This window comes from Enterobacter soli, from assembly GCF_964208575.1.
GTDB classification, from domain to species: Bacteria; Pseudomonadota; Gammaproteobacteria; order Enterobacterales; family Enterobacteriaceae; genus Enterobacter; species Enterobacter soli_A.
In genome coordinates, this window is sequence record NZ_CAXOFU010000024.1 from 1 (window position 1) to 55,881 (window position 55,881).

At 58.4% G+C, this 55,881-nt stretch carries 56 protein-coding genes; 21 read left to right on the forward strand and 35 right to left on the reverse strand.

From position 1 onward, the window contains the following. Positions 1-148: 148 nt before the first annotated feature. Positions 149-1,054 (reverse strand): fructokinase, encoded by a 906-nt coding sequence (gene mak / locus AB6V08_RS19830; protein ID WP_368544524.1) that lies wholly within the window; start codon positions 1,052-1,054, stop codon positions 149-151. A gap of 123 nt (positions 1,055-1,177) precedes the next feature. Between mak and rdgC the strand changes: the two genes are divergently transcribed. Further along, positions 1,178-2,092, forward strand: a complete 915-nt coding sequence (gene rdgC, locus AB6V08_RS19835) for a recombination-associated protein RdgC (RefSeq protein WP_368544525.1) — start codon at positions 1,178-1,180, stop codon at positions 2,090-2,092. A 42-nt stretch (positions 2,093-2,134) separates the two neighbouring features. On the opposite strand, the gene ppnP is transcribed toward rdgC, so the two are convergent. From ppnP to AB6V08_RS19860, 5 genes are all read right to left on the reverse strand, one after another. Then, entirely contained in the window at positions 2,135-2,422 is a 288-nt protein-coding gene (gene ppnP / locus AB6V08_RS19840; RefSeq protein ID WP_234675122.1) for a pyrimidine/purine nucleoside phosphorylase, read from the reverse strand. A gap of 72 nt (positions 2,423-2,494) precedes the next feature. Further along, positions 2,495-3,172, reverse strand: coding sequence for an AroM family protein (locus AB6V08_RS19845; RefSeq protein ID WP_368544526.1), 678 nt, complete (start codon positions 3,170-3,172; stop codon positions 2,495-2,497). Positions 3,173-3,409: 237 nt separating this feature from the next. After that, complete coding sequence (gene yaiA / locus AB6V08_RS19850; protein WP_368544527.1) at positions 3,410-3,601, reverse strand: protein YaiA; 192 nt, start codon at positions 3,599-3,601, stop codon at positions 3,410-3,412. 44 nt (positions 3,602-3,645) lie between these two features. Further along, entirely contained in the window at positions 3,646-4,170 is a 525-nt protein-coding gene (gene aroL / locus AB6V08_RS19855) for a shikimate kinase AroL (protein WP_368544528.1), read from the reverse strand. A 141-nt stretch (positions 4,171-4,311) separates the two neighbouring features. Next, positions 4,312-4,773: a YaiI/YqxD family protein gene (locus AB6V08_RS19860; RefSeq protein ID WP_368544529.1), complete on the reverse strand. Its 462-nt coding sequence runs from the start codon at positions 4,771-4,773 to the stop codon at positions 4,312-4,314. Positions 4,774-4,883: 110 nt separating this feature from the next. On the opposite strand from AB6V08_RS19860, the gene proC reads away from it, so the two are divergent. Continuing rightward, positions 4,884-5,693 (forward strand): pyrroline-5-carboxylate reductase, encoded by an 810-nt coding sequence (gene proC, locus AB6V08_RS19865; protein ID WP_368544595.1) that lies wholly within the window; start codon positions 4,884-4,886, stop codon positions 5,691-5,693. Positions 5,694-5,709: 16 nt separating this feature from the next. Here proC and adrA read toward each other — a convergent pair whose 3' ends face one another. The 6 genes from adrA to AB6V08_RS19895 form a co-directional block, all read right to left on the reverse strand. Then, positions 5,710-6,813 carry a diguanylate cyclase AdrA gene (adrA, locus tag AB6V08_RS19870; protein ID WP_368544530.1) on the reverse strand — a complete coding sequence of 368 codons (1,104 nt, stop codon included), beginning with the start codon at positions 6,811-6,813 and terminating at the stop codon, positions 5,710-5,712. A gap of 102 nt (positions 6,814-6,915) precedes the next feature. Further along, positions 6,916-7,236 carry a phosphate starvation-inducible protein PsiF gene (psiF, locus tag AB6V08_RS19875; protein WP_368544531.1) on the reverse strand — a complete coding sequence of 107 codons (321 nt, stop codon included), beginning with the start codon at positions 7,234-7,236 and terminating at the stop codon, positions 6,916-6,918. 91 nt (positions 7,237-7,327) lie between these two features. Beyond that, positions 7,328-8,743 (reverse strand): alkaline phosphatase, encoded by a 1,416-nt coding sequence (gene phoA / locus AB6V08_RS19880; protein ID WP_368544532.1) that lies wholly within the window; start codon positions 8,741-8,743, stop codon positions 7,328-7,330. A 99-nt stretch (positions 8,744-8,842) separates the two neighbouring features. Beyond that, a complete protein-coding gene (iraP, locus tag AB6V08_RS19885; RefSeq protein ID WP_368544533.1) occupies positions 8,843-9,103 on the reverse strand; it encodes an anti-adapter protein IraP in 261 nt (86 codons plus the stop codon). Between the two features lie 245 nt (positions 9,104-9,348). Then, the gene (locus tag AB6V08_RS19890; RefSeq protein ID WP_368544534.1) at positions 9,349-10,563 is read right to left on the reverse strand and encodes a multidrug efflux MFS transporter; all 1,215 of its coding nucleotides are present in this window, start codon (positions 10,561-10,563) and stop codon (positions 9,349-9,351) included. A gap of 170 nt (positions 10,564-10,733) precedes the next feature. Further along, entirely contained in the window at positions 10,734-11,417 is a 684-nt protein-coding gene (locus AB6V08_RS19895; RefSeq protein ID WP_368544535.1) for an extensin family protein, read from the reverse strand. A 103-nt stretch (positions 11,418-11,520) separates the two neighbouring features. Between AB6V08_RS19895 and ddlA the strand changes: the two genes are divergently transcribed. Continuing rightward, positions 11,521-12,621, forward strand: a complete 1,101-nt coding sequence (gene ddlA, locus AB6V08_RS19900; RefSeq protein WP_368544536.1) for a D-alanine--D-alanine ligase — start codon at positions 11,521-11,523, stop codon at positions 12,619-12,621. Here ddlA and AB6V08_RS19905 read toward each other — a convergent pair. Continuing rightward, positions 12,618-12,854 carry a DUF2754 domain-containing protein gene (locus AB6V08_RS19905; protein WP_368544537.1) on the reverse strand — a complete coding sequence of 79 codons (237 nt, stop codon included), beginning with the start codon at positions 12,852-12,854 and terminating at the stop codon, positions 12,618-12,620. The two genes, ddlA and AB6V08_RS19905, sit on opposite strands and share 4 nt — an antisense overlap. A 247-nt stretch (positions 12,855-13,101) precedes the next feature. On the opposite strand from AB6V08_RS19905, the gene AB6V08_RS19910 reads away from it, so the two are divergent. Then, on the forward strand, positions 13,102-13,407 hold the full coding sequence (locus AB6V08_RS19910) for a DUF2755 family protein (protein WP_368544538.1): 306 nt from the start codon (positions 13,102-13,104) through the stop codon (positions 13,405-13,407). Here AB6V08_RS19910 and AB6V08_RS19915 read toward each other — a convergent pair. From AB6V08_RS19915 to AB6V08_RS19925, 3 genes are all read right to left on the reverse strand, one after another. Beyond that, the gene (locus AB6V08_RS19915) at positions 13,404-14,501 is read right to left on the reverse strand and encodes a DUF1615 domain-containing protein (RefSeq protein ID WP_368544539.1); all 1,098 of its coding nucleotides are present in this window, start codon (positions 14,499-14,501) and stop codon (positions 13,404-13,406) included. The genes AB6V08_RS19910 and AB6V08_RS19915 overlap by 4 nt on opposite strands. A 14-nt stretch (positions 14,502-14,515) precedes the next feature. Continuing rightward, entirely contained in the window at positions 14,516-15,736 is a 1,221-nt protein-coding gene (gene sbmA, locus AB6V08_RS19920) for a peptide antibiotic transporter SbmA (RefSeq protein ID WP_368544540.1), read from the reverse strand. Between the two features lie 116 nt (positions 15,737-15,852). Then, entirely contained in the window at positions 15,853-16,386 is a 534-nt protein-coding gene (locus AB6V08_RS19925) for an isochorismatase family protein (RefSeq protein WP_368544541.1), read from the reverse strand. Positions 16,387-16,590: 204 nt separating this feature from the next. On the opposite strand from AB6V08_RS19925, the gene ampH reads away from it, so the two are divergent. Next, positions 16,591-17,751 carry a D-alanyl-D-alanine-carboxypeptidase/endopeptidase AmpH gene (gene ampH / locus AB6V08_RS19930; protein WP_368544542.1) on the forward strand — a complete coding sequence of 387 codons (1,161 nt, stop codon included), beginning with the start codon at positions 16,591-16,593 and terminating at the stop codon, positions 17,749-17,751. A gap of 2 nt (positions 17,752-17,753) precedes the next feature. On the opposite strand, the gene AB6V08_RS19935 is transcribed toward ampH, so the two are convergent. Then, positions 17,754-18,380, reverse strand: coding sequence for a helix-turn-helix domain-containing protein (locus AB6V08_RS19935; RefSeq protein ID WP_368544543.1), 627 nt, complete (start codon positions 18,378-18,380; stop codon positions 17,754-17,756). A 95-nt stretch (positions 18,381-18,475) separates the two neighbouring features. Then, complete coding sequence (locus tag AB6V08_RS19940; RefSeq protein WP_368544544.1) at positions 18,476-21,250, reverse strand: autotransporter outer membrane beta-barrel domain-containing protein; 2,775 nt, start codon at positions 21,248-21,250, stop codon at positions 18,476-18,478. A gap of 559 nt (positions 21,251-21,809) precedes the next feature. On the opposite strand from AB6V08_RS19940, the gene hemB reads away from it, so the two are divergent. Further along, a complete protein-coding gene (gene hemB / locus AB6V08_RS19945; RefSeq protein WP_368544545.1) occupies positions 21,810-22,784 on the forward strand; it encodes a porphobilinogen synthase in 975 nt (324 codons plus the stop codon). Positions 22,785-22,908: 124 nt separating this feature from the next. Continuing rightward, positions 22,909-24,609: a lysophospholipid acyltransferase family protein gene (locus tag AB6V08_RS19950; RefSeq protein WP_368544546.1), complete on the forward strand. Its 1,701-nt coding sequence runs from the start codon at positions 22,909-22,911 to the stop codon at positions 24,607-24,609. A 321-nt stretch (positions 24,610-24,930) separates the two neighbouring features. On the opposite strand, the gene tauD is transcribed toward AB6V08_RS19950, so the two are convergent. From tauD to mmuP, 15 genes are all read right to left on the reverse strand, one after another. Continuing rightward, on the reverse strand, positions 24,931-25,779 hold the full coding sequence (gene tauD, locus AB6V08_RS19955) for a taurine dioxygenase (protein ID WP_368544547.1): 849 nt from the start codon (positions 25,777-25,779) through the stop codon (positions 24,931-24,933). After that, the gene (gene tauC / locus AB6V08_RS19960) at positions 25,776-26,603 is read right to left on the reverse strand and encodes a taurine ABC transporter permease TauC (protein ID WP_368544548.1); all 828 of its coding nucleotides are present in this window, start codon (positions 26,601-26,603) and stop codon (positions 25,776-25,778) included. The genes tauD and tauC overlap by 4 nt, the downstream gene beginning before the upstream one ends. After that, on the reverse strand, positions 26,600-27,367 hold the full coding sequence (gene tauB, locus AB6V08_RS19965; RefSeq protein ID WP_368544549.1) for a taurine ABC transporter ATP-binding subunit: 768 nt from the start codon (positions 27,365-27,367) through the stop codon (positions 26,600-26,602). The genes tauC and tauB overlap by 4 nt, the downstream gene beginning before the upstream one ends. A gap of 10 nt (positions 27,368-27,377) precedes the next feature. Continuing rightward, complete coding sequence (gene tauA / locus AB6V08_RS19970) at positions 27,378-28,340, reverse strand: taurine ABC transporter substrate-binding protein (RefSeq protein ID WP_368544550.1); 963 nt, start codon at positions 28,338-28,340, stop codon at positions 27,378-27,380. Positions 28,341-28,484: 144 nt separating this feature from the next. Continuing rightward, positions 28,485-29,507, reverse strand: a complete 1,023-nt coding sequence (locus AB6V08_RS19975; RefSeq protein WP_368544551.1) for a cytochrome c-type biogenesis protein CcmH — start codon at positions 29,505-29,507, stop codon at positions 28,485-28,487. Then, positions 29,504-30,049, reverse strand: coding sequence for a DsbE family thiol:disulfide interchange protein (locus AB6V08_RS19980; protein ID WP_368544552.1), 546 nt, complete (start codon positions 30,047-30,049; stop codon positions 29,504-29,506). Before AB6V08_RS19980 ends, AB6V08_RS19975 begins: the two co-directional genes overlap by 4 nt. Next, positions 30,046-31,959: a heme lyase CcmF/NrfE family subunit gene (locus AB6V08_RS19985; protein ID WP_368544553.1), complete on the reverse strand. Its 1,914-nt coding sequence runs from the start codon at positions 31,957-31,959 to the stop codon at positions 30,046-30,048. Before AB6V08_RS19985 ends, AB6V08_RS19980 begins: the two co-directional genes overlap by 4 nt. Next, a complete protein-coding gene (gene ccmE / locus AB6V08_RS19990; protein WP_368544554.1) occupies positions 31,956-32,417 on the reverse strand; it encodes a cytochrome c maturation protein CcmE in 462 nt (153 codons plus the stop codon). The genes AB6V08_RS19985 and ccmE overlap by 4 nt, the downstream gene beginning before the upstream one ends. Next, positions 32,414-32,593 (reverse strand): heme exporter protein CcmD, encoded by a 180-nt coding sequence (gene ccmD / locus AB6V08_RS19995; RefSeq protein ID WP_368544555.1) that lies wholly within the window; start codon positions 32,591-32,593, stop codon positions 32,414-32,416. The genes ccmE and ccmD overlap by 4 nt, the downstream gene beginning before the upstream one ends. After that, the gene (locus AB6V08_RS20000; RefSeq protein ID WP_368544556.1) at positions 32,590-33,327 is read right to left on the reverse strand and encodes a heme ABC transporter permease; all 738 of its coding nucleotides are present in this window, start codon (positions 33,325-33,327) and stop codon (positions 32,590-32,592) included. Before AB6V08_RS20000 ends, ccmD begins: the two co-directional genes overlap by 4 nt. Before the next feature lie 25 nt (positions 33,328-33,352). Beyond that, positions 33,353-34,012 (reverse strand): heme exporter protein CcmB, encoded by a 660-nt coding sequence (gene ccmB, locus AB6V08_RS20005; RefSeq protein WP_368544557.1) that lies wholly within the window; start codon positions 34,010-34,012, stop codon positions 33,353-33,355. Beyond that, positions 34,003-34,614 carry a cytochrome c biogenesis heme-transporting ATPase CcmA gene (gene ccmA / locus AB6V08_RS20010; protein ID WP_368544558.1) on the reverse strand — a complete coding sequence of 204 codons (612 nt, stop codon included), beginning with the start codon at positions 34,612-34,614 and terminating at the stop codon, positions 34,003-34,005. The genes ccmB and ccmA overlap by 10 nt, the downstream gene beginning before the upstream one ends. Before the next feature lie 43 nt (positions 34,615-34,657). Further along, positions 34,658-36,046, reverse strand: coding sequence for a cytochrome-c peroxidase (locus AB6V08_RS20015; RefSeq protein WP_368544559.1), 1,389 nt, complete (start codon positions 36,044-36,046; stop codon positions 34,658-34,660). A gap of 276 nt (positions 36,047-36,322) precedes the next feature. Further along, positions 36,323-37,258 (reverse strand): homocysteine S-methyltransferase, encoded by a 936-nt coding sequence (gene mmuM / locus AB6V08_RS20020; RefSeq protein ID WP_368544560.1) that lies wholly within the window; start codon positions 37,256-37,258, stop codon positions 36,323-36,325. Further along, positions 37,245-38,645, reverse strand: a complete 1,401-nt coding sequence (gene mmuP / locus AB6V08_RS20025; protein ID WP_368544561.1) for an S-methylmethionine permease — start codon at positions 38,643-38,645, stop codon at positions 37,245-37,247. Before mmuP ends, mmuM begins: the two co-directional genes overlap by 14 nt. Positions 38,646-38,992: 347 nt before the next feature. Between mmuP and AB6V08_RS20030 the strand changes: the two genes are divergently transcribed. Both AB6V08_RS20030 and AB6V08_RS20035 read left to right on the forward strand, forming a co-directional pair. Then, the gene (locus tag AB6V08_RS20030; RefSeq protein WP_368544562.1) at positions 38,993-40,102 is read left to right on the forward strand and encodes an AI-2E family transporter; all 1,110 of its coding nucleotides are present in this window, start codon (positions 38,993-38,995) and stop codon (positions 40,100-40,102) included. Between the two features lie 101 nt (positions 40,103-40,203). Next, positions 40,204-41,988, forward strand: a complete 1,785-nt coding sequence (locus AB6V08_RS20035; protein WP_368544563.1) for a diguanylate cyclase — start codon at positions 40,204-40,206, stop codon at positions 41,986-41,988. Here AB6V08_RS20035 and AB6V08_RS20040 read toward each other — a convergent pair. Then, positions 41,985-42,281, reverse strand: coding sequence for a hypothetical protein (locus AB6V08_RS20040; protein WP_439649902.1), 297 nt, complete (start codon positions 42,279-42,281; stop codon positions 41,985-41,987). The genes AB6V08_RS20035 and AB6V08_RS20040 overlap by 4 nt on opposite strands. A 249-nt stretch (positions 42,282-42,530) precedes the next feature. Between AB6V08_RS20040 and AB6V08_RS20045 the strand changes: the two genes are divergently transcribed. The 4 genes from AB6V08_RS20045 (at position 42,531) to AB6V08_RS20060 (ending at position 46,258) form a co-directional block, all read left to right on the forward strand. Then, on the forward strand, positions 42,531-43,439 hold the full coding sequence (locus tag AB6V08_RS20045; protein WP_368544564.1) for a helix-turn-helix transcriptional regulator: 909 nt from the start codon (positions 42,531-42,533) through the stop codon (positions 43,437-43,439). Between the two features lie 3 nt (positions 43,440-43,442). Then, a complete protein-coding gene (locus tag AB6V08_RS20050; RefSeq protein ID WP_368544565.1) occupies positions 43,443-44,288 on the forward strand; it encodes a hypothetical protein in 846 nt (281 codons plus the stop codon). Then, positions 44,288-45,739 carry a hypothetical protein gene (locus AB6V08_RS20055; protein ID WP_368544566.1) on the forward strand — a complete coding sequence of 484 codons (1,452 nt, stop codon included), beginning with the start codon at positions 44,288-44,290 and terminating at the stop codon, positions 45,737-45,739. Before AB6V08_RS20050 ends, AB6V08_RS20055 begins: the two co-directional genes overlap by 1 nt. A 261-nt stretch (positions 45,740-46,000) precedes the next feature. After that, positions 46,001-46,258, forward strand: coding sequence for a YjhX family toxin (locus tag AB6V08_RS20060; protein ID WP_368544567.1), 258 nt, complete (start codon positions 46,001-46,003; stop codon positions 46,256-46,258). 44 nt (positions 46,259-46,302) lie between these two features. Here AB6V08_RS20060 and AB6V08_RS20065 read toward each other — a convergent pair whose 3' ends face one another. Further along, positions 46,303-46,923, reverse strand: coding sequence for a LysE family translocator (locus AB6V08_RS20065; protein WP_368544568.1), 621 nt, complete (start codon positions 46,921-46,923; stop codon positions 46,303-46,305). A 427-nt stretch (positions 46,924-47,350) separates the two neighbouring features. Between AB6V08_RS20065 and AB6V08_RS20070 the strand changes: the two genes are divergently transcribed. From AB6V08_RS20070 to AB6V08_RS20105, 8 genes are all read left to right on the forward strand, one after another. Beyond that, positions 47,351-47,911, forward strand: a complete 561-nt coding sequence (locus tag AB6V08_RS20070) for a fimbrial protein (protein ID WP_368544569.1) — start codon at positions 47,351-47,353, stop codon at positions 47,909-47,911. Positions 47,912-47,944: 33 nt separating this feature from the next. After that, on the forward strand, positions 47,945-48,658 hold the full coding sequence (locus tag AB6V08_RS20075) for a molecular chaperone (RefSeq protein ID WP_368544570.1): 714 nt from the start codon (positions 47,945-47,947) through the stop codon (positions 48,656-48,658). A 33-nt stretch (positions 48,659-48,691) separates the two neighbouring features. Beyond that, positions 48,692-51,196, forward strand: a complete 2,505-nt coding sequence (locus tag AB6V08_RS20080; protein ID WP_368544571.1) for a fimbria/pilus outer membrane usher protein — start codon at positions 48,692-48,694, stop codon at positions 51,194-51,196. A 24-nt stretch (positions 51,197-51,220) separates the two neighbouring features. After that, a complete protein-coding gene (locus AB6V08_RS20085; protein ID WP_368544572.1) occupies positions 51,221-52,393 on the forward strand; it encodes a fimbrial protein in 1,173 nt (390 codons plus the stop codon). 55 nt (positions 52,394-52,448) lie between these two features. Continuing rightward, entirely contained in the window at positions 52,449-53,636 is a 1,188-nt protein-coding gene (locus tag AB6V08_RS20090) for an HD-GYP domain-containing protein (protein WP_368544573.1), read from the forward strand. A gap of 17 nt (positions 53,637-53,653) precedes the next feature. Then, positions 53,654-54,433, forward strand: a complete 780-nt coding sequence (locus AB6V08_RS20095; RefSeq protein ID WP_368544574.1) for a transcriptional regulator — start codon at positions 53,654-53,656, stop codon at positions 54,431-54,433. Beyond that, positions 54,430-54,909 (forward strand): hypothetical protein, encoded by a 480-nt coding sequence (locus AB6V08_RS20100; protein ID WP_368544575.1) that lies wholly within the window; start codon positions 54,430-54,432, stop codon positions 54,907-54,909. The genes AB6V08_RS20095 and AB6V08_RS20100 overlap by 4 nt, the downstream gene beginning before the upstream one ends. A 118-nt stretch (positions 54,910-55,027) precedes the next feature. Continuing rightward, a complete protein-coding gene (locus AB6V08_RS20105; RefSeq protein WP_368544576.1) occupies positions 55,028-55,615 on the forward strand; it encodes a Crp/Fnr family transcriptional regulator in 588 nt (195 codons plus the stop codon). Positions 55,616-55,881: the final 266 nt, after the last annotated feature.

Consider the following 55,881-nt stretch of genomic DNA (forward strand, 5'->3'; position numbering starts at 1 on the left):
CCCGGCCTTACGGAAACGCTTCGGCGATTTTCGGCCGGAACGGGGTGTCGCTGTAATCTCTTTATTTAATGAGACATTTTCGTCGCATCTAGCAAAGAAAATTCCCGTGGATTCATTAACTCACAGGGAAATTGAATAAAGGCAAAACCTACTCCGGCCACAACCACGCCGCGCCGCGCACGCCGCTCGAATCCCCGTGCACCGCTTTGCGGATCGGGGTTTCACATTCGCCGCCGAACACCCACTGCTTCACCAGATTCGGCACGGTGGCGTACAGGCGATCCACGTTGCTCATGCCGCCGCCGAGCACGATCGCGTCGGGATCCAGAATATTAATGACGTGCGCCAGCGACTTCGCCAGACGCATTTCGTAGCGGCTCAGCGCCAGCTCCGCGACGGGGTTTTGCGCCTCCACCAGACGCATAATCTCGTTACCTTTGAGCGGGTTTCCGCTGAGGCGATGGTAGTCGGTGGCAAAGCCGGTGCCGGAAATAAAGGTTTCGATGCAGCCCTGTTTACCGCAGTAGCACGGCACCTCCACGCGGTATTTCAGCTCGTCTTCGTCCATCCACGGCAGGGGATTGTGCCCCCACTCGCCCGCCGTGCCGTTACCGCCAATGTGCGCACGACCGTTAAAAGCCACGCCCGCGCCGCAGCCCGTGCCGATAATCACCGCAAACACCGTCTGCGCCCCGGCCGCGGCGCCGTCGATGGCCTCGGATACCGCCAGGCAGTTCGCGTCGTTCGCCAGCCGCACTTCACGGTTCAGGCGCGCGCTTAAATCTTTATCGAAAGGCTGTCCGTTGAGCCAGGTGGAGTTCGCGTTTTTAACCACGCCGGTAAAAGGCGAAATCGAGCCGGGGATCCCCATCCCCACGGTGCCGGTCTGCCCGGTGGCCTGCTCTGCCAGGTCGACAAGCCGGGCAATGGTTTCGATGGTCTGATGATAATCATCACGGGGGGTCGGCAGACGGTGGCGGAACAGCTGCTCACCCTGCTCGCTCAGTGCGATCACTTCTGTTTTGGTACCGCCCAAATCAATCCCAATACGCACAAGACGCTCCTCATTATTTTGATTATCAACAGAGTAGAAGCCGGTTACCCGATTAGCAATGCAAGCGATGCGACAATTCGCTATCATGCCCGCTGATTTAACGACAAGGCCGTGGAAATTATCATGCTGTGGTTCAAAAATTTGATGGTTTACCGTCTTAGCCGCGACGTTTCGCTGCGCGTGGAAGAGATGGAAAAACAGTTAGCCGCTTATACCTTCACCCCTTGCGGTAGCCAGGATATGGCGAAAACCGGTTGGGTTCCTCCGATGGGTTCACAAAGCGATGCGCTGACCCACGCCAGCAGCACGGGTCAAATCATCGTTTGTGCGCGTAAAGAAGAGAAGATCCTGCCCTCGCCGGTGGTGAAGCAGGCGCTCGAAGCGAAGATCTTCAAGCTGGAGGCCGAACAGGGCCGCAAGCTGAAAAAAACCGAAAAAGATTCCCTGAAGGACGAAGTGCTGCACTCGCTGCTGCCGCGCGCCTTTAGCCGTTTTAGCCAGACCATGATGTGGATCGACACCGTCAACGGACTGATCATGGTGGACTGCGCCAGCGCGAAAAAAGCCGAAGATACGCTGGCCCTGCTGCGTAAAAGCCTGGGCTCGCTGCCGGTGGTTCCGCTGGCGATGGAAAACCCTATCGAGCTGACCCTGACCGAGTGGGTGCGCAGCGGCTCTGCGCCACAGGGCTTCCAGCTGCTTGATGAAGCCGAGCTGAAGGCGATCCTCGAAGACGGCGGCGTGATCCGCGCGAAGAAACAGGATCTGGTTTGCGACGAAATCGCTGTTCACATTGAAGCCGGCAAGCTGGTTACCAAGCTGGCGCTCGACTGGCAGCAGCGCATTCAGTTCGTGATGTGCGACGACGGCTCCGTGAAGCGCCTGAAGTTCTGCGACGAACTGCGCGATCAGAACGAAGATATTGACCGGGAAGATTACGCCCAGCGCTTTGACGCGGACTTTATCCTGATGACGGGTGAGCTGGCGGCGTTAATTCAGAGCCTGGTAGAAGGTCTTGGCGGGGAAGCGCAAAGATAAACCGTTAACCCTCTCCCCACGCGGGAGAGGGTCAGAAATGCGTTATTTCAGATAGCGACACAGGTAGGACGTCGGCTCAGCAACCTGCAAATGGAACTCGCTGTGGGCCGGGACGTTGAAAACTTGCCCTGCCGCGAAAACTTTCCACTCCGTTTCACCCGGCAGTAAGACGTTCAGCGCGCCGCTGACAACCGTCATCTCTTCGGCTTCCGCCGTGCCAAAGGTGTATTCCCCTTCAGCCATCACGCCAACGCTGGCGCGGCCAGTGCTGCTGCTGGTAAACCCAATGGATTTCACTTTACCGGAAAAGTATTCGTTACTTTGAAGCATGAACTGGCCCTTATATTTATTAGAGAAAAATCCACTATAGGGGCCATGCTCATGACCTGTCACGCAAAATCATTACACCAGTAGCTCGGACGCCAGACGCGCCATCAGCACGTTGGATAGCAGAACCGGAACGTCCAGGGCTTTTTGCAGCAGGTCCCGATGGCGCTGATGAAAACCAAGGCAATCCAGCATTAGCACGTCTGCCCCTTTATCCAGCAACGCCTGCCCGGAGGCGATCAGCTTCTCATCGCTATCCGAGATGGGGTGCGCCAGCGCGTAGAGCGGCGTTTTTTCAAGCGCGCTCCACTTCACCGCCTGGTTTTCCAGCAGCTCTTCTATGGGAACAATCACGCCCACCTGATGACCATCAACAATCGAGGCCACCAGCGGCGGGATAATCCGCATCGGTTCCAGCAAAATGGAATTACGTGCCGAAAGCCCCTTAATCGGCGCCGTACTCATCAGCAAAATGACGTCATAGCCTTGATTATCGAGCACTTCAATTACGCTCTGTAATGCACGCTCGATTTTCTGACGTGACACATGCGCCAGTTTACCGTCACTTAATAACGTCGGCAGAGGATCGTCCCCTTCCTCAACAGCGTAGTCTTCCATGACCTCTTCCCGACTCATCTTTCCTAACAGACTAAGATGCGTGATTTGTTGTTCAGAGATGTGCTCCGTTAAGAGCGGTAATACTTCGCTTACAGGCACCACACCAATGGTGAGGATCGCCAACGTCGCCTTCATGTTAATCGCCTTCCCTTACTCCCACAGCCGCCACACAGGAACAGATTCAGTTCGCTGTACTGTTCATATTTTCTACAAAACAGCACCAAGCGTAGCAGCAGATCTCCATCGCATTTTGTAAAGATCCACTGCCCATTCTGAATCTGCCTGTAATAACTTAATATTAACTCCTGCTTAACATTTTCGATGTGTGAAAAGTGTGATTAGGGCACGATTACCTGCGCTTTAGGATTTTTATCAGGACTTATCGGGATCTTCGTAGCGCCGTTTGGCATCCAGCGCTTCCTGCTCGGTTTCGTGTTCGCTGATCAGGGAGTCAGGCTTGGGGTGGTCGGCGCGAAGTTGATACCAGGTTACGGTCTTATCGCCATTACCTTTTTCGACGGTAACAATACGGGCTTCACGCGGATAGGGAGGTCTGGTTGGCATAGCTCATCCTTTTTTAATGTCTGAGCTATGAGTATAGACGCCGCTTAGCTGGCGCAAGCCAAACGCAGGGCGGTAATAATCTGAATCACAACCTCTTCTGGCGACGCTGCGGCATCCACCACGTGATGGGCGGCTTCACGGTACAACGCATCGCGCTCCGCCAGCACCTCGCTGACCTCTTCGCTGATGGGCTTGCCGGTGAGCGTCGGGCGCTGTCCCTCTTCCGGGAACGCCTCAAGGCGGCCGACGAGGGTCGAGACCGGGGCGCAGAGATAGATCACAATCCCTTTTTCGCGCATAAACTGACGGTTGTACTCCGCCAGAATAATCCCGCCGCCCGTGGCGATAACCGTTGACGGCGCCGTGACGGCTTCAAGCGTGGCGGTTTCACGCGCGCGAAAACTTTCCCAGCCCTCTTGTTCGACGATCTCGGCGATAGACTGCCCGGCCTGAGCCTGCAGCCACTGGTCGGTATCGACAAACTCGCTTTGACACACGCGGGACAGCTCAAGGCCAACGGTGGATTTTCCACAGCCGCGGGGGCCAACTAAAAAGATGGGTTGGGTCATAACCAGGTGTTCCCCTTGACGCCGGATAGCGTAAGACTGTAAAGAAATGGTTGCAGCAGATGTTGCGTTAACTTTACTGCAAAGCGGCAGGGGATGACAACCCTGCCGTGGGCACACTGTACCACAAATTGACAATGGTTATCATTTGGCGCTGCGGCGCTTCACTTCCAGCAGCCATTTATCCAGCTCGGCGGCAAACTGCTGGCGATCACGCTGGGACAGGCTATCCGGCCCGCCGGTCTGTACGCCGCTGGCGCGCATCGTATCCATAAAATCGCGCATGGTGAGCTTTTCCCGGATGGTTGCCGGGGAATAGCGCTCCCCGCGCGGATTGAGCGCAGCCGCGCCTTTCTCCAGCACTTCGGCGGCCAGCGGGATATCGGCGGTGATGACCAAATCCTCCGCGCTGCACAGGCGCACAATCTCGTTATCCGCCACGTCGAACCCGGCGGGCACGCGCAGCGAGCGGATGAACCTGGAGGGCGGTACGCGGATATTCTGGTTCGCCACCAGCGTTAACGGCATCTGCACGCGATCGGCGGCGCGGAACAGGATCTCTTTGATAACATTCGGACACGCGTCCGCATCAACCCAAATCGCCATATTGTCTCCCCTTAATGACATTGCCGACTATTGTCCCTCGCTTTTCATTGTTAAGCTATAAAGCAACGCTATCGATCATAAACAACAACGGATAAGAACGGAGAGGCATGATGGAGAAGAAAATCGGTTTTATCGGCTGTGGCAACATGGGAAAAGCCATTCTTGGCGGGCTGATCGCCAGCGGTCAGGTGCTGCCGGGCCAGATTTGGGTTTATACCCCATCGCCGGATAAAGTCGCTGCCCTGCGTGATGAGTACGGTATTAATGCCGCTGAAAGCGCCCAGGAAGTGGCGCAGGTCGCGGATATCGTCTTCGGTGCCGTGAAGCCTAACATCATGATCAAGGTGCTGAGTGAAATCACCTCCAGCCTGAATAAAGACACCCTGGTGGTGTCCATTGCCGCAGGCGTGACGCTGGATCAGCTGGCGCGCGCCCTGGGCCATGACCGCAAAATTGTGCGCGCCATGCCTAACACCCCGTCGCTGGTGAACGCCGGGATGACCTCCGTGACCCCTAACGCGCTGGTGACCTCAGAAGATATCGCCGACGTGCTGAATATTTTCCGCTGCTTTGGCGAAGCCGAAGTGATTGCCGAATCGATGATCCACCCGGTGGTGGGCGTCAGCGGCTCTGCACCGGCCTACGTCTTTATGTTCATCGAAGCGATGGCCGATGCCGCGGTTCTCGGCGGAATGCCGCGCGCGCAGGCCTATAAGTTTGCGGCGCAGGCGGTGATGGGCTCTGCCAAAATGGTGCTCGAAACCGGGAAACATCCGGGCGAGCTGAAAGATATGGTCTGCTCCCCTGGCGGCACCACCATTGAAGCCGTGCGCGTGCTTGAAGAGCGCGGGTTCCGCGCGGCGGTCATCGAAGCGATGGCGAAGTGCATGGAAAAATCAGAGAAACTCAGCAAGTCATAACGCCCTCAGCCGGGCGTCAGGCCGCCACTTCCGTGCGGCCGCGTCCGGCATTTTTCGCTTTATACAGCGCCACGTCCGCCGCTTTCAGCCATTCCCGATAGTGCCCAAACTGCGTCCCCCACGGCGCAACGCCGACGCTAATGCGCAGCCGCTCATTGGGCGCGCCGGGCAGCGACATGTTTTCCAGCCGCTCATGCACCCGGGACATCGCCGCGATGGCGCTCTCCGCCGGGGTACCGGACATGATCACCGCGAACTCGTCCCCGCCAAAGCGCCCGATATGGTCGCCGGCGCGCAGGGTCATCTGGATCTGACGGGTAATGGCGATTATCGCCTCGTCGCCCACGTCGTGCCCCCAGGTGTCGTTGATACTCTTAAAGTGGTCGATATCGATCAGCAAAATGGTGGCGACGCGGTGGCTGCGGCGGCAGTGGTCAAACTCGTTTCGCAGCAGGGTTTCCCAGTGGCGGCGGTTGTAGACGCCGGTCATGCCGTCACGGGTACTCATCAGCTCCAGCCGCCGCTTGTGCTCAAGCAGCCGCATCGCCGTGCGGTGGCTGAGCCAGGCGAAAAGCATCGGGTAAAGCACCAGAATGGGGAGCGTCAGCCACCCTTCGAGCGCGTCGGGGGCAAACGTCACGACCCTGCCCGTCAGCGCCAGCGTCATCAGCGCCGACGCAAAGGTCATAACGACCCCCGCTAAAAACAGGCGGCAGCCGCCGGCCCCCATCATGTTCATCCCGACCATCATCACCAGCGCCGCGGTGGGCAGCACGTTGATCCCCATCAGGCCAATCCAGACGCCGGCAATCACGGCATCGATTTTCAGGTGCTGAATTTCACTCTGGTGCGGTGCGGGCGAGCGGCAGGAAAGCTGCCAGGCAAGGTGCGGCCAGACAAACGCCCAGCCAACCAGCGCCAGCCACCAGCCGCCGCTGTGGAAATGGGTGACCAGCATCCCGGCAATCGGAAAAAACAGCGCCCCCAGCCCGACGACGCGCGCCAGTCTTACCCGCCGGGCAAACTGGATGCCGGAACGGTGGGCGTCATCCTGAGAAAGGTTCTGGTGCCACTCTTCCCGAATGCGTTGGTTAGTGTAAAAATCGTCATCATTCATCATTTTTGGGAATATTCTGAAACATTTTCCCAAATTATAGAGAGGGGGTATTCGGCGGGAGTATGAAATTTCGGGTGAGCCGTGGCGGGAACTCACCCGTTAGAACTACGCCTGTTTTTTGAGGCAGCCGCTCATGAATTTTTTACGATCGTCGCCCTTGAGCGATTGTTCTGTCGCCTGGGCATTACACTCGCGCATTCGCTGCTGCTGCGGGGTCAGACTTTTTTCATCCGGCTTAGCGGCGCCGTTTTTCAGGCAGTCGCTCATGTAGGTCTTACGCGCGTCGCCCTTCAGCGTTTGTGCCGTTGCCTGCTGGTTGCAGGTCGTCATGCGCTGCTGCTGCGGCGTGAGGGGTTTATCTGCCGCGTTCGCTGAGGCCATCAGAAACGCGCCGGAAAGCAGGGTAAGCAGTATTGTTGTTTTCATTGCACCATCCTTTTGTGAACATTCACGTTAAGTCTGGTTCGCGGTGGGAAAAATACCACCCGGCAGAGGCGATTTCTGCCGGATGTGTATGTTATTTCAGACCCAGCGCCGCTTTCATGGTGTAGAACAGATCCGTCTGGTCGGTCAGCCCTACCACGTTGGCCGCATGGGGGCCGTAGGCGGCAATGCGCAGCTGCGTTCCGGTATGCTCCATAGACTCCTCTTCGGAGTTGCCATAGCTCATCACCATCACCGCGCCGTCCTTAGTGTTCAGCGCCTGGGTCAGCCCCGGCGCTTTGGTGTCCGGCGGGATAATCTGGCTGGCGTGCGCGTGGTCGGCGGTCACCACCACCAGGGTGTTACCGTCCTTCTTCGCGAACTCGAGCGCCTTCTGCACCGCTTCGTCGAGATCGACCGTTTCGCCAATCTGGCCGCACGGGTTCGCGGCGTGATCCTGCTTATCGATAGACGCCCCCTCTACCTGCAGGAAGAAGCCTTTTTCGCTTTTGCTCAGCAGGGAGATGGCTTTATCCGTCATCGCGGCGAGCGTCGGTACGCTGTCGTCACGCTTGGGGTTTGGCGTACAGGTGACTGCCGGCTTGTCGATGTTGCCGTGGTAAGAAGCCTTCGGGCCCTCCCAGCGTACCGGCATGTTGCCCTCAGAGAACAGGCCCAGCAGCGGTTTATCCTGATTCGCTTCGGTGATGGCCGTAAGCGACGCCGCATCGCTCACGAGCTGATAGCCGCGCGCCTGCGCCTGTTCGCGCAGGGATTTGCCCTGCCACTCACCGGCGGTGGCGGTTTCAGCGAAGGTTTTCGCCCCGCCGCCCAGCGTCACGTCCGGGCGGGCGTTCAGCAGCTGTTCGGTAATTGAGCCTTTGCCGCCCTTCTCCAGCGCGTTGGTCGGGCATTTTTCGCTGGTGACCGACGGGCCATAGCATTTACGCGAGGTTACGTGCGACACCAGCGCCGCAGGCGTGGCATCCTGGAGTTCAGCCGTCGATACGTTGCCGGTTGCCAGCCCCGCCGCTTTAGCCATCTCCAGAATGGTTTGACGATCTTTTTCATGAATATCGACGCCCAGCGCGCCGTTATAGGTTTTCACGCCCGTTGACCATGCGGTCGCGGACGCCGCGGAGTCCGTAACGTAATCCGGCTTGCCGGTTTTTTTATTCAGGGCGTAGTGGGTATATTGTCCGGTCAGGGGTAATGCATCGATCCCCTTAAAATAGCCGCCCGCGCCTTCGGCATAATTTCGCGCAGCGGTAATTTCGGAATCGCCCATACCGTCGCCAATCAGCAGAATAATATTTTTAGCCGGCTTGTCATTCAGCGAAGCGCGAATGGCGGCGGTTTGATCGTCTGACAGTCGGCGCGCGCCACCGGGCTGGGTGATATCGCCCTTCGCGGCGCGATTATCCAGTACGGCAGTGCTGGTGGTTTCAGCGTGAATAACCGGGGTAAAAATCAGGGGCATTAAAGCAAGGAAAAGTGCGCTCTGTTTCAATTTATTTTCTCCATGTACAAATACATAAAAAATAAAACAGAGCGACTATAGGCAACCCGCATGACATTTCTATGACACGCTGTCAGGTCCTGTGACAGTTTAGCTGCGAGGATGCCTTAATAGCTTCTTTACGTACTGGTTAAGCAACTCCGCGTCCTCCACGGGCACCTGAGAGTGAGGTCTGGCGCTGTCCAGCGCCCCTTCGATGCTATCAATTAACGCCTGCTGGTCGGTTTTCGCCATTTGTCGTAGCAGCGCGGTGACCACAATTTCCAGCGCTTCAACCTGGGCGACCAGCTCTTTGGACTCCTCTTCCTTTTGGGCAAGCTTGACCAGCAATTCCGCAATAAGATTCTTCATCGTGCTATTTCCTTATGCCATTTTTCCTGAACTTATCATTCCAAATCCATAATGCAAAGCAGCGTTGAGTATTATCTCATGTAAATATTATCTTTAAGCTCAAATATGTGATGCAGCTTATCAGCGAAACGTTTTTCTATTATTAAAACCCATTAGCGCACAATGAAAGTGCAAATAGCGGGTGAGCGCATTTTGTTATATAAAAATGCGCTCACCATAAGAATATATAATGCATCCGTCGGGCGTTAACGCGCCGATTTCGCGGCGGCTAATTGCTGGCGGCGGCGTAATGCAAACGCCAGCTGAATAATATTAATCAGGATCACCACCGCCGTCGCGGCAAATACCCAGCGGAACCCCGCCATGGCCGAAACGGATGCGCCGATGAGCGGCCCGGCGACGTTGCCTAAATACATAAACGACTGGTTATAGCCAAAGATTCGCCCGGTGACCTGGTCGCTGGAATATTTCACCAGCAGGGTTTGCACCGCGGGCAGCATGGCACCGTCGGCAAACCCCAGCAGGAAACGCAGCACCCCAAGCTGGAGCGGCGATGTGACAAACGACATGGCGAAAAAGAGCACCACGGCGATAATCAGCGTCGCCATCAGGATGCGCGCCGTGCCGATTCGGTCGCCCAGTTTTCCCAGACGCGGCGCGGAGATCAGCGCCGATACGCCGGGCACGGCGGCAATCATGCCGCTGAGAAACGCAATGTTGTTGCTGTCCGGCTCCATCGATTTGATAAACAGCGCCAGGATCGGGCCAACGGAGCCGTTGCAGAGCTGGATCACCATGGTGGTGACAAACAGGCTAATCATCAGTCCCGGATAGGGCAGCGTGGCAAATACCGCCTTCCCGCTCAGGCGCTCTGACTTGCTCACCACCGGTCGACCGCCCTCTTTAATCAGAAACAGCGTGACCAGGAAGCTGACGACCAGCAGCGACGCGGTAATGAAGAAGACCGCGCGCAGGCCGACGTGGTCAGCGAGGAAGCCCCCCATCAGCGGGCCGCCGATCACGCCGCTGATCTGCGCCGTGGAAAGGGTGCTGAGCGCCCAGCCGCTTCGCTCGCGCGGCACCTGGGAGGCCACCAGCGCCATGGCGTTTGGAATGTAGCCGGAGGTGAGCCCCATCAGCGCGCGGAGCAAAAACAGCTGCCAGACGTTGGTGGCAAACGCCTGGAGAAGGATCGCCACCGCCATGCCCAGCGAGGCGCGCAGCAGCATCAGCTTGCGCCCTTTTCTGTCCGCCAGGCTGCCCCACATGGGCGACACGATGGCCGATACCAGAAACGTCACGCTGAAGGTGAGCCCCGACCACATCGAGAGCGCTTCATGGGACGACACGCCGAGCTGCGCAACGTACAGCGGCAGGAAGGGTAAAATCTGGCTAATGGCAAGTCCGGTAAAAAAACAGCCAAACCAGACCGATATGAGGTTAACTTTCCAGGATTCCATAGCGGGCGCAATCTTCATTTTTAGGCGAATTCGTCCACAGATTAGCAAGTTACGTGCATTCACGTAGCGCCAGAGATGCGGGCCTCAGTGACTTTGGTGTTTTATCTTCCCAGTCATCATATTTGTGAAACATGTCACATATTATCCAATTCATAGCGGCAGATTATGCTTTAACGACACAGCCCGAAGCCCCGCATTCCAAGGTGAAAATGGTTCGCGTGGGCGGCGTTGTACGCCGGACCCAGACCGTTGCCATAGTATTCGCAGCTCGCCGCCAGCAGCGCCTGAAGCCAGGGCTGCGTGTTGTCCGACTGCCAGCCGCGCAGCACGGTCACGCGCTGTCCGTTGGCCAGCCTGAACCCGCTGATATCTAACGCCTCTGCGGTGGCGTGTTCGCTGCGCCGGGCGTCCGGGCGGTGGTAAATGTTGCGGCAGGCGAAGCTGCCCAGATGATCAATGCGCGTCAGCTCGCTGCCCATGAAGCTTTTGGTCAGCGGGCGCGCCTGCTGGCTGACGAACAGCGCCGAGCTGAGCGCCAGGGGACAGCTGGCTAAAAAGCTGCCGCTGAGGCTGACCGGGCCGAAGTCGCGCACCCGCACCACGTTAGTGAGCGGACACTCCCCGGCGGAGTCTGCCACGGCCTGGGTGCGGATAAGCCGCTTTTGATTAGCCTGGGCGAGCAGGTTTTCACACGCCTCAGGGGTAAGGCGCCGAAGTTTAAACTGGGTGATTTTGCCGGGCGGATCGTCAAGAGAGAGCGGCGTAAAAGGGTTGTAGTAAGACGGCAGCCAGCGATACCCCGCCGCTGCGGCTGTCACCATAATGAAAATAATCAGCAGGCTTTTTCCTTTCACTCTCCCCCCTCGTAACCCTCTAAAACATTATGGCAGAAGGCCGCGAAACCCGCCGGGCATCGTGGTATGTTATAGGCTTTTCGTCAGACTGGAAGAGAGTGAAATGGCTAAGCAGCGGGTGGGTATTGTCTTTGGGGGAAAATCAGCAGAGCACGAGGTATCGTTGCAGTCGGCAAAAAATATTGTCGATGCGATCGATAAAACCCGTTTCGAGGTCGTGCTGCTGGGCATTGATAAACAGGGGCAGTGGCACGTTAACGACGCCAGCCAGTACCTGTTAAATGCGAACGATCCGGCTCATATCGCGCTTAACCCCTCTGAAATCAGCGTTGCTACCGTACCCGGCGTGCTTCAGGGGCAATTCATCGACGCGGGCAACGCGCAGGCGCTGGCGCAAATCGACGTGGTGTTTCCGATTGTTCACGGCACCCTGGGCGAAGATGGCTCCCTCCAGGGGATGCTGCGCATGGCTAACCTGCCGTTTGTCGGCTCCGACGTGCTGGGCTCCGCCGCCTGCATGGATAAAGACGTCACCAAGCGCCTGCTGCGCGATGCCGGGCTGAACATTGCCCCGTTCGTCACCCTCACCCGCGCCAACCGCGACAAGCACAGCTTTGACAGCATCAGCGCCCAACTCGGCCTGCCGCTGTTCGTGAAGCCTGCCAATCAGGGCTCCTCCGTAGGCGTGAGCAAGGTGAACAGCGAAGCGCAGTACGCAGAGGCCGTGCGTCTGGCGTTCGAATTCGACCATAAGGTGGTGGTTGAGCAGGGCATTAAAGGGCGCGAAATTGAGTGCGCGGTGCTGGGCAACGATTTCCCACAGGCAAGCACCTGCGGCGAAGTGGTGCTGAACAGCGACTTCTACTCTTACGATACGAAATACATCGATGATAAAGGCGCGCAGGTGGTTGTTCCTGCGGATCTCTCCCCGGCCATCAACGATAAGATCCGCGGGATCGCCATTGAGGCCTATCAGGCGCTCGGCTGCGGCGGGATGGCGCGCGTGGACGTGTTCTTAACCCCGGAAAATGAGGTGGTGATCAACGAGATCAACACCCTGCCGGGCTTTACCAACATCAGCATGTATCCAAAACTGTGGCAGGCCAGCGGCATTGGCTATACCGATTTGATCACCCGCCTGATCGAACTGGCGCTGGAGCGTCACGCCGCCGACAGCGCCCTCAAAAGCTCCGTTAACGGCTAATCGGCTTTCTCAGCCGCGTTGCTCTCGTCCGCCGTCGCGTCCTCAGGCCGACGGCGGATGATAAATCCCGCCAGCCAGAAGCTTATCACCCAGGTCACCAGCCCCACCGCGTAGGTTTGCCAGCCTTTCGCTTCAAACCCGAGCAGCCCCACAACCCCGTTAAGAATAAAGATAAGCCCGATAGCAAAGGCGTAGTAATGCCAGTCACGGCGTAGTTTAGAAGTGAGCTTCATGGGGACCCCGGCAGAAAAAAAGCTATCCTCTCACAGTTTCTACATCAGGTCTGTGGCGGATGCGGAAATTCTCAAATGTGTCGCAATTTCACTTAAGTCATAAAACTGTGATGTGATGCAGAAATCGACAATCCAGGAGGAATCCGCAGGGTAAATTACCACGATTCTGATATTGACAAATGCTATGACCTGTCACACTCACCCTGTACGAAACGTATATGAACAGAGTGAATTTCGGGAGGTCTTTATGGCTGATTTTACATTGTCGAGGCCGATATTTGGCGGCAAACAACCAAAAACCTCCACGGCGGGTAACATAGCCTACGCCCTGTTTGTGCTGTTCTGCTTCTGGGCTGGCTCACAGCTGCTGAACATGCTGGTTCATGCACCAGGCGTTTATGAACACCTGATGCAGGTTCAGGATACCGGCCGGCCGCGCGTTGAGATTGGCTTTGGCGTCAGCACCGTGTTCGGACTCATTCCTTTCCTGGCGGGCTGCATGATTCTCGGCGTCGTGGCGCTGGTTCTGCGCTGGCGTCGCCATCACCGCTAAAGCGCCATACAGCGAGCCCGACGCTCATCCACGCGTTTTGCAAACCAGGCGGTTGTCAGATTACGCGTGATCTTCGGGCTCTCCAGCTGGATCCCCGGCAGTATCGCCCTCGGTAAGCTTTTCCCGCTCTTCTGCTCCGCAAGCTTAAACACCTGCTGATACAGATCCGTCTTCTCAAACGCGAGGCTGTCGCCTTTCTCCAGCTGGCGGCGGATCTCGCTGTTGCTCATCCCAAGCTTTGTGGAAAGCTTGCGCACCGCCAGCTCGGTAGTGCCCGCGCTGCTGCTGCCGTAGGCGATAAGATCGCCGTCCAGCGCCAGCTTCACGCCGCTTGCCCGGCTCACCGCGCTCTGGAACGCCGCGTTGCGGCTGGCGTACCAGCCTGCGTTAAAGTCGGCGAAGCGGTACAGCGGCTCGCTGTAGTTCGCCGGGTAGTTCAGCAGATGGTAGGTGCCAAACCACAGCCCGCCGCGCAGGGAGAAGACCTCCTGGCGCACCGTGCCGTCGATGTTCCACGGGTAGCCGTCGGTGTGTTTTTCCGCAAAGGCGATGCTGACCTGCATCGGCCCGCCGGTGTGTACTGGATTGAGCGAGCCAAACAGCTTCTGCCCCATCGGCGCCATGCTGATGAAATCATCAAAAATGGCGCTCAGCTGCTTCTCGGTTTTCACCGTATCCAGGCGGTCGCTGTAGCTTTTGCCGTTCGGCGAGGAGATTTTAAGCGCGGTATGCACCAGGAAAACCGGAATGTGCATCGACTCCGCGCGGCGGTCGATCTCTTTCCACGCAATCTTGTTGAGGCCGGGCACCGCCGGGTCAGACTGGTACATCGACTCCTGCTGGGCCACCGCCAGCACCGAGCAGATATTCTCCTCGGTGGGGGCGATTTTCTGGCTTTCGAAGGTCTTTGCTAATGCCGATGCCCAGGCGTTTCTGTCCTTCACGCTGGAGGGCATTTTCTGCCGCACCACGCTTGCCACATCAACGGGCTTTTCCCCCTCCCTGAGCGGCGCGGCCCCTTTTTCGGCACAGCCCGCCAGCACCACGGCGGCAAGAATGGACAGCGGTAACGCTCGCGATACGGCAAATGGCATAGCAACTCCCTGTTTTAGCTAAAAGTATTGGTTACTTCCTGCAGGTCTTTATCGTCCAGCTCACGCTCAAAGCTGCGTAAACGTTTATAGATAGACATCAGCTCCACCAGCGTTGTCCAGGAGCTGATCAGGTACTGGAACGAGCCGCGCACCTGACCAAAGACGTTGGTGATCTGCGTCATCAGGCCGAGCGTTATCGTACCCGCAACAATCGACGGGAACAGCAGGAACAGGCCGAAAACGTTGTCTACCTGCAAATAAAGGATGCGGGCGATGTTGAAGTACATGTAGTGGAAATAGAGGCGGAAATAGTTACGGCGCACCGCGCCGAACAGCTCGCGCACGGTCGGCGGCGAGGCGCGGTTGGCGTCGTCTTCGCCGTACACCAGCTCTTTACGGTAGGCGGCCTCCACGCGCTGGTTTTTAAATTCCAGACCCGGCAGCTTGATCCCCACCACCGCCAGCAGGCCGGTGCCCATCAGCGACCAGACGATTGCCGCGATCACCAGACCGTACGGCAGATGGCCAACGATCGGCAGATCCGGCACGTGCGCGGAGAGCGTCACCAGCACCGGGAGGAAGGCGATCAGCGTCATGATGGCGTTGATAAAGCTCACGCCCATATCCTCCAGGGTGGAGGCAAAGCGCATGGTGTCTTCCTGCACACGCTGGGCGGCGCCTTCGATATGGCGCAGATGCTGCCAGTGCGCCATGTAGTGTTCGTTCATCGCGGTACGCCAGCGGAAGACGTAGTGGCTGACGAAGAAGTTGTTCATCACCCCGATGATCACCGCAATCAGGGCGATGCCGAGGAAAATCCCCACCTCGTGATAGAACTGCTCTATCGTCACCTTGTGCGGCGAGCTAAGCGCGGTCTGGATCAGATCGTAGAACGGCGCGTACCAGGCGTTAACCGCCACGCCCACTTCCACCAGAAACCAGGTCACAAAGATGATGAGCGCCGTGCCGAGAATCGACCAGTACTGCCAGCGGTGCGGCGCGTAGTTGAACCAGAACAGAGCAAACAGGCCAACGCAGGCCGCATAGTAGGCGTAAAACAGCAGATAGCTGCGCGACCAGAAGCGCGCGGCGCTAATGGGCACATCGCCCGTTGCACCCGCAATGCGCGTCAGCCACGCGCCGCCGCCGGCCTGCCAGAAAATGACGGCGATCAGTGCCCAAATAAACGCCGACAGGAAAAATGGCCCCGGCTTTGGGAAAAAAGACTTAAACATAATGCTTCCTTCTTGTTGTTATGGCTGTTGCTGTGTACAACACATCACCACGCAAAATCATGCCACGCGCAGGCAGAGCGCCGCGTGGCAAAAATGTCAGACCTGACGGTTTATTATTAGTTCGCTTTCCAGCTTTCGAGAATTGTTTCGGTGGGTTTCACCGCGGGCGGATTCTTCGGGGCGATAAAGTTGCGCCAGACGTCGTTATAGTGCGCGATCAGGGTTTGCGCTTCCGCCGCGGGACGGTTGGCAGTGGTGTGGGCATCTTCCGCCACCACGATCCGGTAGCCCCGGCTGACGCCATTTTTGAAGGTGGCATCGACGCAGTAGTCGGTCGCGCAGCCGCAGAGGATAAACTCGCGGATATCCTGCTGGCCAAGCAGCGCCGCAAGCTCCGTGTCGTAGAACGCATCGCAGGCGGTTTTGGTGACGTAGAACGCCCCGGCTGGCTGCTCAAGTTCCGGGAGCAACGCAAAGCCCTCGCTTCCCACCTCAAGCCCGCCCGCTTCGGTATGCTGGATGAAGATCGTCACCTCTGCCGCCCGCGTAAGCCGGTTGATCAGCGAAACGCATTTCTCACGCTGATGACGGGGCGTGTCGAACACGCCGTTTTGCATATCGACCACCATAACCACACGCTTTTCTGACATACCCTTCCCCGCAACCTTGAGTGAAACAGGCCCCTATCATAAGCCCGATGTCACAAAATGGGAGACGGAACGCAGCGAAATTGTTCTTATTTACCCACGGTTACGTTTTTCTCGCTATGGTTATGCAATTCGGCCCATTGCGCCGTACCGATTAGTAGTATAAATACGCATTACTTCCTTCATTTACTTTATGGATGCTTTTCGTTGAAACGTTGTCTGTTATCTTTCGCCGCGCTGTGTGCGGTGAGCCTGTCCACCGCTCAGGCAGCCCAACCGCTGACAGCCCCTGCTTTAGCCTCTGATATTGCCGACCGTTACGCTAACCTGATCTATTACGGCAGCGGCGCAACCGGCATGGCGCTGGTGGTGATCGACGGCAATCAGCGCGTGTTTCGCAGCTTTGGCGAAACGCGTCCAGGCAATAACGTTCACCCGCAGCTCGACTCCGTTATCCGCATCGCTTCTCTGACCAAGCTAATGACCAGCGAAATGCTGGTGAAGCTGCTCGATCAGGGCGTGGTGAAACTCGACGATCCGCTCAGTAAATATGCCCCTCCGGGCGCGCGCGTCCCGACCTACCAGGGCGCGCCGATTACGCTGGTGAATCTGGCGACCCACACCAGCGCCCTGCCGCGTGAACAGCCCGGCGGCGCACCGCACCGCGCGGTATTCGTCTGGCCGACCCGGGAGCAGCGCTGGAACTACCTGACCAACGCCACGCTGAAAACCGCGCCGGGCTCGCAGGCCGCCTACTCTAACCTGGCCTTCGATCTGCTGGCCGACGCGTTATCCAACGCCGCGGGCAAGCCGTATCCGCAGATGTTCGAAGAGCAAATTACCCGCCCGCTGGGCATGAAAGACACCACCTTTACCCCGTCGCCGGATCAGTGCAAGCGCCTGATGGTGGCGGAAAAAGGGGCGAGTCCGTGCAATAACACCCTGGCGGCCATCGGCAGCGGCGGCGTGTACTCCACGCCGGGGGATATGATGCGCTGGATGCAGCAGTTCCTGTCGTCGGATTTCTACGCGCGCAGCAGCCAGGCCGACCGGATGCAGACGCTGATTTACCAGCGCAGCCAGCTGCACCGCGTGATTGGCATGGACGTGCCGGGCAAAGCCGATGCGCTCGGCCTGGGATGGGTGTACATGGCGCCGAAGGACGGCCATCCGGGGATTATTCAGAAAACCGGCGGCGGCGGCGGGTTCATCACCTACATGGCGATGATCCCGCAGTCGAACGTGGGCGCATTCGTGGTGGTAACCCGCTCCCCGAACACGCGCTTCGTCAACATGAGCGACGGCGTGAACAATCTGGTGGCCGAGCTGAGCGCCAACAAAGCGCAGGTGCTGACGGCCTCCAATTAGCCTTAATATTCCGCGGGCAAACGGTTGATGCTGACCAGTTTGCCCCGGCTCATATTGATGTAGTTTCCCTGGCGTAACGCCGCCAGCACCTCCGCCACGACCGAGCGCGAAATCCGCGTGCGGCGCTGAATGTAGTTCATTACCCCCACGCGAGAGCGCAGCGTTTCGTCCCAGGCGGCCATATCCAGCAGCGTGGAGCGGATCTGGCTGTAGGAGTTGTTTCCCACCAGCTGCCTGTCGCGCACTTCCATCATCCGGTGATTCCAGGAGAGCCAGCAGAAGGCGTCGCGCCAGAGGTGAGCCTGCTGAATGTGGCTGCGGGTGTCGTCAGCAGGGAGATAAAAGCCGGTGCAGGGCGTCTGCGTAATCAGGGTGTATTGCGAGCCGCTGCCCGCCATGCCCGCGTTCAGCCCCAGAATAAAGGGCGCGCTGACAATCTCAACCAGCAGATCGTCCTGCTGTCGGTTAATGGAGAGCGTTCCGCTTTGCAGGAACAGCGTGTAGTGATCTTCATCGTAGCAATCACCAAACAGCGTTTGATGTCCGCCGAGATGAAAAGAAGTACCGTAAGGCGCCAGATATTTTTCCAGCCGGGTGAATTCGGAAATTGGTTTTGCGTAATGGTTCATTCCAACCTCAAGTCATCTTTCCTGATGGCTCTTTTGCGCGGTTTATTATTTTTCTGTGAGAAAACGGGGAGGCAAGCCTCCCCGTATAGGACGTATTACCAGGTGTACTTCACGCCCACATTCGCGCCCCAGTTCTGCTCGACGTCGCCGCCGCCCAGATAGGTTGCATCGCTGTATGCGCTGAAGTTTTTGGTGAAGCTGAACTGGGTGCCCAGGCCTACACGAACCGCAGAGCCTTTCACGCCGTTATCAATACGATCGCCGTTCACGTTCGCATTGTTGTCCGCGTCGTCATACACGTAAGCCAGCTTGAAGTACGGGGTCAGCGCCTGATCGCCGCCGTAGTTGAAGGTATAACCCGCATCCACACCCGCTTCGTAGCGCAGGCTGTCGTAAGACTGATCGCCCACTTTCAGACCGTTGCTCAGCTGATAGTTGTCGCCGCCCTGGAACAGACCGGATACCGCCGCATACGGCGTCACGTAGCCCGCGTCGTTCAGTTTCCAGTCGTAACCCAGCTTCATACCAAAGCCCCAGGCGTCGGTGGTGGTGTTGCCATCCACGTATTTGCCGTTGCTCATGGTCGCAGAGAGATCGTTATTGAAGCGAGAGTAGTTCAGAGAGCCGTCAATAAAGATGTCGTTAGCAAACTTCGCAGAGGCGTAAACCATCGCGGTCTGGCTGTCCTGATCCACCTGACCCGTGCGATCGCTCACGTCGCCTTTCGCGAAGCCCGCCGCACCACCGACCAGCCATTTGGCGTTGTTGCCGTCGATCTGCGTATCCAGACCAACCATGATGCCGCTGGCATTCTGGTCGTAGCTGATAACGCCGTTGTCGCCGTCGAGGTTGCCGCCGAAGTAGCTCACCCACGCGCCGCCGTTATCCGCCAGCCCGTGACGGCTGTTGGTGATGCGTGCGCCCAGGGTATCCTGCTGCATGTTCCAGATGTTGGCATTTGCAGACGGAATGCTCAGCGCCATGTTGGCGTAGTCGGTCAGCTCCTGCTGACGCAGCACCACGGTGTCGCCCTGCTGCTGCGCTTTATAGGTGTAAGCACCCAGATCCGCTTTGTTTGCCGCAGTGAAGGTCGCTTTGGTGTTCGCATTGTTGTCGTACACGCGGATCACTTCGTTGTTTTTGTAATCCGCAACGGAGCCTTCGCCGGTAGCGTTATCGATACGCACCTTGTAGTTACCGGACACTTCGCCGTTCACCGCCAGGTGACCGTCGGCGTTCAGAGCGATCACGCCCTGATCGTAGCCCGCGACGTGGCGATCGTTGGTGGTGTAACGCGCGTTGTTCAGATCCGCGTTCAGCACGTAGTCACGGCTGGCCACGTTCAGTACGCCATTGTCGGTCAGCACCATTTTATGGGTGTCAACCTGGCCCAGACCCAGCGCCAGCTCCGCGTGGTTATCCACGGTGATGGTGTTGGCGTACAGCTCTGCGGTTTCCTGCGTCAGCGCCGCGCGGCTGCCGCTGTCCAGATAGAGGCTGTGGGTTGCCACTTCGCCGCTATCGCCGATATTCAGGCTAGACGCGCCGGTCAGCGTGATGCTGTCCGCCAGCAGGCCGGAGTTTTCCACGTTAACCTGGGAGCGGTTGTTCACCGCCAGCTTGTCGATGTTAGACGACTTGCGGGTATCCCACTCGGAGCCGTTGTTCAGCGTCACGTTGAACAGGCCGCTCTGATAAACCTCGTTACCCGCGACGTGACCGTTGCTGTCGAAGGTAGAGCCAGGCCAGATGCTGTTTGGCGTCAGCGCCTTCCAGTCCACGCCGGTGTAACCCAGGCCGTACATTTGCGAGGTGCCAATCGCTTCCACGTTAGATACTGCTGCACCGACCCACTTGCTGCCGTTGTTCAGCGTCACGTCCAGCTTGTCGGTACCGTCCCAGCCGTTGGTGGTCGGGTTGTACACGCCGTCGTTGGTGGTGTCGGTTGCCGGATCGCCGTTGACGTAGAAGTTGTTGTCAAAGGTGCTGGTGAAGACGATGTCACCGGTAATGGTAGAGTGATCGAAGTTAGCCGTGGTCTGCATGGCGTTGTCAGACGCGCCCGCGGTCACAATCAGCGCCGCATCGTCAGCAGCCGAAGCGTTGGATTCGCCGTAGTCAGATGGCTTAGCAGACTGACCGTAGAAGCCGCTGGTGCCCAGATCGCGGTATGCGCCGGAGGTCAGAACCGAGTCTTTCACCACCAGTTTGTTGGTGAATACATGGCTGTTGTTCGCCACGCCTTCCTTGCTGTCGTAAGGGGTGTTATCCGCTTTCTGATAACCCTGCGTCAGGGTGATACCCGCCACGCGTGAGTTATTCTGGATCAGGATATCGGATTCCACGTTCAGGGTGATCGCGTTGCCCAGCGCATGGGTGTCCAGCGTGCGCGATTCCGTCTTGTCGCCGTTCACAACGTTATAGGCGTAGTGCTCATAGGCGTCGTTGATGGTGCTGTTGTCCACCGTCAGGCTGAAACGATCGTACTGCGCGTGCGCCTTACCGTCCGTGTCCACGCCGTCAGCACAGGTTGTGGTCATGCACTGAGAGGTGATCATGCCGTTGATTGTGCTGTTGGTGATTTTCAGGGCATTTGCACGGCCGTTCAGACCATCGTCCAGATAGTAGGTTGAGATGACACCGTTCACCGTGGACTTGTTGATCACAGGGTAGATATCACCATCGTGCGCCGCACCGGAATAATTCCAGTCTGCATAGCCATAATACCATGGTGTCGAGGCGGAATTATCGTAACCAAAAGTATTATACGTTGTTCCGGAGATATCCTTAGCATTTGCCTGAGAAGCGATAGCCAATGTACAGGCTAATGCAATTTGCGATACGACCAGTTTCTTTTTCCATGTTTGCATTGAGTCATCCCTCCTCAGGGACCTAAGCAAGATTGTCCATCAAATAATTCATGCAACAAGTTTTTATTGCGGAAAAGATTATGCAGTCTCACAGGAAAAAGGTTCAATGAATGTTTCGATTAAGTCCGAAAGCGGACAATATTTTAAAAAGAAATACAACCAATATAAAAAATCAATAAAAACATATAATTACGAACAAACAAACAGCGTAAAAAATTGAGAATCCATTTAAATGATCACCAGAAGTTATATGTAAATGATGATTCAGAAATAGCGCAAATATAAAATTAACTAAACTCCCCACAACGTCACGGGAACAACAGCAAAAAATTTAAATAAATATTAAAAAGAAGTCCCCATTCATATCCCGTCTAAATTCAGGGCGTAGATCAAGCGCGACAAAAATGCGCGAATTAAAAATTAATTCTATTATAGAAATAGCCGTTTCTCTTATTGCCGCAGGCGCGTGGCGCGCTCCCGAAACGACCACTTTAGTAAAACAGACGCGCGCGCTTTGAGGTACACTAGCGGCATTGTTCCTCAAACGTCAGGCATACCCATGACCGATTTAATTGCACGTCCCCGTCGCCTGCGCAAGTCACCCGCACTGCGCGCTATGTTTGAAGAGACAACACTGACCTTAAACGATCTGGTGTTGCCGATTTTTGTTGAAGAAGAGATCGATGACTACAAAGCTATCGATGCCATGCCGGGCGTGATGCGCATTCCGGAAAAGCATCTGGCGCGTGAAATCGAACGCATTGCCAACGCGGGTATCCGCTCGATCATGACCTTCGGGATCTCCCACCACACGGATGCCACCGGCAGCGATGCGTGGAAAGAAGATGGCCTGGTGGCGCGTATGTCGCGCATCGCGAAGCAGACCGTGCCGGAAATGATCGTTATGTCCGACACCTGTTTCTGCGAATACACCTCCCACGGCCACTGCGGCGTGCTGTGCGATCACGGCGTGGACAACGATCTCACCCTGCAAAACCTCGGCAAGCAGGCCGTGGTGGCAGCGGCGGCGGGCGCGGACTTCATCGCCCCTTCTGCGGCAATGGACGGTCAGGTGCAGGCCATCCGCCAGGCGCTGGACGCCGCCGGGTTTACCGACACGGCGATCATGTCCTACTCCACCAAGTTTGCCTCTTCCTTCTACGGCCCGTTCCGCGAAGCGGCAGGCACGGCGCTGAAGGGCGACCGTAAAACCTACCAGATGAACCCGCTGAACCGCCGCGAAGCGATCCGCGAATCCCTGCTCGACGAAGCGCAGGGCGCAGACTGCCTGATGGTGAAACCGGCGGGCGCGTATCTCGATATTCTGCGCGATATCCGCGAGCGCACCGAGCTGCCGCTGGGCGCATACCAGGTGAGCGGCGAGTACGCGATGATCAAATTCGCCGCCCAGGCGGGTGCGATCGACGAAGAGAAAGTGATTCTGGAAAGCCTCGGCGCCATCAAACGCGCGGGCGCGGATCTGATCTTCAGCTACTTCGCGCTGGATCTGGCCGAGAAGAACATTCTGCGCTGATCCCACGCTGCGCCGGGGCAATCTCGCCCGCCCCGGCCAGCCTCGCCAAAAAACGTCATCCGCCTGCAATACAAACGACATCTGCGCCTTCTACTGTCTTCGCAAGACGGCAGGAGGAGTGATCATGTTTAGTCTCGATAGCGTTCTCGATGACCTTTGGCCTCAGGCGAGGCCCGCGCCCTGGCAAAAAAGTCTGTTAAAAAGGCTGTTTTACGAAGAGGAGTTCCAGCAGTTTGCCGCAGCCCACCGCCACCTGAAAGGGCTGGATATGGTGGAGCAAGTCCTGGAGCATCTCGATATTCTCTGCACCCTTTCCGCCCGCGATCTCGAACAAATCCCCGAACACGGCCCTCTGGTCATTATCGCCAACCACCCTACCGGCACCCTCGACGGGCTGGCCCTGCTGTACGCCGTTTCCCGCGTGCGCCGGGATGTCAAAGTCGTTACCAACCGGATGCTCACCCATCTTGAGCCGCTGAGTTCGCTGTTTATCCCGGTGGATAACATGGGCGGCAGGACGGCGAAAAGCTCGCTTATCCAGATGGAGCTGCAGCTGCAAAACGCGGGCGTGCTGATTTTCTTCCCGGCTGGCGAGGTCTCGCGCCCCACGCGCAAAGGCATCCGCGATAAAAAATGGCACTCGGGCTTTATCAAGCTCGCCGGAAAGCTGCGCGCCCCGCTGCTGCCCGTGCATATTCAGGCGCGCAACAGCGCCCTGTTCTATGCCAGCACGCTGCTCTCCCCGACCCTGTCGATTCTGCTGCTGATGCAGCAGATGTTCCGCCGCCGCCACAGCACCCTGCCGATCAAAATCGGCCAGCAGATTGCCTGGGAGCACTGGTTTAGCGGCACCCTTTCACCGCGTGAGATGGCCGAGCAGTGCCGTCAGCACGTGATGCGTCTTGGCAAGGGAGTGCCCGGCGTGTTCAAAACCCAGTGCGCAATTGCCCGACCGGAAGACCGGGCGACGCTCAAGCGCGCACTGGCGCAGGCGGAGTGCCTGGGCAAAACCGGCGACGGCAAATCCATCTACCTGTGGCAGCGCGGGGGGCAGGAAGAGGCTCCGCTACTGCGCGAGCTGGGGCGCCTGCGGGAGATCGCCTTTCGCGCGGTCGGGGAAGGCAGCGGCAAGCGCCGGGACACCGATCGTTACGACGATGACTATCTGCACCTGATTCTGTGGGATGACGACGATTTAGAGATCGTCGGCGCCTACCGCTTTATGCCGACGGCGATGCAGGTTGAGACGCGCGGCGTGGAGGGGCTCTACAGCTACAGCCTGTTCCACTACGACGATAAAATGCAGGACGTGCTGGCGCAAGGCATCGAACTGGGGCGCAGCTTTATTCAGCCGCGCTACTGGGGACGCCGGGGGCTGGACTATCTGTGGTCGGGCATTGGCGCGTACCTGGCGCGCTACCCGCACTACCGTTACCTGTTTGGCCCGGTGTCGATTTCCGGGGGCTTACCCCCTGCGGCGCGGGATCTGCTGGTGGCGTTTTACCGCCTGTGGTTCCCGGCAAGCCACCCGCTGGCGGCGTCGCGCCAGCCCTATCCGGCGTCGCTGCCGGACGTGCTGGCCCAGTTCGGCGGCGTGGATTACGTGGACGACCTGACGAAGCTGAAATCCCTGCTCGGCAACCTGGGCTGCGGCATTCCGCCGCTCTACAAGCAGTATTCCGAGCTGTGCGAGCCCGGCGGGGTGCAGTTTATCGATTTCGGCAGCGACCCGGCGTTCAACAACTGCGTCGACGGGCTGGTGCTGGTAGATCTGTGTTACCTCAAGGCGAACCGCTATCAGCGGTATATTGAGGCGCATCTTTGACGGGTATTTGTATGTAGGCCGGGTAAGCGCAGCGCCACCCGGCAAGAACGACGCACAATTGCCGGGTGGCGGCTACGCCTTACCGGCCTACGAGTGCTATCAGCGGTATATTGAGGCGCAACTTTGACGGGTATTTGTATGTAGGCCGGGTAAGCGCTGCGCCACCCGGCAAGAACGGCGCACAATTGCCGGGTGGCGGCTACGCCTTACCCGGCCTACGAGTGCTAAACGGGAAAGGGTGAAAACCCATTGGGCATTCCCCTCGCCAACCGCACCGGACAGTCCCCTCTCCCCTTTGGGGAGAGGGTTAGGGTGAGGGGATCAGGCACGATAAAACGGCTTATCCCCCAGAATCGTCGCCCGCTGCATAATCCTTCTCTGCGGCAGGTAATCCGCGTTGGCGTAATGCTGCGTCACGCGGTTGTCCCAGATGGCGAGATCGTTCGCCTGCCAGCGCCAGCGCACCTGGAACTCCGGTTTGGTGATGTGCGCGAACAGGAACCCTAACAGCGCCTCGCTCTCTTTCTCGCTCACGTCCACAATGCGCGTGGTAAAGCCCTCGTTCACAAACAGCGCCTGTTTTCCCGTGACCGGATGGGTACGCACCACCGGATGCAGCAGCGGCGGGTGTTTTGCCACGGCCTCCTGCCAGCGCTGATGCTCCTCCGGCGTTTTCCGGTACTTATATTCCTGGAACGATTTCTTGAAATCATGCTCCGCGCGCAGCCCGCTCAGCAGCTTCTGGAACGGTGCCGAAAGCGCCTCAAAGGCCGCAATCCCGCTGGCCCACAGGGTATCGCCCCCGGTTTCCGGCAGCAGCTTCGCCGCCAGAATCGCCCCGGCAGGCGGCGTATCGATAAAGGTCACATCGGTATGCCAGTTGTCGTTATCCGGCGGATTATCGTTATGCGTGTCGAGGACGATAATCTCCTCCACTCCTTCCGCATGCGGGTACACCGGATGAATGTGTAAATCGCCGAAGCGCAGGGCCAGTGCGCGCTGCTGCTGCGGGGTAATCGCTTGCTCGCGCAGAAACACCACCTGATGGCGCAGCACCGCGTGATACAGCTGTTCAAACTGGTTATCGCTCAGCGGGCGGGTCACATCCAGGCCCGACACCTGCGCGCCAATGTACGGCCCCAGCGGGGTAATGGTCAGACGTTCACTCATTGTATTTCTCCATGCCAGGGCGTCAGGCGGCGCTGTAGCGCGCGCAGCCCCAGTTCTAAACCAAAGGCAATCACGGCAATCACCGCAATCCCTGCCAGCACCACGTCAGTCGCCAGAAACTCCCCGGCAGACTGCACCATAAACCCAAGGCCCCGCGTGGCGGCGATAAGCTCGGCGGCGACCAGCGTTGACCAGCCCACCCCAAGGCCGATGCGCAGCCCGGTTAAAATCTCCGGCAGCGCGCCCGGCAAAATCACAAACAGCAGCACCTGCGCGCGGCTGGCGCCCAGAGACTGCGCCGCACGAATGCGCACCTGCTGGGCGCTCTTGACGCCCGCCAGCGCCGACATGGCAACCGGGGCGAAAATCGCCAGATAAATCAGCAGGATTTTCGAGGTTTCGCCAATGCCAAACCAGATCACCATCAGCGGCAGATAGGCCAGCGGCGGCACCGGACGGTAGAGCTCAATCAGCGGGTCGAGAATGCCGCGCACCGTTGGGCTCAGGCCCATCGCGATGCCAACAGGAATACCGATAACCACCGCCGCCAGCAGCGCCACCAGAATGCGCCCGAGGCTCGCCGCCAGATGCTGCCAGAGCGTGGCGTCCATAAAGCCCTGCGGCCCGGCGATGGTAATAAGTTTTGCCAGCACCTGCTGCGGCGGCGGCAGAAACAGCGGGCTGACCCACTGCTGCGCCGCGACCGCCCACCACACCGCCAGCAGCACCAGCAGCGTGCCGATGCTCAGGGTAAGCTGGCGCGACAGGGGCCAGCGCAGGGTCAGGCGCGCGCGGCGCGCTTTTTCACTGAACACGATGCTCATGAGAAGGCCTCCCGCTGTTCAAACACCCGGCTCAGCACGTACTCGCGCTTCTCGATAAACTGCGGGTCGGATTTAATGCTGCGCACCGGCTCTCCGGCGACGTAGCGGCGGGCGAAATCGAGCGGCAGGCGTTCCAGCACGCGACCCGGCCCCGGTGAAAGCAGCACCAGCTCGGTGGCCATAAATACCGCCTCTTCGATGTCATGGGTGATTAGCAGCACCTGCTTGCCGGTTTCATGCCACAGGCGCAGCAGCAGGGTTTGCATCTGCTCGCGGGTGAAGGCGTCCAGCGCCCCGAACGGTTCGTCGAGAAGCAAAAGCTGCGGATTTGCCGCCAGCGCGCGGGCAATGCCGACGCGCTGGCGCTGACCGCCGGAAAGTTGCCAGATAAAGCGTTTTTCCGCCCCTTCCAGCCCCACTTTTTTCAGCATCTGGCGCGCGGTGTCCAGACGCTGCTCGCGCCCGACGCCCGCCAGCTGGAGGCCAAACGCCACGTTCTCCTGCACGTTGCGCCACGGCAGCAGCCCTTCGTTCTGGAAGACCACGCCGCGCTCGGCGCCGGGGCCCTCCACTTTTTTACCTTCAAGCTGGATAACGCCATGCTGATAAGGAACAAACCCGGCAATCAGATTCAGCAGCGTGGTTTTCCCGCAGCCGGACGGCCCCAGCACCACCAGCAGCTCACCGCCGTCGAGCGTCAGGTTGATATCCTCCAGCGCGGGCTTTCCGCCGTAGCTGGCGTGCAGGTTTGAAATGGTCAGCATGGCAGTCCCCTTATTTCACAAAGCGATCGGTCACGTACTGGCTGTAATCCGCCGCCACCGCAGGCACTTTGCCCTGCTCTTTCAGGAAGGTCGCGGTATCGACAATCGCTTTATTCACCGGCCCGGCGAGCTGTTGCACCTGCTGGGCAGGGGTGAGATAGGTATTGCCCTTCACCAGACCCGGCACGTCCGCTTCCGGCACGCCGCTCAGACGGGACAGTTTTTCCAGGTTGGCGGGCTGCTTCAGCCACTCATCCGGGTTGCTGATGTAAGGCTGCTGGGCGTCGATGGCGCTTTTGGCAAAGGCTTTCACCACCTCAGGATGCTTCTCGGCGAAGTCTTTACGCACGACCCACACGTCGAGGGTTGGCGCACCCCACTGCCCGACCTTTTCCGAGTCGGTCAGCACGGTGCCGTCTTTTTCCAGCTCGTTGACCGCAGGCGCCCAGACGTAGGCCCCGTCAATGTCGCCACGCTGCCAGGCGGCAATAATCGCCGGCGGCTGCAGGTTGATGATTTGCACCTGGCCCGGCTTGATGCCCCAGTGCTTGAGCGCCGCGAGCAGGCTGTAGTGGGTGGTTGAGATAAACGGCACCGCGATGCGCTTGCCGATCAGATCTTCGGGCTTCGTGATATTTTTCTTCACCACCAGCGCTTCGGAGTTCCCGAGCTGGGAGGCCAGCAGGAAAACTTCAATCGGCACCTGCTGGCTGGCCGCCACCGCCAGCGGGCTTGAGCCGAGGTTGCCAATCTGCACGTCGCCCGAGGCTAACGCGCGAACAATCGCCGCGCCGCTGTCGAATTTGCGCCAGTCCACTTTTGCCCCGCTCTCTTTGGCAAAGGTGTTGTCCGCCTGCGCGACCTTCGCCGGCTCCGCAGAGGTTTGATACGCGACGGTAACGTCCACCGCCTGCGCCTGAAATGCCCACAGCGCCAGTGCGCCAAGTAACGTAATACGCGATGAAATTGCCATAATGCCTGCCCCCGTTGTTGTTATGGGGGCAGTATTTCCGGCGCGGGAATTTTGATAAAGGAATTAAAAAGCATCGCTAATTACGATTCGTTTTTAGATAAAAACCGGCAAAGCATAGCTAAAAACGGTAAATACCGATCCCCGCTAGCGCCGCGCTTCCTCCAGCAGGCGTTCAACCATCCCGCGGCGCGGATCGTTTTCGCCAAGCGTTTGCAGCACCGCCTGACCCGATTTTACCGCCTCGTCCCGCCGCCCCTGCTCCAGGGCATTGACGGCGTAGAGGACGATCAGCCGCGGATCGGCTTCGCCAGCCTGAATGCGCTCGCGCAGCAGCTCCCCGCCACGCTGCTTATCTTCCGGGCTGGAGGACTGGGTCAGCCCCTTCGCGTAGCCCAGCAGCGCCTCCCGGTTGTCCGGCTCCATCTGATACCCCCTTTTCCAGGCGTGCAGCGCGGTTTCGCCGTCGTCTGCCAGGGTGGCGAGGCGCGCCATGAGCATCCACAGCCGCGCCGAGGGCTCACCCTGCATCAGCCGGGTGCGCAGCCCGAGCGTGAGCTGCTGCAGCTCCTCGTGGTTGAGCGGCTCCGCCTGCGGGTTTTCCAGCCTGAGCAGCAGCGCCGGGGCGGCGCCTACCGCCGTTTGCCAGGCGCGCACCTGGGTATAGCTTCCGGTTTGCAGATAGCAAAAAGCGCCAAACCCGACCGCCAGCGCCACGCCCGGCGCCAGCCATCCCACGCCGAGCGGTTTCGCCGGCGCGGTCGCCTCTGCAACCCTGCGCACCGGCGCAGTCCGCCTGCACGAGCGGCGAAAAATAACGACGCCGCCCGCCGCGACGGTCAGGGCGGGCAGCAGCCACAGCAGCGAGGTCGCGACGGTAAACGGCGGATCGTAGGTCACGAACTGGCCGTAGCGCGCCACCATATACCCGACGATCTCCTCGCGGCTTTTGCCCTCCTGCAGCAGCGACCAGACCTTTTCCCGCATGTCGGTGGCAATCGCGGCGTTAGAGTCGGCGATGCTGTTGTTCTGGCATTTCGGGCAGCGAAGCTGCGCGGTCAGCTCGCGCCAGGCCTGCTCCTGCTCGGCGCTGGCAAAAACCCGCACCGCTTCGCTCGCCGTCGCAGAGGCCGCGCACAGCAGCAGGGCGAGCAGAAGTGATTTCATCATCGCGCCTCCCCCACCGCCTGCAGCCACAGCGGCTTCAGCTTCTGTTCCCACACGTCCGGCGTCAGCGCCCCCGCGTAGCGGTAGCGCACGATCCCTTTCGCATCGATCAGAAAGGTTTCCGGCGCGCCGTAAACGCCCAGCTCCATCCCCGCCATGCCGTCGCCGTCGAAGAGGCTCAGGGCGTAGGGGTTACCCAGCGCGTTCAGCCAGGCGCGCGCCTTCTGGCGGTCGTCTTTGTAGTTCAGGCCGTAGATCCGCACGCCCTCGCCCGCGAGCTGGTTTAAAAAACGGTGCTCGGCGCGGCACGTCGGGCACCAGGTGGCCCAGACATTCACCAGCGCCGGGCCGGCCAGTTGTGCGGTAAAGCCTATTGATGCGTCATCCAGCACGGACAACCTCAGCGTCGGGATCGGCTTCCCCACCAGCGCAGACTCGAGCTGCGTCGGGTCGTCCCCCTGCGCGTTGCGCTCAAGCTGCACCAGCAGCGCTATCGCCAGCGCCGCGAACAGCGCCAGCGGGAGCAGGTACGGGTAGCGTTTCATTTCACTCTCCTTTTTCGCAAGCGCGGGTCGGCCAGGCAGACCAGCCCGCCCAGCGCCATCAGCAGGCCGCCCGCCCAGATCCAGCGCACGAAGGGTTTGATGTACAGGCGCAGCGCCCAGGTGCCGTTATCCAGCGGCTCGCCCAGCGCGGCATACAGATCCCGCGTCAGGCCGCCGTCAATCGCCGCTTCGGTCATCACCATGCGGTTGCCGTAGCGGCGCTTTTCGGCGAGCAGGGTCGCAACGGGCCGGTCATTTTGCGTAACCGTCAGCGCCCCCGTTGAGCCAATCCAGTTGGGCCCGACGCTCTCCTTCACGCCGTCGAAGGTAAAGCGGTAATCCTGTATCTGGACGCTCTCGCCCGGCCGCATCCGCACGTCGCGCTCCACGCTGAAGTTCTGGCTAAACGCAATGCCAATAACCGTCACCGCCACGCCGAGATGCGCCAGCACCATGCCCCGCTGACCGCAGGACATCGCGATCCCCGCGCGGTGCCAGCGCAGCAGCAGCGCCAGCGTCAGGCAGACAATCACCAGCGCCATCGCCACGCCGAGCGCGGCTATCGCCACCAGGCGCCCCTGCATCAGCCACGGCAGCAGAAGGGCCGCCAGCGCGATGAGCGCCGCGCCCGGCAGCAGGCGCCTGAGCGAGCGGGGGTTATCGCGCCCCCAGCGCACCAGCGGCCCGAGCCCCATCAGCAGGGAAAACGGCACCATCAGCGCCACAAACAGGGAATTAAAGAAGGGCTCGCCCACGGAGATGGATCCCAGCCCAAGCTGCTTGTGCACCAGCGGCAGCAGCGTGCCGAGCAGCACCACCAGCATGGCGGTCATCAGCAGCACGTTATTACCGAGCAGCAGGGACTCCCGCGACCAGAGCCCGCTGTTTACCCGGGAGCGCAGGCGGTAGCCGCGCAGGGCAAACAGCAGCAGGGAGCCGCCGACGATCAGGGCGATAAAGGCCATGATCGTCATGCCGCGCGCGGGATCGGATGCAAAGGCGTGAACCGACACCAGTACACCGGAGCGCACGAGGAACGTACCGAGCAGGCACAGGGAAAACGCGGCGATAGAGAGCAGCAGCGTCCAGGCCTTAAAGCCGTCGCGCTTATCGCTCACAATCAGCGAATGCAGCAGCGCGGTGCCCACCAGCCAGGGCATCAGCGAGGCGTTTTCCACCGGATCCCAGAACCACCAGCCGCCCCACCCCAGCTCGTAGTAGGCCCAGGCGGAGCCCATCACCATACCGAGGGTCAGGAAGATCCACGCCGCCAGCGCCCAGGGTCTGGCGCTGCGGGCGCTGGCGCGGTCAAACTCGCCCCCCAGCAGGGCGGCAATCGCAAAGGCAAACGACACCGAAAAGCCCACGTAGCCCATGTAGAGCAGCGGCGGATGGAGGATAAGCCCCGGATCCTGCAACATCGGGTTCAGGTCGCGCCCCTCCAGCGGAAAATCCGGCAGCGTGCGCGCGAAGGGGTTGGAGGTGAAGACAATAAACAGCAGCATCCCGAGGGTGATTAGCCCCATCACCGCCAGCACCCGCGCCAGGGTTTTGATCGGCACCTGGCGGCTGCACAGCGCAACGGCAAACGTCCAGCCGCTCATCAGCAGCACCCACAGCAGCAGGGAGCCTTCATGCGCCCCCCACGCCGCCGCCAGCCGATACCACACCGGCAGCAGGGAGCTGGAGTTGGCCGCCACGTAGGCGACCGTAAAATCATTTTCAGCCAGGCAGCGCATCAGCAGAACGAAGGCGCCGCCGATGCTCACAAACAGCAGGCAGGCGAGCAGGCGCGACAGCCCCATCAGGCGCACGTCCCCGCGCGCCGCGCCGAACAGGGGGAAGACCGTCTGGAGAAGGGCGATGGCGATAGCCGCGCACAGCAGGGCATTCCCCGCTTCCGGCATCATGGTCTGCCCGCCCGCTGGTGGTTATCCTGCATCGCTTTTGAGACTTCCGGCGGGGTGTAGTTTTCGTCATGCTTCGCCAGCACCTCTTTCGCCAGCACCACGTTGCCCGGCAGCAGCTCGCCCTGCACCACCACGCCCTGCTCCTCCCGGAACAGATCCGGCAGGATGCCGCTGTAGAGCACCGTGATTTCCGCCCCGGCATCGTACAGATGGAAGCGAATATCCAGAGAATCGAGCGCGCGATCCACGCTGCCCGCTTTCACCATTCCCCCCACGCGCAGGCGCTGCCCGACCTCGGGCTTCAGCCCGGTTTCGTGCTTGCCGAAGCGGATCTCTTCGGGGGTGTAAAACAGATCGATGTTGCTGCTCAGGGCGTACAGCACCAGCCCGGCGGTGAGGCTCAGACCGCTGAGTATGGCGGCGGCCGCCCACAGGCGATTGCGTCGGCGCGGATTCATCCCTTCTCCTTCTCGGCGTGGGGGTTGAGCGAGCGCAGCAGCGCCCGGTGCTGATGTTCGCTATGCCAGGTCAGCGCCGCCAGGGGGATCAGGGTTAGGGCGAACGACAGCCAGACGTAAAAGGCGTAGCCGCCCATCGAAAAAAAAGCGGCCCAGGAAGAAAATGCGCTGGTCATGAAAAGCCTCGCGGAATGAAAAGTTCAGATACCCACGAACGACGGCGTTCGTGGAACAAAATGAGGGTGCGAAGACGCATTAAGGTCAGGGTGGCGCAGGTCAGCAAAAAGCCCAGAATGGCGATCCGCAGCGGGAAGCGCATCTCCGGCGCAACGCTTTGCTGCATCCGCGTGGAGCCCTGGTGCAGCGTGTTCCACCACTCCACCGAATAATGAATGATGGGCAGGTTCACCACGCCAATCAGCACCAGAATGCCCATCGCCTGCCCGGCCTGCTTACGGTCGTCAATGGCGGACCACAGGGCCATTGCCCCCATGTAGAGGAACAGCAGCACCAGCTCGGAGGTCAGACGCGCGTCCCAGACCCACCAGGTGCCCCACATGGGTTTTCCCCACGCGGCCCCGGTCGCCAGCGCGATAAAGGTGCAGACCGCCCCCACCGGCGCCATCGCGGCGATCGCCAGGTTCGCCATTTTTATTTGCCAGACCAGGCCAACAAAGGCCGCCGCCGCCATTGCGGCGTACAGCCCCATTGAGCAAATCGCCGCCGGGACGTGCAGGTAAATGATGCGATACCCGTCGCCCTGCTGATAATCCGCCGGGGCAAACGCCATCCCCCAGATAAGCCCGCACGCCAGCAGCAAAAGGCTGATAGCGGCGCACCAGGGGATGCACCGGCAGCACAGCGCGTAGAGCCGGGAAGGCATCGCGAGCGGGTGAAGTCTTTTCCACATAAAGCTCCCTCTTCGATGAAACGTCTTATTGAAGGCCAATCCGCAGCGCGGCGGCGGTAGCAAACGGGCTTAAGGTTGCGCTCGCGGCCAGCAGCGCGCCCAGGATGGCAAAATAGCCCTGCACGGGCAGGTGTCCCGCGGCGGCGTCCATCGCCGCCGTAGCGAAAATCAGCAGCGGAACGGTGAGCGGCAGCACCAGCAGGCTCAGCAGCACGCCGCCGCGCTTCACCCCCACCGTGAGCGCCACGCCCGGCGCGCCGAGCAGGCTAAGGGTTAAGGTGCCGGGCAACAGGGTGCCGGCCATCACCCAGCCGCCGTAGCCGTCCATCCCCAGCAGCAGCGCCGCCAGCGGTGAGAACAGCAGCAGCGGCAGACCGGTCATCAGCCAGTGGGCGATGATTTTTGCCAGCGCCACCAGCGGCAGCGGCACGGGCATCAGCAGCAGCTGTTCGAGGCTGCCGTCCTGAAAGTCGTCGCGAAACAGGCGCTCCAGCGCCAGCAGCGAGGAGAGCAGCGCCGCCACCCAGATAACACCGGGCGCAATGCGCGCCAGCACCTGCGGCTCGGGGCCAACGCCGAGCGGGAAAAGCGTAATCACAATCAGAAAGAACCCGAGCGGATTCAGCAGGTCTGCCGGGTGCCGCCACCCTGCCCGCAGCTCCATCGCGATAATGGTCAGCAGCATGATGTGTCCCCCGTGAGGGAGATTTGCCGAAGCGAGTCGACGGCCAGCGGCTGATGGCTGGTAAAAATCACCGCCCCGCCCCGCTGCGCGTGCGCCACCAGACGCTGCGTGAGCAGCGCAACCCCGGCGGCATCGATAGCGGTAAAGGGTTCATCGAGGATCCACAGCGGCGCGCGGCTCAGCCACAGCCGCGCCAGCGCAATCCGGCGCTGCTGCCCGGCGGACAGCCGGTTCGCCGGGGTGTTTTCTTCCCCCTCAAGCCCGACGCTGCGCAGGGCGGCGTCCAGCGCCTCGCGGGTGTCCTGATGGTAAAAGCGTAAATTCTCTCGCGCCGTCAGCCGGGCGTTCACCCCGGGGCGATGGCCCATCCACAGCAGATGCTGGTGAAAATGCCCGCGCACGTCAGAGAGCGGCTCGCCGCGCCAGGTCACGCCGCCCTCTTCCGGCTGCGCCAGCCCGGTTAATATCCGCAGCAGCGTGGTTTTTCCCGCGCCGTTCTCCCCGGTGATTTGCACCAGCGCGCCGGATGAGACGGTAAAAGAGAGATCGGAAAAGAGCGTGCGCGCGTGGCGTTCGCAGCTGAGATTCACGGCTTCAAGCATGAGGTTTCCCACTCATCGGGCCGCCTTTCGACGGCCCTCTCCATTACGGATGGTAAGGGGTGTACACCCCGGTCAGGCTGTCGAGGAAGGCCACGATGTCGTCAACATCGCTCTGCGGCAGGCTGGTGCCCACCTGGTGGCGCAGCATCAGCTTCACCGCCTCGTCGAGAGTCGGCACATCCCCGCGGTGGAAGTACGGCGCGGTGAGCGCCACGTTGCGCAGGCCCGGCACCTTCTGGCGCAGACGGTCGCGCACTTCGCGGGTGACGTTCATGCGCCCGATGTCGGCGTCGGTGATTTCGCCGAAATCGTAGGCTTTTTTCAGCCCCAGCGGTTCAAACGAACGGCCGCCGAGGATAACGCCGCCGTGGCAGGTGGCGCATTTGTTGTCTTTGAACAGCGTATAGCCGTGCTTTTGCCGGGCGGTCAGGGCGTTTTCATCCCCGCGCAGCCACTTGTCGAACGGGGCGTTCGGGGTGATCAGCGTCTTTTCATACTCGGCAATCGCGTCCGTGATGCTTTCACCGCTAAAGCCTTCCGGATAGACGGACTCAAAGGCCTTCGTCATGGCCGGATCGGCCTCCAGCTTCGCCACAATGTCGTCCCAGGATTTGGACGCCATTTCGATAGGGTTGAGCGGCGGGCCGCCGGCCTGTTTTTGCAAATCCGCGGCGCGACCGTCCCAGAACTGCTCGCTGTTGAAGGTGGCGTTAAGCACCGTTGGGGCGTTGATTGGCCCGACCGCGCCGTTCATGCCGATGGAGGTCTGGCGACCGTCGACGCCGCCCGCGTTGAGAGAGTGGCAGCTTGCGCAGGAGAGCGTGCTGTCACCGGAAAGGCGCGTGTCGTGATAAAGGCGGAAGCCCAAGGCGACTTTTTGCGCATCAACCGCCAGCGCTTTCGGGATAGGTTGTACGGGCTCGTTACGCTTTTCAGCCGCCATCTCGGCCGAGGCGTAATGGCTTTCGCGCTGGGTCTTGATCCAGTTGAGGAGCATCGCCTGCTCGCCGTCGTCAATTTTGCCCGCCCAGTGCAGCGCCACGTAGCGGGTTGGCGGCATCGTATTGTGCTGCATCACCCACTCAATTTTATTCAAATCGCTTTGTGAAACGGCCTGGTCTTCAATAAGCGCCTTACGCACCGGCTCCAGATTAAAAGACTGGTAGCCCAGACGCGTGTCGTACTCCATTAATTGTTTTGCAATGGGGAAAGAGGCATAGAAAGGCAGAGCGGCAGACGGCGTGTGGCAATAATCGCAGCCCTTTTCTCGAAAGAAGCTTAATACCTGATTATTTTCGCTGACGGCGGAAAGTTGAACATCGTTTTCATTTATACGCCCTTTATCGTGATACCAGACGTAACCGGATAACCCTAAATAACAGGCGGCCGCGCCGGCAGCGCAAAAGGCCGTTATGCGGAGCAATTTGTTCATTTTTTTATCCTTAAAAAAACGGAACACCCAGAGAGGAATTGAATTATTTTTGCGCGTTAATCATAAAGGGGTAAGGCTCGGGCTTGTTGACAGCAATCAATATTCATTATTGGCAGCGGCTATTGTTTAAATAGGAATGAGCGATTAAAAGGAATTAATTATTTGCGAGGGAAATATAACTGAGTGAGATATTATAATAACGAATTAAATGAGAATTAAATAATACGCATAGTGCGCTCTGTTTACCCCTTATTCTGACGAATAAGGGGGGTTTATTTATCCGCGCCGGGAAACCAGTTCGGCGATATCTTTCGGCGCGGTGCGGCAGCAGCCCCCGATCAGCTTCGCCCCTGCGGCGAGCCACTGGGGTAAATACCCGGCCAGGGTTTCGCACTCTTCGCCGTGGTGGTGCCAGGTTTTGCTGACGGCGTCGTAGTGCTCGCCAGAGTTGGGATAGACCACCAGCGGCAGCGCCGTCAGCGCGTGCAGATGAGCAAGCGCGGCGGTGGTGTTTTCCAGCGCGATGCAGTTAATGCCGAGCGCCACAACCTGCGGAGAGTTTTCCAGCGCGCTCACCACCTCCCGCAGCGGCGTGCCGTCGCTCAGGTGCTCGCTGTCGCGCAGGGTGAACGAGAACCACGCCCGGGCGCGAGGATAGTCGGCAAGCAGCGCCGCCAGCGCCTCGATCTCCGCAAACGACGGGAGCGTTTCGCAGGCCAGCAGGTCTGCGCCCGCATCGAGCAGCGCCTCGACGCGCGGGCGGTGGAACGCGGTAAATTCCTCCGGGCTGCGCACGTAGTCGCCGCGATACTCCGAGCCGTCGGCCAGATAAGCGCCGTAAGGCCCCACGGAGCCCGCTACCAGCAGCGTGCCGGCGTGGGCATTTTCCGCCAGATACGCTTCGCGCGCTTTTCGCGCCAGCTCCACGCTTTTGCCAATCAGCGCCCGGGACTGCGCCTCGTCCAGGCCGCGCGCCGCAAAGCCCGCAGGGGTCGCCTGATAGCTGGCGGTGATCGCCACCTGCGCCCCGGCGCGGAAATAGTCCAGGTGCACTTCGCGGATAAGCTCCGGGTTTTCGACCAGCACTTTCGCCGACCATAAGCTATCGGCAAGGTTACATCCCCGCGCTTCCAGCTCCGTTGCCATCGCGCCGTCAAGCACCACAAAGGGTTGTTTTTCAAGGATCGCGGTCAGCGGATTATTCTGCGACATGTTCAGGCTCCTGCGTGTTCAGGTTTCGGGTCAGGTAGTACGCACCATAACACAGGGCGACAAACGGCAGCCCGCAGTAAAGGGCAATTCTCTGGCTCGGATCAAACGCCAGGCCAACGCAGGCCACCACGCACAGAATAAACCCGAGCACCGGCACCAGCGGATACCACGGCGCGCGGTACTGCAACGCCTCAAGCGGCTGGCCGGACTGCAGGTGGCGGCGACGGAAGACAAAGTGCGAGGCGCAGATACTGATCCACACCGCCACCACCGCAAAGCCGGAGATCGCCGACAGCGCGACAAACACCGTGTCCGGCGCCACCACGCTGGAAAAGAGCGCCAGCACGCCGCCGAGCATCGACACCGAGAGCGCCGTCAGCGGCACGCCATTTTTATTGACCCGGGCAAAGCAGCGCGGCAGCGTTTTCTCATTCGAGAGCGACCACAGCATACGGCCCGACGCGTACAGACCGGAGTTCGCCGCCGAGAGGATCGCCGTCAGGATCACGAAGTTAAAGATATCCGCCGCGTAGGGAATGCCGACCTTTTCAAACACCAGCACGAACGGGCTTTTCTCGACGCCGGCCTGCTGCATCGGGATCAGCGCCGCCAGCACGAACACGGTGCCGATAAAGAAGATAATCAGACGCGCAATCGTCGTGCGGATCGCCACCGGAATGACCTTATGCGGGTTTTCGGTTTCCCCCGCCGCGATGCCGATAAGCTCGGTGCCGGAGAACGCAAAGTTCACCGCCACCATGGTCATCAGGATCGGCAGGCCGCCGTGCGGGAACCAGCCTTCGGCGGTGATGTTGCTCAGGCCCGGCGCGGGGGAACCGTCCTGCATCGGGATAAAGCCAAAGATCGCCGCGCCGCCAAGAATGATAAAGGCGATGATGGTGATGACTTTCACCAGCGAGAACCAGAATTCGCCCTCGGCGAAGAAGCGGGTGGAGATGACGTTGAGGCCGAAAATCACCGCGCAGAACACGACGCACCACGCCCAGACGGGCACCTGCGGGAACCAGTACTGCATACAGAACCCGGCGGCGGTAAAGCTCGACCCGAGCGCCACCGTCCAGGTGAGCCAGTAGAGCCACGCCACGGTATAGCCCGTCGCCGGACCGAGGTAGCGCGCGGCGTAGACGTGAAACGCGCCGGTTTCCGGCATCGCCACGGAGAGCTCGCCCAGACACTGCATCACCAGCCAGACCACCAGCGCGCCAATCAGGTACGCCAGCAGCGTCCCCGCCGCCCCGGTGGTGGAAATGATGTAGCCGGTATTGAAGAATAACCCTGTGCCAATCACGCCGCCCAGCGAGAGCATAATCAGGTGGCGCGTTTTCATGGTGCGCTTAAGCTGCCCATTTTCTTGTTGTGTTTGCATATTACCTTCTAAACGTATGGACATCTAAACATCCAAAGAAGGTCTTTTATACCGCGATTGTTAACAAAAAGCTACCCGACCAGGCGCAGCCGGGCGCGTCGCGCGCTGAGCCGGGGATGGGTGGTGAGGATAACGTAGAGAATTGGTCGCCAGGCCATAGGCACCTCCGCAAGCAGATACCTACAGCATGGCGCGGGCCGGTGAGATCGGCGGTCAAACGAAAGTGGTATCCGGTTACGAAAGATTCATACCCGCGCGCCGCCGTCTGGATGCAGACCGCACATTTATTGGTAAATCCTTAAATCAGTTCTATAGTCGAGACTGTTTCTTTGTTACAGGATCAACAGATGCGCTTTAACGGACTGACCAAAGGTTTTTTCATTTTCATTCTCGCCCTCGTGACCTGGGCCTTCTTCGATGTGCTGTCGCCCTACTTCTCCGCCATTTTGTGGGCCGCGATCCTGACCATCATCTTCAACCCGGTGAAGAACAAACTGCGCAGCGCGCTGGGCGAGCGCAACGGACTGGCGTCGTTTTTAACGCTGTGCATTATCTGCCTGATCGTATTTATTCCGCTGATGGTGATCCTCTCCTCTCTCGCCATTGAGCTGAACGTGGTGTACACCAAACTGCAGCAAAACAATACCCAGTTCCCGGAAGTGGTGGCGAGCATCTTCAACCGCCTGCCGGACTGGGCCAGCGGCTTCCTCGCCGATCACAACCTGAATAACGCCGAGCAGATCCAGAAAAAACTCTCGGACGTGGCGCTGAAGGGCGGGCAATACCTGGCGGGCAGCGCGTTCCTGATCGGTAAAGGCACCTTCGGGTTCGCGATCAGCTTCGGCATCATGCTCTACCTGCTGTTCTTCCTGCTCAAGGACGGGCCGTATCTGGTGCGCCAGATCCTCGACTCGCTGCCGCTGTCTGACTTCGCTAAGCAGCACCTGTTCGCCAAATTCGTTGGCGTTTCCCGCGCCACGGTAAAAGGCACGGCGGTGGTAGCGGTGGTTCAGGGCACGCTCGGCGGTATCGCCTTTGCCATTGTGGGCATCGACGGCAGCGTGCTCTGGGGCGCGCTGATGGCGTTCCTCTCGCTGGTGCCAGCCGTAGGGTCGGCGATTGTCTGGGTGCCCGCGGCCATCTTCCTGTTCGCCACCCACCAGCTGTGGCAGGGTCTGTTTATCGTCGGCTTCTTCGTGATCATCGTCGGGCTGGTGGATAACATCCTGCGCCCGCTGCTGGTGGGCAAAGACACCAAAATGCCGGACTACCTGATCCTTATCACCACGCTTGGCGGCATGGAGCTTTACGGCATCAACGGGTTTGTTATCGGCCCGCTGATTGCGGCGCTGTTCATCGCCTGCTGGAACCTGTTCTCCGGGCGCGACCACGAGGGTAACGCCGAAGAGCTCGACGCGGACTTTATCGAAGAGGGCCGAAACCCGCCGGATCTCTAGCCAAAAGGGCGGCCGCGGCCGCCTTTTTTATCACCACAAATCAAACGTTTTCTATAATTTAAAGAACGCCATCCCACGCTTGCCGTAAAAGGATCCAACAGGTGCGAATCGCCACGATAACAAACTGGGCCTACGGTGCCACGGTCTGCCTGACCCTCGCTTCCGGCATTGTCATGCTGATGGCTTCTCACGCCGATAACGCCGAGCGCGAGGCGGTGAAGCAGCGGCAGATGTTCGATCAGCTGACGGAAGACGTCGAAACCGACGCCTGGATGCTGTCGGATTTGGCGCGCCTGTTTGTGATTAAAAAAGATCCCGAGGTGCTCAACGATTACCGCAAGGAGCAGGACCGGTTTAAAAACGTTGAGCACCGGCTGGAAAAACTGCGGGACAACGGCGCGTCTGAAGAAGAGCTGGGGCTGCTGCGGGACGGGTTAAAGATTATTGATGAGCTACAGGACGAGCAGCAGGCCGCCCTGTCCGGCATCGCGCGGGGCGAAGAGCAGCAGGCCGTTGCCCTGCTCTACGGCACGGCTTATGAACAGGAGCTGGAGCGCGCGCAGCGGCAAATTGACCACTTTCGCCAGATGCTCGACAAGCGGGTGATTGCGGTCGTTCAGGATGCGACGCAAAAATCAAAAAACCTGCGCACCGCCTCGGAAATCACGGTCGGCCTGACCGCCCTGCTGTTTTTGTTCGTGCTCGGGTTCATCTTAAAGCGCCGCGTGCTGCGCCCGGTCGTGCGCCTAAGCGACGTGGTTCATCGCCTCGCCTCTCAGGATTACGCCGTCGAAACGCCCAACTTCAACCAGATCGACGAAATTGGCGACATGGCGCAGGCCATTCGTATCTTTCGTGAAAACGGCCTTGCAAGGCAGCGGCTGGAAAAAGAGCGCGACGCCGACTGGGCCGTTCGCGAGCTACTGGCGCGCATGACCCAGCGCCTTCAGGGCTGCGAGAACTTTGCCGACGTGATTAACGTGGCGGAGCTGTTCGCCCCGAACATTGCGCCGGGCGTGTCAGGGCGGCTGTATATTCTGGAGCGCGACCCGTGGGAGATGCGCTGCGCCGCCGAATGGTTATCCCCGGAAGGCGATAAACTGCGCTTCCCGCCGGACGAGTGCTGGGCCGTGCGCCGCGGTCAAAGCCACCCGCCCGTCAACGGCGAGCCGGATATCGCCTGCTATCACCTGCCAGAATCTCAGGGCCATCATTCGCTGTGCGTCCCGTTGATTGCCCAGGGCGAGGCAATTGGCCTGCTCTCATTCCAGAACATCACCGCTGAAACCGCCCCCTCTCGCGCCTACCTGGAGCTGATGGCCGAGGCGCTCGGCCTGGCGCTGGCGAACCAGCGGCTGCGCGATGCCCTGCTGGAAAAAGCGCTGTTCGACCCGCTAACCGGACTGCGTAACCGTCATCATCTGGAAGACACGATGCGCACGCAAATGGCCCAGGCAATGCGCAACGACGAGCCGGTGAGCTGCCTGATGATCGACATCGACCACTTCAAGAGCATCAACGACCGCTTCGGCCACGAGGCGGGGGACCAGGTCATCAAAAGCGTGGCGGCGATTATCCAGCGCACCGTGCACGACAGCGGGCTGGCCTTCCGCTACGGCGGCGAGGAGTTTTTGGCTCTGCTCACCGGCGCCGACGAAGAGGCCGCGCACGCCCGCGCAACGGAGATCTACAACGGCGTGCGCGAGCTGTCGCTGCGCTACGGGCTGTCGGAGATTGGCCCGGTGGATGTCTCCATCGGCATCGCCAGCTACCCGCAGCACGCCCAGAGCGATAGCCTGCTGCGGGCGGCGGACGTGGCGCTGTACCGGGCAAAAGAGCTTGGCCGCTCCCGGATTGTGAGCTTCGGCATGCTGGAGGCGGGCTAGCTGCTATTTTGCTCCCGCCACGCTTTTACCATCTCGTTCGTCACTTCATTTTTATAGCAAATGGGCGCATAGCCTCCCGCTTTGCTCCACGCGCTGCGCCTTCCGCACGCGCTGCCGTTTCGCGCGCGATTGAACGGGCACGCGCAGACGCTGGGGTAAGAGGCTATCGATTCGGCGATCACGTTTGCTTTCACCTGCTCATCGGATACCGCCCGGGCTTTTGCTTCAACGTTGCCCACCATCAGGATGCAGCACGCAGCAAAAAGCCCCCGCCAGGAGGATCTTGTTTTCATTTACATAGCTCGATTAAAGAAGGGAATGGCCTGCACGATAAAAGGTGTTAAGGCGGGCAATCCTGACGTGGAACAAAAAACAGGCGCATTAAGGGCAACGCGTTGACCGCTCACGGTAATTTCAATTAAGAAATGCGACTCTCGTGCCGATACCACAATTATCAGGGTTATTCGTTTTCTTGCTTGCGTCTGACATGACCTGACAGCGAGCGGGCGTAGCCTTAAGAAAACATCGTCAGGGGAACAGGCATGAGCGGGCACGAGGTTATGGTTCAGCGGATAACCGCCATTATTTCAGCGCTATACCAGCACGGTTTTGTCTCACGGCAAAAGCTGCTGGATGAATTTAACATCAGCGAGCGCACGCTGTATCGCGACCTTAACCGTCTGGGGGATCGTATTATCCATGACGGCAACGGTATCTACCGGCTGGCGCCCGCCTATGCCAAACCGCAAACCCTAAAAGAGCTGCAGAATCTGGTCAGCCTTCTGGGGATAGAGGAGCTTATTCCTGCCAGTAAGCTTATCCTCAAGCCCGATCTCTCCTCGCTCAGCATCCGCGCCTTGCCCGGCGACCCGGAGGCGAAACGCGTTCTGGAGAATAACTTCAGCCTGTTTGATAAAGCCATTCGCCAGAACAGCATCTGCGAATTTCACTATAAAGACCGGCTGCGCCGCGTGGCGCCCTATCAGCTGATCAATATCAAAGGCGTGTGGTATCTCGGGGCCGTGGAAGACGGCAACGTGAAGGGATATCAGCTCAGTAAAATTCGCTGGTTAACCCTGACGTCTGAGCATTTCACCCCGGAAGCGCATATCGCGAAATATTTCGCGGAAGAAGACGACGTGTGGTTTTCCCTGAATAAGCAGACCGTACAAATCAAAATTGCGGCGGAGGTGAGCTATTACTTCCAGCGCCGCAGCGTGCTGCCTGCGCAAAAAATAGTACGGCAGGAGCCCAACGGCGATTTAGTCGTGCAAACCGAGATGGCGCATGAAAACCAGCTGTTTCCGCTATTACGCTACTGGTTCCCCCATCTCACCATTATTTCCCCGGCCAGCCTGCAACACCATTTTCTCCAGAAGCTCTCTCAGCAAATGGCAGAAGTGGCAGCGCAGTGCGGCGGGGCACATTTTGAACTGACACAGCAGGAGTAAAACATGTTACGCGGATCCGAGAGAAAAGAAGCCTTAGCGAGCCTTTCCCAGGCCACCACGCGCTACGAGCAGCAGGCGAAGGACACGCAAAACGTCATTACCGAGCTGTTTGTGCTGCGCCAGAAGTGCAGTACAGACCTGATTACGCGCGGTGAACACTTCATCAACCGACTGGCGAATACGCCAAAAGAGTTCGACAAATCCTGGAGCGAGCTGAAGGCCGAAATTGCCGAGTTCGACGACGTGGTTGAAAAGCTGGAAGAAGAGTACCGCGCCTCCCACGTAGGCAAAGGCACCGCGGCGGCGGGCGTTGCCGTGGGCGCAGGCGTGGCGGCCTTTGCGCCAACGGCGGCGCTGGCAGTGGCGACAACCTTTGGTACGGCGTCGACAGGCACCGCCATTGCCACCCTAAGCGGCGCTGCTGCAACCAACGCCGCGCTGGCGTGGCTCGGCGGCGGCGCGCTTGCGGCGGGCGGCGGCGGCATGTCCGCAGGCAGCGCGCTGCTGGCGCTTGCAGGCCCGGTCGGCTGGGGGATTGGCGCGGTGGGGATCGCCGGCGGCACCTTACTGGCGCGTCGCAAGAACGGCAAAATCATCGAACAGGCCCAGGCTGAGGAGCGCGAGGTACGCTCGCAAACCTCGAAGCTGCACATCGTACAGCGCAGTGCCGACGAGCTGAAAAGCCTGACCTCGGAACATTATCACGGCACGGAGAGCATCGTGGACGTGCTGGAGAAAACCGCCCCGCGCGACTTCACCCAGTTTAACGCCGGACAACGAGAACAGCTTGGCGCACTGATTAACCACATCAACGCCTTATCAAAACTGATCAACAAGAAGATCCAGTGATGGAGAACGTCAACAATCATACCCCGGTCGGCGATCAGCTGATCGGCAGCGCGGTGAATGCCCTTAACCAGGCGCGGATCAACGACGAGCTTTTTCACCTCACCCGGCAGGATATTGCGTATGATCTGGCGAGCGCGCAGATGCAGAAAGTGCGCGATTTTATCGCTTCTCCCGGCAATATTCTCGGCAGCATGGGCACCAAACACGGCGAAATCGCCGAGCAGGTTGAAGTGGCCGTGCGCAATTCGCATCAGGCGCTGGATGAAACATTGCAGGATGGCTCAACGTTTCGCGCCACCTTTGAAGGGGTGGGTCGCACCGCGCCGGAAGACTACCGCATCGACGGCTTTGACGTTCAGTCCAAGTTCATCAACGGTACGCACAACAACCTGAAGGCCGTGCTGGGCCATATGGGCGACTATCCAAACTTCGGCAAGGACGGGTCGTTCTACCAAATACCCAAAGACACCTGGCAGGAGATTCAGGACATTCTCGACGGCAAGCCGGTCGAGGGGCTGAAATCCAGCACCATAGAGGCGATTAAGGCCAGAGTCGCTGAAATCGAACAGCAAACCGGCCTGCCCTTCAACGAGGTGGTTCGCCCGGGCGTATCGGATTACAGCGAAGTGCAGTGGGGAAAAATCGACTCCACGCTGGATAAACACGACCAGGATCTGGCTGAAAAGAACGAGGCGAAACGCGCCGAGATTATCGACGATCACCAGCCGTCGCTGGCGGAAGGCCTGCGCGCGACGGCGATGGGGGCCGCGTTCGGCGGCGCCTTTGCGCTCGGCACCGGGATCTACCGTAAATACCGCGACGGCAAAAACGTCTTTCGCGGCGAATTCAGCGCCGAGGACTGGCAGGACGTCGGGCTGGACTCGCTGAAAGGGGCGGCAATCGGCGGGGTATCCGCCGGAGCAATCTATACCCTGACGAACTACGCCTCGATGGGTGCGCCGTTCGCCAGCGCCCTGGTCACCGCCACCAAGGGCGTGGCAAGCCTGTCCCTCTCTTATCAGCGCGGTGAAATCAGTCTGGATGAGTTTACCGATCTCGGGCTTATCGTCTGCGCCGAGTCGGCCATCGTCGGCGCCATGACCGCTGCGGGTCAGGCGCTGATCCCTGTCCCCGTGCTGGGGGCGCTGGTGGGGTCGATTTCCGGTAAGTTCATGGTCAGCGTTGCCAAAAATCTCGACGGCAAAGCGCGTCAGGCGTTACAGGCCCGCATGGACGAGTTTGCCCATCGGCTTAACGCGCTCGAACAGCAGGTGCTCAACCGCCTGTTGAGCGAGTTTGCCGCGCTGGGTGAACTGACGGCGGCAGCGTTTAACGTCGAAAATAACCGTCAGCTGCTGGAGGTAAGCATCACGCTCGCGCAGGCGTATGGGGTGGAAGACGACAAAATTATCAAAAATGCCGATGACCTGGACGCCTTTATGACGGCGTGATGGGCGGGGCTACAGCCCGTTCTGTAAGAAAGCTCACATTTCTTCGCTTCTCTTATTCCCTTACGGAACGGGTGCGTTAACATTCAGCGCGTAAATACCTTTCACCACTCACCGAGGCTTTGATGCTGGAGAATGTCATCATCAGATAATCAGTTTCCCGCCTTTCCAGGACGGGCTGGTTATCGCTGCGCTTAAACCTTACGCACGCACCTGCTGGTGTGGGCACGTTTTTACGCATGATGATGAAACAGGTTTTCCGGTATGAATTTATCCCGTCAGGAACAACGTACCTTACACGTTCTCGCAAAAGGTGGACGTATTGTGCACGTCCGCGACAGCTCTGGCCGCGTCACTTCCGTTGAATGCTACACCCGCGAGGGACTGGTGCTCAGCGACTGCACGCTCGCCGTTTTCAAGAAACTGCGTACCAAAAAGCTGATCCGCTCGGTTAACGGGCAGCCTTATCGCATTAACACCACCGGGCTGAACAACGTTCGCGCACAGCTGGATAATCAATAAGGCACGAGGAACAGGACAAACGCCGCCCGTCAGGCGGCGTTTGTCTACCGCTTGCTTATCGCCAGCTTTGCAGCGAACAGCAAAAACACCACGCCGGTGGTTCTGTCCATCCACTTCACGACCGCGGGCTTTTTCAGCACCTGCGCCGCATAGCCCGTGGCGATAATCAGGGTTAACGACCAGAGCGTACCAATCAGTACATGAATGGATACCAGCAAAAAGGTCCAGGCAAACGGCGAATGCCCGGCGGGGATAAACTGCGGCAGGAATGAGACATAGAAAATGCCCATCTTCGGATTCAGCACGTTGCCGAGCATCCCGCGCATAAAGCCGTTACCGCTGCGCGCGCTGCCCTCCGCCGCCAGCGAAAACTGCTGACGCGGGCGAAGCAGCAGCTGAAGACCCAGCCAGCAGAGGTACGCCGCGCCGCACCACTTCAGAAGCGAATAGGCCACGTCGGACACCGCCAGCAGCGCGCCCAGGCCAAACGCCACCAGCGCTCCCCAGATAAAACAGCCCGTATCAATCCCCAGCGCCACATGCACGGCTTTTTTACTGCCGTCGGCCGCCGCGGTTCGCAGGATCAGGGCGGTATCAAGACCGGGGGTTAAGGTTAACAGCGTGGCGGCCAGGGTATAGGCCAGAAGGGCATCGGTGACGGACATGGTGCTTCTCCGAAAACGACGAGTCTATGGAAAATTTAACAAAGCGGCAACACCCTAAATTTCGCAGGTGCGCGTCGAAACAGGCTTAATTGTCACGAGGTTATTAGCGATAATTTAATACCATGTTAAATACACGCCGCGCCGACCACACAAAAAACGTCATTTGACGATTTTGAGACTATTTTAAATAGCCATTCCTTTTTCTTCCTGCCTGTAACCACCAATAACAACAGACTATAAATCTATAGAAAAGATTAAAACTGGTGGTTTAAGTTTAAATAAATCATTTAAGCGATATTTACGTTTAAGATTACACTCTTAAATGGTTTTATATTCCGACATAACGGAGTGGCGATACACGTTGTTCTGCAACGCCTTTCGCGACCGCCAGGGATGCAAAATGATTTTGAAAAACGGGATATAAAACATGTTCAAAAAAACAGTAATCGCCGCAGCTATCATGTTTTCTGGTGCTGCACTGGCCGCAGAAACTACCGGTGTCGCGGGGGGATCTATCACCTTCAACGGCTCCGTATCCGATACCACCTGTGACGTAACCACCAACAACGGTTCTGATTTCACGGTGAACCTGGCGCCAATTACGCTGACGGATATGGGGACCACCCCGGGTATCGTGAGCGCCAACAATAAAGACTTCACCATGAGTCTGAAAAACTGCACCGCGGCGGATACCGCGACCAAAACGCTGAAAATCACCTTCACCAGCAGCAACCTGTCCGACGACGGTAAATACCTGACCAACTACAGCGACAACGGCGCTGAAGGCGTGGGTATTACCCTGACCAAAGACGGCACCACCGCCGTGCCTTTTGACACCGCGTTCAATACCGGCCTGACCTCTGACGATGTCTCCGGCACCGACGGCGTAACGCTGACGATGCACGCGAACTACTACAACTTCGGCGGCGCCGCAGTGACCACTGGTAAAGTTGTGACCAACGCAACCTACTCATTTAGCTACGATTAATGACCTCAACCGGGGAGGCATCCCCGGTTTCTAATGACCATGAAAAAATTCACCTTATTTCTCCTTGGCGCGCTGGCGTCACAGACGGCCTTTGCCAGCGTGGTGATTAATCAGACCCGCGTGATCTATCCCGGCGACATGAAATTCGTTTCCGTTCAGCTGGTTAACGAGAGCGATAAAACCCATCTGGTGCAATCCTGGCTCGACGAGGGCGATCCCTCTGCGGCTCCGGAAAAGATCAAAGTGCCGTTTTCCATTACGCCGCCGGTGGTCAAAATGGATGCCCACAGCGGGCAAACCCTCAAAATTACCGGCATCAACACCGCGTCTCTTCCCGCTGACCGGGAGAGCGTGTTCTGGCTGAACGTGCTGGACGTTCCCCCTAAACCTGCAGGCAGCGCCGACAACTACCTGCAGGTGGCAATCCGCAACCGTATCAAGGTGTTTTATCGTCCGGCGTCGCTACAGGAGCTGGACAGCTCCGTTATCGAGAAGGTGTCGATTTCCACGTCGGGTAGCCACGCCTGCCTGAAAAATAACTCGCCTTACTTTTTGACCATTCCTCAGGTTGTGGCCTGGCAGGGTGGGCAGCTAAAGCAGGAGCGGACTGACAATCTGCTGAGCGACACCGTGTTTATTCCGCCTTTCGGCTGCGCTCTGGTGCCCGACAAAATCCGGTCCGGGACGCAGTACCGTTTGACCTGGCTCGACGATTACGGCGCCAAACGATTCAGCACCTTCCACTGATTACGCACAACGCTCATGTCGGGTTCGAATCTCATGAAGAACAGATCGCAGTTTAGAAAAAGCCTGTTGGTTCACTCCGTCAGCCTCGCCCTGTGTTCCTTTGGCGCGTGCGGAGAAACCTTTAATAGCAGCCTGCTGGTCGGTAATTCAGCCGATATGGACTGGAGCAACGCCAGGCTTGTGATGACGCCGGGCACCTACGACCTGGACGTTTACATCAACAACGCGTGGCGCGGGAAATTTACGCTGACCGTGGCGAACGACGACAAGGGCACCGTGCAGATTCAGGCCGAGGATGTGCCCCTGCTGGGCATACTCGAACTCGACGACGTTATCGGGAAGAAAAACGCCAGCAGGGTTGATGTCACCACCCTGCTACACGGCGGCAAAAGCAGGCTCAACCCGGGCGAGCTGCGTCTGGATTTAGAAATTCCCCAGGCCTTCGTCGCCAGCGAAAAGCAAAACTGGATCGCCCCCCAGAAGTGGGACCGGGGCATCAACGGCCTGTACACCAACTACAACCTCAACTATTACAACTTTCACGGCCTGCGCGAGGGCTACGGCAACAGCGACAACGTCTACCTGTCGCTGAACAGCGGGCTCAACCTGGCGGACTGGCATCTGATCGATAACTCGACGTGGATGCGCTACAGCGATATCGGCAAAGGATACTGGATCAACACCACCCGCTATCTGGAAAAACCGATGCCTGCGGTCGGGGCGCTGATGCGCGTTGGCCGTACCTACACGACCTCTGACTACTTCGATACGGTGCGCTTTCGCGGCCTGACGCTGAATAAAAGCCGCCAGATGATGCCCGACAGCGAGCGCGTGTATATGCCGATTATCAGCGGCATCGCCACCAGCTCGGCGGTAGTGAGCATTTACCAGGACGGGCACATCATTCGCCAGGTAAACGTCCCCGCCGGGCCGTTCGCGATCCGCGACTTAATGCCTACCGGCTCGCGAGGGGATCTCTCCGTTGAGGTGAAAAACAATGGCGGTAGCACCGAGCGTTTTGTGGTGCCCTTCTCCTCCATTCCGGACATGCTGCGCCCGGGCACCAGCGACTACCAGTTCAACGCCGGCGAAGTGGATATGCGCGGCATAGATGACCACAGCCAGTTTGCGCAGTTCAGCTATTCACGCGGGATCAATAACTATGTCACCGCCACCGCCGGAACGCTCTGGAGCCAGGACTACGCCTCGTATTTGCTGGGCGGCGCGCTGTCGGTGCCCTTTGTCGGGTCGCTTTCCGCCTCTCTTGAACAGTCGCAGTACCAACTGCCGGGCGAGAGCCGCCGTCGCGGGGAAAAATACGCGCTCTCGTGGAGTAAATCCTTCCCGACGCAAACCAACCTGACGCTGGCCTCTTACTACTACCGCACCCAGAATTACGCCTCGTTTAACGACTATATTCTGACGCGCGCCAACATTAAGGACTACGGCGGAACCGGCACCTCCACCGTTAACAGCAAGCAGGCCTTTAGCGCCAACCTCAACCAGCCGCTGGCGGAGGGGTTGGGTCGCCTGTCGCTGTCCGCCTACTGGCGCGACTACTGGCGGGGGCAAAAGACCAGCCGCCAGTACAACATGACCTGGAGCAACGCCTATAAAAGCGTGAACTACGCGGTTTCGCTGCGCCGCACCGAAGTGACTCAGTCTTACTACAACGATGAAACGGACTACGAAGGCGACGTGGTCACCTCTCTGCGCACCCGCAACAGAACGGAGAACAACCTCTATTTCTCCGTCAATATTCCGCTGACCCTGTTCGGCAGCCCGGGAAGCCTTTCGACGCACGCGACCGTCCAGCGCGGGAAATACGCGTCATCCGACGTGAGCCTGAGCGGCAGCGCGCAGGATGTGGATTACAGCCTGATGCTGGCGCACGACAGCGAGGGCGACTCCCGATCCGCCGACCTGTACACCAGCTGGAAAAACGACGCGACCAGCCTGAACAGCGGGCTGACGCTGTCCCGGGAATACCGCCAGGCCAACCTGGGGGCCAGCGGCAATATTCTGGCGTGGCGCGGAGGGGTTATCACCTCGCCAAACACCGGGCGCAACTTTGTGATTCTGGACGCGCCGGGCGTCGAACGCGCTATCGTAAATGGCGATAGCTCAACGCGTACCAATCATAACGGCATTGCCCTGATCGCCAGCGCCACCCCTTACCGGCTGAACAACTTCCATCTGGAGCAGGACGGGACAAAAAGCAGCGACGTGGATTTACAGGGCAATCTGCTCAATATCGCCCCCTATGAAGGCAGCATCACGTATCTGAAGTACAAAACCGATACCCGCAAGGTGTTCACGCTCGATTTGCAGGACAGCAGCGGCGGCCAGCTACCGTTCGGCGCGCTGGTTACCGATCTTAAGAATGAGGAGCTGGGCTATGTCGCCCAGGGAAGCCAGATATTCATTAAGTCTGACCAGATGCCGGACGCCATCCGCATTAATACCAGCAAAGGCAAAGTGAAACGTTCCTGCGTAATTACGCGGCCGACGGAACATGCCGTCAATATTTGCCGTTAACCGACCACGAGTATAAAAACCGTCATGAGAAAATCATTTTTACTGTTCCTTGCCGTCTTTAGCCTAATCCTGATCCCGGGCTTCGCGGCGCAGGGAGCCAATAAAGCCCGAGGGGTGACCGGCGATACCTGCCGTAACAGCGGTATTTTATTCAAGAGCGTTGCCGAAGCGGACAAATCGCTGAATTTATCCTCGGAGTTTATTAGCTCCAACGTGGTGGAACGGACATACACCACCAGTTGGTCAGGCAGCATGACCTGTACTTACGGTAACGTCGGTATCGGGGGACTATTGCAGGATCACCTCTACTACTTCACCGGGTTTAATAATAATCCGGTGTATCTTCACTTCAGCAGCAAAGACGGCGAAAGCAGCTACTGGATTAAAGTCACCTCCGAGATCGTCGGGGCGAAGAAAGTCACGGTGAGCGGCATTGTGGGTATCCACTCCATCGGCTACCAGACGCAATATACGCTGCGGGCGGAACTGCTCTCTACGCCGCCGACGGGCGTGGCCACCTATACCAAAACCACCACCAGCGGCGCATTAACCGTGATCCCCGCGGTCATGAGCGGGACGGGTGCCGGGTCGGACTCCCCTCTCCTCTCGAGTAAAACGTACGCCTGGCGCGCGTGGAATAACATGATGACGGAGGCGTCACGTAAAAGCTGGGACACGGATTATTTTCTGGCGTATGAAAAAATGACTATTCAGTTCGAGCCGAAACAGACCACCTGCAATCTGGTGCACGATCTGACGGTCAAACTCCCTTCTGCGCCGCTTAAAGAGCTGAAAATGAATGGCCGAGCCAACGGGACGAATTTTATCCTCCCGATTAAGTGCGGGAATCTTGCGGGAATTAAAAAGGCCACCCGGAATATTAAGGCCTGGCTCTCGAGCAATGATTTAGTGACCACCGACGGCAGCTATCAAACGATGGTGAATGATGAAACGACAGCCGGCGGCGTGGGCATTGCCATTCGCACCCAGTCTCTCTTCGGCTTTCACGAAGAAATCAAAATATCGGGCAGCAGCAGTATCGAAAATGCCACTCCGCTTCTTGAAATCGCGAAAGATGACGATATTCAGGAGGTCGAGAATATCTACCTTCATGCGTATTACAAAGTCTATAACGCGTCGGCACTTTCAACGGGAACCATCGTCGCCACGGCACAGGTGATGTTTGGCTATGACTGAATTTCAGGCGAAGAAACACCCGCTTTTTTAATTAACACCGCTGCCGAAGGACGCCATGAAAATATCTGTTCAAACCGTACTGAATTTACTGCATAACATTATTTCCCCCATTTCCGTAGACCTGGTCAATCATCTGCAGCGCACGACGCTCATTGCCTGGTATTTGAGCCAGCGCGCGGGGCTGGATAAAGCGGGCATGAGTAATGCCTTCCTGGCGGGCATGCTGCACGATATCGGTTCTCTGGAAAAAGACCGCGAGCGGCTTGCGCCGGGGAACGAGGGATTTTTCGACGGGCATGAAAAGCTGGCGGGTTCGATGACCGCGGGCATTCGCTTTTTGCAGCCCGTTACCGCGATTCTGGAGAACCACCACACCGAGTGGTCAGACTCGGGCGAGAAAACGCTGCCGCTGGTGCATCATATGCTGCATATGGCCGATACCTTCGAGCTCTTTCTGCGGGGGGTTAGCGGGGATTACAGCGCCCGGCGCGAACGCATTATTGCGGACTTCTTTGCTCAGTCAGAACGCTGGCCCGCCTCGCTAGAAGCGGCGCTGCGCGGCGCGAGCCAGCAGGACGGCTTCTGGTTTCGGCTGGGGAATCCCACCCTTTCGCAGGTTCTGAATGCCATCAGCCCGCTGCAGGATCAGATGCTGGATCATCACGATTTTCTGGAAGTGTGCCAGCTCATCTCCAAAATCGTGGATAAATACAGCAGCTTTACCCGCACCCACAGCGCCAGCGTCTCGCACGTGGCGGCTAAGCTCGCCGAACTTTATGGCTATGACATCGATATGCAGGAGAAGATCTGCATCGCGGGCTACCTGCACGATATTGGCAAACTCTTTACGCCGCTTGCCATTCTCGAAAAGCAGGGCGCCCTCGAACCGGACGAGTACGCGATGATGAAGCAGCACAGCTATAAAACGCTGGTCATGCTCCATCCGATTACGGAACTAGGGGATATCGTCAACTGGGCCGCCAACCACCATGAACGGCTCGACGGCAGCGGCTATCCGTTCAGGCTGGGCGCCGCCTCGCTGGATATTCCCTCCCGTATTCTCGCCGTTGCCGATGTCTTTACGGCCATGACGGAAAACCGCCCTTACCGGCAGGGAATGCAGAGCGAAATGGCCCTGAAGATCCTGCGTGAAGAAGCGGCGAATTACCGGCTTGACCGGGACATTGTCACATTGCTCGACCATAATATTGAGATTGTGAAACCGCTTGTCGCGATGTGTTAACGCTGTAAGAACAGATAATGAAATATTTAATAGCCAGCAGAGTCGTTTACGATACTGAAATTGGGGAGCTAACGATTCCTGGTTCCGAGCTTGCTGAAGCGCAGAAATTGACGCATACCGCGAACAGTATTCTTTCGTTGCTTATTGCTTCTCCGGGGAAGGTGCTTGAACGGCAATATTTGCTGGAAGAGGTCTGGGAATCCGCCGGGCATACTGGCTCAAGTTCGTCGCTCAATCAGTACATTAGTATATTGCGCAAAACGTTGACCTCTTTGACGGATATCGAAGAGTCGATTATCGTCGTCCCGAAAGTGGGCTTTTACTTTTCTGCCGATATCGACGTCCAGCTCCTGGAGCAGCCCTACGCGCCGCTTCCCGACGTGTCTCGGCCGCGCGTAATGCCACCACGAAAAACGCTGCCGTTAGGCTATATCGCCGCGGGGGTAATTATTCTTGCTCTGGTCGCCGCCAATATTTGGGCCTGGAACCCGCCCATAAGCCATGCCCGTTATTCAAGCCTTACCGATATCGGTAAGCTTGAAAAATGCACGCTTCAAACCTTTGAGCATCTTTCACAGGACGCCCGCACACGGCTGTACGAGGTGTTATTGGCGGCCCAGCCCGATCTGAAAGATAAATGCCAAAAACATACGGCGAGCCTGCTTGTAAATATTCAGACCAGCGTTTTTTACGGCGGTCGCGGACGCATTTTTTATTCATTTTGCCCTCTGGACTCTGAAAATGACGCGCTCGCCTATTGTGAAAACCACTATGCCTTTAACTGGAAAATGAAATGAAAATCGCGTTGACGCTGGCGGCGATTGCGCTCGTCCTGACCGGGAAGCTTATCTGGGGAATAAATGACCGTTCTTCGGCCTATTTCGACGACCGCTGCTTTGCTAATTTCACCTATAACGACAGCAACACCAGCGATGCCCTTAAATTTGAAGGCAACATATTATTTGAGTTTTCTAAAAGCAAAACCGGACAATTTACGCTGTTCGGCGATATGACTTACCAAGGTAAAAGCTATACCTTTTCGCGCTATGTGAATTTTGACTATCTTCTGCTTAAAAATAACGTATACAGAATTAAAATTCTGTCTCAGGAAGCGATGCCGCATGATACCGTTCCGACCGAGATCGCCCCTCTTGCTGTTAAAATATTTTTCCTCACCGGCGAGCATTCTATGTATCTGCATAAACATGATGACAGTTTTATTACCATCGGCAATACGCTTTCACCGTTGATGAACTGCGTGATTGAGCATTAAGCGTTACAGGAAACGTTGATCAATATTATTACCTATGAAAAAGAATAACTGTGTCGGCTGCGATAAATGTGGGTTTGCCGGCGTCTGCCGCGCGTATCTTTTTGACCGGCAGGAGCCGATGTTTGTTAAGGACATCGCCCGCAAAAAGCACATCGCCAAAAACGCGTTTATCTATGAGAACGGCACGCCCGTGCGGGCGCTATACGCCCTGCGTCGCGGGATAGCGAAAGTGTATGACTCGCGGCAGGTGCTGCAGGGCGTTGTCTTTCCCGGCCAGGTAATGGGAGCGGATGAACTCTTTTCCGGAGAGCATCAGTACAGCGTGCAGGCCGCGACGGACGCGGAGGTGTGCGAGTTAAAAAACACCCATTTTTACCATTTCAGCCAGATAACCCATGATTTTACTCAGTTTATTATCGATATTCTTTCCCGCTCAGCGAGGGAGAAGCAGCGGTTTATCAGCGTGCTGGTGCAAAGCGATGGGGTACAAAAAGTGGGTGAATTTATTCAGCTGATGGTGGATATCAACAGGGAATATGGCTACGGACAGCGCGTTCTGGAGCTGCCCCTGAGCAAAAAAGAGCTGGCTCAGCTGCTCGGTATCTCCCAGTCAACCCTGGCCCGCGCGTTCGACAGCCTGGAGGCGCAGCGTAAAGTGGTGGTCAACAAAAAAGAGCTGGTTGTGCTGGATGAGGGTAAGTGCTGAGGCTAAAAGAGAAATGTTAAAACCGGGCAGATAAAACGGGGTAAAAAAAGAGGGGGAAACAGCCAGTGAAATTTCTTATTTGCTAAAATAGAGATCGCTGACCATAATTAATAGCCTGTTTTTATAAGCAGGATGATTTTAAGGTAAATAAAATACAGGTTAGCTGCGCTGACTTTATTTTATTTATCGATAGGTAATTTCTTCTTTAGTTATCACGTTGCGAAGCGTAGTTTTGGAACCGGGGAAATAACGACATCCCCAGGTTA

What these genes read in the sequence shown, in the direction of transcription:
- rdgC (WP_368544525.1), top strand. Translation starts at nt 1,178, where the DNA reads ATGCTGTGGTTCAAAAATTTGATGGTTTACCGTCTTAGCCGCGACGTT.
- tauB (WP_368544549.1), bottom strand. Translation starts at nt 27,367, where the DNA reads ATGCTGACCATTTCAAACCTGCACGCCAGCTACGGCGGAAAGCCCGCG.
- ccmB (WP_368544557.1), bottom strand. Translation starts at nt 34,012, where the DNA reads ATGCTGCTGACCATTATCGCGATGGAGCTGCGGGCAGGGTGGCGGCAC.
- AB6V08_RS19925 (WP_368544541.1), bottom strand. Translation starts at nt 16,386, where the DNA reads ATGTCAGAAAAGCGTGTGGTTATGGTGGTCGATATGCAAAACGGCGTG.
- AB6V08_RS20095 (WP_368544574.1), top strand. Translation starts at nt 53,654, where the DNA reads ATGAAATATTTAATAGCCAGCAGAGTCGTTTACGATACTGAAATTGGG.
- AB6V08_RS19935 (WP_368544543.1), bottom strand. Translation starts at nt 18,380, where the DNA reads ATGAACCATTACGCAAAACCAATTTCCGAATTCACCCGGCTGGAAAAA.
- AB6V08_RS20090 (WP_368544573.1), top strand. Translation starts at nt 52,449, where the DNA reads ATGAAAATATCTGTTCAAACCGTACTGAATTTACTGCATAACATTATT.
- tauC (WP_368544548.1), bottom strand. Translation starts at nt 26,603, where the DNA reads ATGAGCATCGTGTTCAGTGAAAAAGCGCGCCGCGCGCGCCTGACCCTG.
- tauD (WP_368544547.1), bottom strand. Translation starts at nt 25,779, where the DNA reads ATGAGTGAACGTCTGACCATTACCCCGCTGGGGCCGTACATTGGCGCG.
- hemB (WP_368544545.1), top strand. Translation starts at nt 21,810, where the DNA reads ATGACCGATTTAATTGCACGTCCCCGTCGCCTGCGCAAGTCACCCGCA.
- AB6V08_RS19845 (WP_368544526.1), bottom strand. Translation starts at nt 3,172, where the DNA reads ATGAAGGCGACGTTGGCGATCCTCACCATTGGTGTGGTGCCTGTAAGC.
- aroL (WP_368544528.1), bottom strand. Translation starts at nt 4,170, where the DNA reads ATGACCCAACCCATCTTTTTAGTTGGCCCCCGCGGCTGTGGAAAATCC.
- ccmE (WP_368544554.1), bottom strand. Translation starts at nt 32,417, where the DNA reads ATGAATCCGCGCCGACGCAATCGCCTGTGGGCGGCCGCCGCCATACTC.
- AB6V08_RS19940 (WP_368544544.1), bottom strand. Translation starts at nt 21,250, where the DNA reads ATGCAAACATGGAAAAAGAAACTGGTCGTATCGCAAATTGCATTAGCC.
- AB6V08_RS20065 (WP_368544568.1), bottom strand. Translation starts at nt 46,923, where the DNA reads ATGTCCGTCACCGATGCCCTTCTGGCCTATACCCTGGCCGCCACGCTG.
- AB6V08_RS19915 (WP_368544539.1), bottom strand. Translation starts at nt 14,501, where the DNA reads ATGCCATTTGCCGTATCGCGAGCGTTACCGCTGTCCATTCTTGCCGCC.
- AB6V08_RS20070 (WP_368544569.1), top strand. Translation starts at nt 47,351, where the DNA reads ATGTTCAAAAAAACAGTAATCGCCGCAGCTATCATGTTTTCTGGTGCT.
- mmuP (WP_368544561.1), bottom strand. Translation starts at nt 38,645, where the DNA reads ATGCAAACACAACAAGAAAATGGGCAGCTTAAGCGCACCATGAAAACG.
- AB6V08_RS20000 (WP_368544556.1), bottom strand. Translation starts at nt 33,327, where the DNA reads ATGTGGAAAAGACTTCACCCGCTCGCGATGCCTTCCCGGCTCTACGCG.
- AB6V08_RS20030 (WP_368544562.1), top strand. Translation starts at nt 38,993, where the DNA reads ATGCGCTTTAACGGACTGACCAAAGGTTTTTTCATTTTCATTCTCGCC.
- AB6V08_RS19890 (WP_368544534.1), bottom strand. Translation starts at nt 10,563, where the DNA reads ATGGAATCCTGGAAAGTTAACCTCATATCGGTCTGGTTTGGCTGTTTT.
- AB6V08_RS19980 (WP_368544552.1), bottom strand. Translation starts at nt 30,049, where the DNA reads ATGAAACGCTACCCGTACCTGCTCCCGCTGGCGCTGTTCGCGGCGCTG.
- AB6V08_RS19985 (WP_368544553.1), bottom strand. Translation starts at nt 31,959, where the DNA reads ATGATGCCGGAAGCGGGGAATGCCCTGCTGTGCGCGGCTATCGCCATC.
- AB6V08_RS20100 (WP_368544575.1), top strand. Translation starts at nt 54,430, where the DNA reads ATGAAAATCGCGTTGACGCTGGCGGCGATTGCGCTCGTCCTGACCGGG.
- AB6V08_RS20075 (WP_368544570.1), top strand. Translation starts at nt 47,945, where the DNA reads ATGACCATGAAAAAATTCACCTTATTTCTCCTTGGCGCGCTGGCGTCA.
- AB6V08_RS20105 (WP_368544576.1), top strand. Translation starts at nt 55,028, where the DNA reads ATGTTTGTTAAGGACATCGCCCGCAAAAAGCACATCGCCAAAAACGCG.
- AB6V08_RS20045 (WP_368544564.1), top strand. Translation starts at nt 42,531, where the DNA reads ATGAGCGGGCACGAGGTTATGGTTCAGCGGATAACCGCCATTATTTCA.
- ccmA (WP_368544558.1), bottom strand. Translation starts at nt 34,614, where the DNA reads ATGCTTGAAGCCGTGAATCTCAGCTGCGAACGCCACGCGCGCACGCTC.
- AB6V08_RS20015 (WP_368544559.1), bottom strand. Translation starts at nt 36,046, where the DNA reads ATGAACAAATTGCTCCGCATAACGGCCTTTTGCGCTGCCGGCGCGGCC.
- proC (WP_368544595.1), top strand. Translation starts at nt 4,884, where the DNA reads ATGGAGAAGAAAATCGGTTTTATCGGCTGTGGCAACATGGGAAAAGCC.
- AB6V08_RS19860 (WP_368544529.1), bottom strand. Translation starts at nt 4,773, where the DNA reads ATGGCGATTTGGGTTGATGCGGACGCGTGTCCGAATGTTATCAAAGAG.
- AB6V08_RS20040 (WP_439649902.1), bottom strand. Translation starts at nt 42,281, where the DNA reads ATGAAAACAAGATCCTCCTGGCGGGGGCTTTTTGCTGCGTGCTGCATC.
- AB6V08_RS19975 (WP_368544551.1), bottom strand. Translation starts at nt 29,507, where the DNA reads ATGATGAAATCACTTCTGCTCGCCCTGCTGCTGTGCGCGGCCTCTGCG.
- sbmA (WP_368544540.1), bottom strand. Translation starts at nt 15,736, where the DNA reads ATGTTTAAGTCTTTTTTCCCAAAGCCGGGGCCATTTTTCCTGTCGGCG.
- iraP (WP_368544533.1), bottom strand. Translation starts at nt 9,103, where the DNA reads ATGAAGAATCTTATTGCGGAATTGCTGGTCAAGCTTGCCCAAAAGGAA.
- ppnP (WP_234675122.1), bottom strand. Translation starts at nt 2,422, where the DNA reads ATGCTTCAAAGTAACGAATACTTTTCCGGTAAAGTGAAATCCATTGGG.
- adrA (WP_368544530.1), bottom strand. Translation starts at nt 6,813, where the DNA reads ATGATGAATGATGACGATTTTTACACTAACCAACGCATTCGGGAAGAG.
- AB6V08_RS20050 (WP_368544565.1), top strand. Translation starts at nt 43,443, where the DNA reads ATGTTACGCGGATCCGAGAGAAAAGAAGCCTTAGCGAGCCTTTCCCAG.
- ccmD (WP_368544555.1), bottom strand. Translation starts at nt 32,593, where the DNA reads ATGACCAGCGCATTTTCTTCCTGGGCCGCTTTTTTTTCGATGGGCGGC.
- AB6V08_RS20055 (WP_368544566.1), top strand. Translation starts at nt 44,288, where the DNA reads ATGGAGAACGTCAACAATCATACCCCGGTCGGCGATCAGCTGATCGGC.
- AB6V08_RS19950 (WP_368544546.1), top strand. Translation starts at nt 22,909, where the DNA reads ATGTTTAGTCTCGATAGCGTTCTCGATGACCTTTGGCCTCAGGCGAGG.
- AB6V08_RS19910 (WP_368544538.1), top strand. Translation starts at nt 13,102, where the DNA reads ATGGCTGATTTTACATTGTCGAGGCCGATATTTGGCGGCAAACAACCA.
- psiF (WP_368544531.1), bottom strand. Translation starts at nt 7,236, where the DNA reads ATGAAAACAACAATACTGCTTACCCTGCTTTCCGGCGCGTTTCTGATG.
- AB6V08_RS20085 (WP_368544572.1), top strand. Translation starts at nt 51,221, where the DNA reads ATGAGAAAATCATTTTTACTGTTCCTTGCCGTCTTTAGCCTAATCCTG.
- AB6V08_RS20060 (WP_368544567.1), top strand. Translation starts at nt 46,001, where the DNA reads ATGAATTTATCCCGTCAGGAACAACGTACCTTACACGTTCTCGCAAAA.
- yaiA (WP_368544527.1), bottom strand. Translation starts at nt 3,601, where the DNA reads ATGCCAACCAGACCTCCCTATCCGCGTGAAGCCCGTATTGTTACCGTC.
- mmuM (WP_368544560.1), bottom strand. Translation starts at nt 37,258, where the DNA reads ATGTCGCAGAATAATCCGCTGACCGCGATCCTTGAAAAACAACCCTTT.
- AB6V08_RS19905 (WP_368544537.1), bottom strand. Translation starts at nt 12,854, where the DNA reads ATGAAGCTCACTTCTAAACTACGCCGTGACTGGCATTACTACGCCTTT.
- ddlA (WP_368544536.1), top strand. Translation starts at nt 11,521, where the DNA reads ATGGCTAAGCAGCGGGTGGGTATTGTCTTTGGGGGAAAATCAGCAGAG.
- tauA (WP_368544550.1), bottom strand. Translation starts at nt 28,340, where the DNA reads ATGGCAATTTCATCGCGTATTACGTTACTTGGCGCACTGGCGCTGTGG.
- AB6V08_RS20080 (WP_368544571.1), top strand. Translation starts at nt 48,692, where the DNA reads ATGAAGAACAGATCGCAGTTTAGAAAAAGCCTGTTGGTTCACTCCGTC.